Below are 57,671 nucleotides of genomic sequence, written 5' to 3' on the forward strand. Positions count from 1 at the left end.
AACAGCTCGTTCATCATTCGAAAAAACCATTGATTGTTGGCGGCTTGATTCGGGACAAAGAAGACATTATGGGTGCTCTAGGTGCAGGAAGCCTCGCTGTATCAACAACTGCAAGTGCAATTTGGTCAATTTAACGATTGTTGATTTTTTCTAAAGGTGTTATAATACAGATAAGTTAATAACTGCTAGAGATAAAAAGAGTATAGCGGCAAACGTCAACAAACATTGGCGTTTGTTCCCTATACTCTTTTTTCATGCGCGTTGGAGGAGATATAACGGGAGCTGTTGACTCTATTATTGGGAGGGAAATCTATTATGTACGACGTAATTGTAATTGGATGTGGTATTGTGGGTGCTGCCACTGCCTATGAATTGAGTAAGTATCAACTAAAAACTTTAATTTTAGAGGCTGAAAATGATGTTAGCCTAGGTGCCACTAGGGCTAATAGTGCAATCATGCATGCTGGCTTCGACCCAGAACCAGGTTCACTGATGGCAAGATTAAATGTTGAAGGTGCTGAACGGGCAAAAGAACTCTGTAAAAAACTTTCTGTGCATTATGACCAAATTGGTTCTCTTGTAGTCGCCTTTTCGGAGGAGGAACTCGCACTTATCAAAACACTCTATGATCGTGGCGTAAAAAATGGCGTGAAAGATCTTGAGCTTTTAAATCAAGAAGAGCTTTTAAAAAAAGAACCGAACCTTTCGCACGAGAGCCTAGGCGCTCTTTATGCTCCCACTGCGGCAATCGTAAATCCGTGGGAATTTTGCCTTGCTTTAGCCGAAACTGCTGTTAAAAATGATGTAGAGATTGCTTTGAATAATCGCGTAACAGACATCAAGAAACTTGATGATGGCTATGAAATTACTACCACCAAATCGACTTATCAAACAAAATATGTTTTTAACGCTGCTGGTGTTCACTCGGATGACATTCATAACTTGATTGCTGAACCGAATTTCGAAATTACACCAAAACGTGGTGAATATTACCTGTTGGATAAATCAGAAGGTAAGGTGGTTAATCATGTAATTTTCCAATGTCCATCTAGCGTCGGAAAAGGTGTATTGATTAGCCCAACGGTTCATGGAAATTTAGTCGTCGGCCCTAACTCAGAAGCCGTCTCACACAATGATTTGGATACTGGAAGAGATACTGGAAATACGTCAGCAGGTTTAAGGTCTGTTGCAGAATTAGCCAGAAAATCGGTACCCGATCTTAATTTACGGCAATCGATTCGAAACTTTTCGGGAGTTCGAGCGAATAATTCTACTGGAGATTTTGTTTTACAGGAAGCTGACTTTGGCTTTATCGATTTGGCTGGAGTCAAGTCCCCTGGTCTCACCTCTGCGCCAGCAATTGCATTGTACGGAATTGAAATGTTGGAAAAATCTGTTAATGAAAAATTTACTCTGAAGAATACCTTTATTGATTCTCGTGAAAAAATAGTTTTTCAAGAATTGGATTCTGCTGAAAAAAACACTGTTATCTCAAAAAATAATGATTACGGCAGAGTTGTTTGTCGTTGTGAAACCGTTACAGAAGGTGAAATCAGAGCGGCAGCACAGTCGCCTATCTCTCCTGTCTCTGTAGACGGAATCAAGCGGAGATGCAATGCTGGAATGGGACGATGCCAAGGAGGTTTTTGTGGTCCTAGAGTCGTCGAGATTTTAGCTGACGAACTGAACAAATCACCTTTGGATATTCTGCAAGACCGTGAAGGCAGTTATATTTTAGTCGAAGCAACAAAAGGAGGACGTTGATATGCATGACTTGATCGTAATTGGAGGCGGACCTGCGGGATTAGCAGCGGCAGTCGCGGCTTATGAAAATGGTGTGAAGGATATTTTGATTATTGAACGAGATCAACGACTAGGCGGTATTTTGAATCAATGTATCCATAATGGTTTTGGTCTCCACTATTTTAAAGAGGAACTTACTGGTCCTGAATATGCAGCGCGCTTCATTGAAAAAATTCAAGAAACTGATATAAAGGTTTTATTAGATACGATGGTTTTAGAAGTAACAGAAGAAAAGGAAGTTCACATTGTTAATAAGGAAAATGGCTATCAAATCTTAAACACTAAAGCTTTAATCTTTGCGATGGGCTGCCGGGAACGAACACGCGGTGCTATTGGTATTGCTGGAAGCCGACCAGCTGGCGTTTATACTGCTGGAGCTGCCCAACGATATGTCAATATGGAAGGATACCTTGTTGGGAAAAAGGTTATTATCTTAGGTTCAGGTGATATTGGCTTAATTATGGCACGTCGAATGACGTTAGAAGGAGCTGAAGTTTTAGCTTGCGTCGAGGTAATGCCTTATTCTGGCGGGTTAACTAGAAATATCGTTCAATGTTTGGATGATTATGATATCCCTTTATATCTTTCTCATACGATCACGGAAATTCGTGGGAAGAATCGCGTCGAACAAGTTGTTGTTTCAGAAGTGGATGAAAAACGACAGCCGATTTCTGGAACAGAACAAATCTTTGATTGTGACACGATTTTATTATCGGTCGGGTTAATTCCTGAAAACGAAATAAGTCGTGATGCCAATCTAAACTTAGATAACAAAACCAACGGGCCTTTCGTTTACGAAAATATGGAAACTTCTGTTCCTGGTATTTTCGCCTGTGGCAATGTCGTACACGTCCATGATTTGGTTGACTTTGTTACCGCAGAAAGTATCAGAGCTGGCTCAGCCGCCGCTGATTATATTTTAGACCAAGAAAAGAATCTAACAAAATGCTTATCCGTCAAAAATGGCGATCATGTCACTTACGTTGTTCCCCAACAAATTCGAGATGAAAATGTGGATCGTAAAGTCGAAGTCTTTTTCCGAGTCAACAAAGTATTTGATGACAGTCAGATTTTGATCAAATCACAGGGAGAAATCTTGGCGAAGCAAAAGAAAAGCTATATTGTTCCTGGTGAGATGGAAAAAATAAAATTATCTAAAAAAGTTTTAGATAAAGTCCAAAACGGTGATTTGGAAATTTGTGTGGAGGAGGTGTCAAAAGGATGAAAAACTTTATCTGCATCATGTGTCCAAAAGGCTGTCACCTAACTGTTGATGAAGCGAATGATTATCAGGTTAGCGGATACAGCTGTAACAAAGGTGTAAAATACGGCAAAGCCGAAGCGACGAATCCTATTCGTGTCGTGACCTCCACTGTTCTCGTAAAAGGCGGCGATGCGCACCTTTGTTCTGTTAAAACAGCGGACGGTATCCCTAAAAAGTTAGTCCTGGAGGCTATGAAAGAAATCAATAGTGTTCAACTACAGGCACCAGTCAAAATTGGCGATATCGCTATTAAGAATTTATTAGGTACAGGCGTTGATGTCATTACCACAAGCGAAATGAAATCAGCTTAAATTCTTCCTATCGAATAGCTAGAACACCCCTCAAAATTTTATTTTGAGGGGTGTTCGCATATGGAATTTCACTTGTTAGCGAATGACTGCTTGAAATTTTTCTTCTAAATTTTTAATAACCTTACTCATCATGCGATTGATTTCTTCATCCGTCAATGTTGCTTCAGGATTTGCGAAAGTTAGATTATAAGCCATTGATTTTTTGCCAGCTTCGATATTTTCACCTTGATAGACATCGAAAACTTGTAATTTTGTTAAGAACTTGCCAGCAGATTTACGAATTATTTCTGCAATCTCTGCATTCGTACTTGTTTCCTCTACTAGCATTGCAATATCACGACTTACGGCAGGATATTTTGATACAGCTTCAAATATAAGCGGTGATCTTTCTTGGGTAAGCATTGCTTCCAAATTAATCTCTGCCACAAAAGCCGACTTCAGCTCATAGCTTGCAGCCGTTTTAGGATGAACTTGACCAACAAAACCAATCAATTCTTCTCCTAAATAGATTCCCGCTGTTTGTCCAGGATGCATCTCAGGCATTTGCAAAGTTTGGTAAGAGATTTCTTCGGCTAGACCCAATCCTTCAACTAGCTCTTCAACCATTCCTTTAATTGCAAAATAATCGCAAGCTTCTGCTTTTCCGGCCCAAGACTTATTGACAACATTCCCTGTTACGGCAAGTGCCACATGATTTTGTTCAATTGGCAAATCTTTTTTCGGATCGTTAGTTTGATAGAAAACATGGCCAATCTCATAAAAGGCTACATCGTTATTTTTACGTGCGACATTATAAGACAAATCTTCAAGCAAGCCACTGATTAAATTCAAGCGCATCGTTGAGCGTTCTTCACTCATTGGCCAAGCGACACGAGTCACATTGCTTTCATTTAGTAGGAACTGTTGCGCCTTTTCCTCTGTTGTTAAAGCATAACTGATAGCTTCTGATAACCCAGCACCTTCTAAAAGATTCCGAACTTTTCTAACCGATTTTTGTGCATCAGTTAAGAATCCAGCAACTGTCTGCCCTTCTGGCAAGGTAGATGGTAAGTTATTGTAACCGTAAATGCGGGCGATCTCTTCCATCAAGTCCGCTTCGATTCGAATATCCCAACGTCGTGGAGGTACGCTGACTGTTGTAACATCTTCACTAACCTTTGATTCGAAACCAAGTGCCTCAAAAATGGCATTGATCTGATCTTGCGTTAACTTCGTTCCTAAGAAACGATTCACGTTTTCCAAAGTTGTACTCACTTCTACATTCTTCGGATGAACTTCACTCCCCTTAACGGAACCCTGTAAAACTTTCCCGCCAGCTAATTCTGCGATCATCGCCGCCGCAACTTCGCCTGCTAAGCTGATTTCACCTTGGTTGATGCCTTTTTCGAAACGCATAGAAGATTCGCTGCGCAAGTTATAGCTTTGTGATGTGCGACGAACAAGAGTATGATCGAACATCGCCATTTCTAGCGCGACTGTAGTTGTTTCATCAGAGATTTCTGAATCTAATCCACCCATTACTCCTGCTAAAGCAACTGGAATATCCCCATTAGTAATAACAATGTTTTCCGGATTCAATATCCGTTCAACGCTGTCTAATGTTGTGAAATGTTCGTTATCTTTCGCACGACGAACGAGGATTTCTTTGCTGCCTAGTTTATCATAGTCAAAAGCATGTAAAGGTTGGCCAAACAATAATAAGATATAATTTGTCACATCAACGACATTACTAATTGGGCGGATTCCTTCATTCATTAAACGATTTTGCAGCCATTGTGGGCTTGGCCCAATCTTCACATCTTCAATGATCCGAATTTCATAATGAGGAGCATCCTTTTCATCTGTTACAGAAACACTAATTTTATCACTAGCCTTCTTCTCAGCTTCTTTTAATTCCACTGGAGGGAAATTTACTTTCTTATTATAGATTGCCGCAACTTCATGAGCAACTCCACGAATACTTAAGGCATCTGCCCGGTTGGGTGTGATAGATAAATCGATAATTGTATCGTCCATCTCTAGATACGGAAAAACCGGCTCACCAGCAATGGCATCTTGCGGCAAGTAGTAAATTCCTTCAGAATACTCTTTCGGAATCACCGAGTCACTATAGCCGAGTTCCTGTAATGAACAAATCATTCCGTTAGAAACTTGACCACGCATTTTGCCTTTTTTAATTTTTACATTGCCAGCAATTCGAGAACCTGGTAAGGCGACGATCACTTTAACGCCAGCCTTGATATTTGGTGCACCGCACACAATCTGTGATAATTCTTCTTCACCAACATTGACTTGGCAAATTGAAAGATGATCAGAATCTGGATGAGGTATACATTCTTTTACATCACCGACCACGATTTTTTTCAGTCCGGCTTCTGGTGATTCCAGACCTTCTACTTCAATTCCTGTTAATGAAAGACGATCTGCCAAATCCTTCGGTGCAACATCTTTTACATCGACGTATTCATTTAACCACTTATATGAAACTAACATTGCTACTTACTCCCCCTTGAATTGTTCCAAGAAACGAACATCGTTTGAATAAAAATTTCGAATATCATTGACACCGTAACGCAGCATTGCAATACGATCTGGTCCTAAACCAAAAGCAAAACCTGAATACTCTTTTGAATCAATTCCAGACATTTCCAGTACATCTGGATGAACCATACCGGCTCCGAGAATCTCAATCCAGCCTGTGTGTTTGCAGACATTACAGCCCTTACCACCACACTTGAAGCAGCTCACATCGACTTCAACGGACGGTTCAGTAAAAGGAAAATAACTTGGTCGTAAACGGATATTACGATCAGCGCCAAATAATTCCTTTAATAATACCTCGAGGGTCCCCTTCAAGTCTCCCATGGTGATGCCCTTATCAACGACTAGTCCTTCAATTTGATGGAATTGATGGCTGTGAGTGGCATCATCGGTATCTCGACGGAATACTTTTCCCGGAGAGATCATTCGTAATGCTCCTTTAGAAAAGTCATGTTTTTCCATCGTACGAGCTTGGACTGGCGAAGTATGGGTACGCAATAATAGATCATCAGAAATATAGAATGTGTCTTGCATATCACGTGCCGGATGATCCTTTGGCAAGTTCATTCGTTCAAAATTATAGTGATCCGATTCAACCTCAGTTCCTTCAATTACTTGATAACCCATTCCAACAAATGTATCTTCAATCTCTTCCATAATTTGAGTCAGCACGTGACGCGAACCATGAGAGACTTGCTTTCCTGGTAAAGTAACATCTAAAGCTTCTTCTGACAGCTTTTTTTCTAAAGCAAGCTCTGTTAGCTCGGCTTTTCGTTTTTCCACTGCACTCGTCAACATGTCACGGATTTCATTGGCAAACGCACCAACTTTTGGACGTTCCTCCGCTGAAAGATCACGCATTCCACGTAATACCTCAGTGATCGGCCCTTTTTTTCCTAGCGTTTCTACACGAATTGTCTCTACAGCAGCAAGCTCTTTTGCCGCTTCAATTTTGGCTAACGTCTGACTTTTCAATTCTTCTAATTGTTCTTGTAAACTCATTGTTTTCTTCCTTTCCCTATTGCTAAAGTGAGAAAAAACTCACTTGTATCCGATGATTGATTCAAAAATAATTAAAAAACAAAAAAAGACCTCGTTCCAACAAAGGAACGAGGTCTCGCGATACCATCCTAATTCGCCAATTGAATTGACGCTCTTCACACTTTAACGGCTATGCCGGTCTTTCGACAAGCTCCAGAAGTGAACTTCATCTTTTTCTTTCTTAGTCTGCTTCCAGTCAGTGACAGACACTCCCTTTAAGACGTAAAAAGACTACTCTTTTCTATCAACGCTTTTTAAACTATTCAATTGACTAATCCAATACTACAAGAAATTTAAAGATTTATCAACTACATTCTTCGTTTGTAATCCAAGTGTCGCCCCAGCGATGAATCTCATTCATCACATTTTTCAAAGCTTCGCCTTTTTCCGTTAGACAATAATCCATGCGCTTTTGGCTTCCACAAGCAACCACACGTCCAACAATGCCTTCTGATTCAAGTTCTTTTAGTCGTTCTGTTAGCACTCGGTCACTGACATCGGAAATCTTCGCAGCAATATCGACAAATCTTTGAGGCCCGCCTTCTAACAATACATCAATAATCAAACCGTTCCATTTTTTTCCTAAAATTTGAAAGCCTTTCTCAAATTTCGGACAGAGTGAAAAGTCCATTACTTCTACTTGTTCCATAATTCTCACCTCGATAGACAGAGTATAGCACATCACTTACCTTTTATAAGTACATCTTGCCTACCTCTAAAAAGTTTTTAACAAATCTATTGTCTTCTTCCCTCGTAGAAAGACGAGATAGGCAGCCTTAACTGGTTTTTGTTTAGCCTTCTCCAAAGCATCCTTATACAAATGCAATTGTCCACGGTAACGATCTATTAATTGTTTTTCTCTTTCAGGAGTATAATAATCCGTCTTCAAATCATATAAAAAGATTTTGTCATCAAATTCTAAATAACCATCAATGATCCCATGAATAAGAATCTCATCTTGGTTTTGATAGTCTTTGAATAATTGATCTGCTGGTAACAGCATCGCAAAAGGTTCTTCACGATGTAAATGGTCAGCATTTTTAATAACAAAATTTCCCACATCAGAATTCAGAAAATGCATAATATTATCGATCGAAATTCTATCAGCGATCTCCTGTGTCAGGGTTTTGCGTTTAACCAAATCATTGATCAAATCTTCAATCATTTTTTTCTCTAGATTTTCATGTAGTGGCAGCAGCTGCATTACTAAATGAGTTGCCGTTCCGATTTCTGAAGCAGATATTTCTTTTTTAGTAGCTAAAAACTTGGGTTCACCTAACTCAGTTTCGGTAAAACGATATTGTGTCTGTGTTGGTGAAAAGTCCATAGTTTCTCGATTATCGGGATCATCATACAATCGTTTTAACTCTGAGACGGACTGATAACTGGTTGTCTTTGTTGCCTCAGGATAAGGATATTTGAACAATAATCGCTGCTTTAAAGGTTGAATATTGATCGCTCCTTGCGGGATTTCCAGCGTTTTAATTTCTGGAAGATACCCCTGCACCGTTTCGGCAATAAGTTGAGGATTGACAAAATCCACTTTAAATTTCACTGGATGTTTTTTGATTTCAGGAAGTTGATTGACTACATATTCCTTTTGGTAGTTGTCCATCAGTGGATGCCTGAATAGCGTCATTCCTAACCAATCAAAGAAACTATCATTCTGTCCATTTCGCAGCCCCGCATCTAAGACTAGATTTTCATTCAATGCTGCTTTACTCCATGTTTTGTAGGCAGAAGCTTCGTCATCATAAGAACCAACAAGGTACAGCTTTTGTTCTGCTCGCGTTAGAGCAACGTACAATTTTCGCATTTCCTCAGATAGTAATTTATTTAGATTTTTTTGTTTAACCGTCTGGAAGAGTAACGTGTCTTTTCTAATACGATCATCTGGTGTCAACAGTTTTACGCCCAGACCCAATCGTTCATCAAAAACGTAATTCCTTCGAGTATCCTGTACATTAAAGCTTTTACTCATATCCATTAAAAAGACAATCGGAAATTCAAGACCTTTGCTTCCATGAATCGTCATTACTCGAACCGCATCCTGTGCTTCTTCTGTTGGTGGTTCCCCTAAATCTTTATCTTTTTCCTGCATTTTCTCAATAAACCGAATAAATTGATACAACCCACGAAAACTACTGCGTTCATAATCTTTTGCTCGTTCAATCAAGGCTAGTAAATTAGCATGACGCTGTTGTCCAGCAGGCATTCCTAACACATAGTCTAGATAAGCCGTCTCATCATAAATTTTTACTAATAAATCGGCTAATGCTTCTCGCCGTGCAAACTCACGCCAGTCATTTAATTGCGAAAGAAAATCCGATAATTTCTTAGCAGTAGCATCCTCCTTGTTCTGAATATAAGCCTTAACTGCTTGATAATACTCTTTTTGCGGCAAGGCCAATCGAACCTGAGCCAACTCTTCTTCTTGTAGCCCAACAATCGGTGAGCGTAAGACTGCAGCAAGTGGGATATCCTGATACGGATTATCAATGATTTGTAACAAAGAAATCATCACTCGCAGTTCAGTCGATTGAAAATAATTTTGTGTATCATTGATCGAAAGTGGGATTCCCAACTGCTTAAATACTTCCAAAATTGTCAAATTATTATTTTTTGTTGGCGTCAGCAAGACGATATCTTCATAGCGCGCTGGTCTCATCGCTTTGTCTTTTTTATCATAAATTTCAAAACCATGATCAATCAACTCGCGAATTTTCGCAGCAGTCATAAAAATTTCACCCATGGCTTTGTCTTCAATCCATTCAGGCACGTCACCATTTTTCTGGTAAATTAATAATTCAGGTGCGAAGTTTTCAGTTTCAGGAAATGCCGTAAAGCCATTAATCAATTCCGCCTGTTTATCGTACTCAATTTGTCCAACCGACTGATCCATTAATTGACTGAAAACTAAATTCGTGAAATCCAAGACTTCCTTACGGGAACGGAAGTTTTCTGCCAAAATTATCCGTCGTCCACCATCTTCATCAGCAAAATCATGATATTTTTGGATAAAAAGTGTCGGATCAGCTAAACGGAAACCATAAATTGATTGTTTAACATCCCCTACCATAAATAGATTACCTGGTTCCTCGGTACTAAGTTGCTGCAAGATCGTCTCCTGAAGTTGATTAATATCTTGGTATTCGTCAACTAAAACCTCCGTAAATCGGCGACGATAGTAAGTCTCTGCTGGTTTATTACCATTAAGATCAGTCCGGAGTATTTGCAAGGTGAAATGCTCTAAATCATTAAAATCTAGCATGCCTTTTTCTCGTTTTTTTGCTGAATATTCTTCAATAAAACGTTTTTCGACCCGAACAAGTTCATCCACGATCGGTAAAGCTTCTTGCAATCGTTCTACTTGTTCTTCTGGTGAAACAGTAAAATACATTTCCTTAATCTTTGTTAGCATTTGTTTTGCTTGATCTCGATAATTTTTACATTCAACAATTACGTCACCATAGAGCTCCTTAATTTCCTTTTTTCGTGGCGATGGATAGGTAGTGAATTTAAGCTGTTCAAAGATGGTGTAGGTAGCATCTAAATCGTCTCCGATTAATAATTCTTCGATCTGTTGCGTGATAAGCTGCTCATTTTGAGCTAACTCAGTGATTTTTTGTAATTCCTCTGTACCTTGACTAGCAGCAATCATCCATTGATATGTTTGCTTGATTTCTTGTAAACTATTCAGGACTTGTGGACGAATCAACTTACGATATAACTCGGAATCAACTAAATTCTCCACGCGATAATTTTCTACTAAGCCATCCAACCAATCGAAAGGTTCAGGATTTGCACGAGCAAACTCATACATCGAGAGAATCAAATCCTCTAAGCCGCTATCGCTGCGGTCATTTGAAAAGTTCTCCGTCAACCGGTAAAAGATTTCTTGATTTTCCTCATAGAAAGTTTCTCGCAGCTCGTCCCAAACATCTTCTTTTAACAAAATTGTCTCTGTGTCATCTGTCAGCATTCGGTAACTCGGATCTAAGTCAATCAAATAAAAAAAACGTTGAATGACTTTCGAACAAAAGGAATGCAATGTTGAAATGTTTGCCATCGGTAACAAAGTTAATTGATGAGTAAAATGATTCTTTAATTTTTGATCTGTTTCCTCATTGATCGCCTCTTGCAATGCTGATTGAATTCGTTCCTTCATTTCGGTGGCAGCAGCTTCAGTAAAGGTAACAACTAAAAGTTGATCAACTGAAAGCTGCTGGCGCTTGATTTTTTCGATCACACGCCGCACCAGAACTGCTGTTTTCCCTGAGCCGGCAGAAGCCGAAACCAAAAGATTGGTTCCTTGATCATAAATAGCTTGCCATTGAGAATCAGTGTACATTTCATTTGGAACTTTAGGAGGGATTGAAAAATTAATTGTCATGTAGTTCTTCCTCCATTCGTTTCAAGACTTCTTCCTTCGAAAGTTTTTCTAGACGATGATAATTATTTTCCTTCAACATCGCATCAAATTTGCAAACACTCCGGAAAGGACAGTATTGACACGCAATCCGTTGGTTATCCTTGTAAGTTGGATTTAATTTTATCTCACCAGAAACAATTTGGTTTCCGGCCTTTTGAATTTTTTCTCGATTGTATTGACGCAAAATATTAATTTCAGATAGGTCGTAAAACTTATCTTTAGATTGCGACACGATGACTGTTTGTCCATTTTTATCTTTTTTAATTGGAAATAAAAGAGAGCTCTCTTTTTCTTGTAAACTTTGATCTAATTGATCGTAAAGCTCAGACTCCTTCGCAAATAACCCGTCATATTGATAGGCCTTCAGCATATCTTTCTCAATACTTTTAGAGTCTTTTAAAACTGGATTATGGACATGCAGATAATAAGCTCCCGCTGGTTTGATTTCCTTACCTTTAGCTTCACTAAAATCAGTCACCGCAACATCCAAGTAAGTAATCAATTGTAACGCGATGCCATAGTACGCATCAGCAACATTAAAACTATGAGGACTTGATTTGTAATCAATCACGCTAAGCCAATCACTCTCATTACTTTCAAGCTGATCTAGGCGATCAATTTTCCCCCGAATTGCAACTTTTCCACCATTTGATAATGGCAGGTTGATTCCAGGAATCCCTTTCTGGCCTCCAATCGAACCAAAGATAATTTCCGTTTGTTGAGGTTCAAATTTTGTTCGTACTCCTTGCTGGACTAAACCCCAGCTAACCTTTTGGATTGTTCGTGACAATTGATAGCGAATATAATTCATTCGTGCCGAACTTGATAGAATCGCAAATTTCAATTCGCCAAAGATTTTCTTCAATACTTCATCAGCCAATTGATTACGTTCTGCTTCATTCAATTCAGCCAAACGAAGTCCTTGTTCCTTTAGTATGCGGAAGAAATGATCTAACGCTTCGTGGTAAAAATCTCCAGCAGCAGCCGGTGTTAATCCGTAGACAGTCCGCTCTTTTAATCCAAGACCAAAATTTGCGAAATACTTGTACTGGCAATTATAAAAATTCTCGATTCGAGAAACTGAAACATAGAGATTTTTTCCATATAACTGTTCTGCTGTTTCGGGTAAAAGATCTCGAGGGACATTAAGATCCTGGAGACTCTTAAAGACACGCTGAGCCATTGGAGCTAGTGAACTATTTTGAATAAACTTCTGAAGCTCCCGCCAAGCTGGTAAGAACGCTCGATTTTCATCTTGTGCGTAACGATTCAAAGCAATCAGATCCGAAAGTAATGTCCGCATAGAACCTAAATGATCCTCAGGCGCGCTTGTTAGTCTTAATGGCTGATTTTCTTTGACTGGTATATTCAATCCTTGACTTAATTGTCTTAAGAAAGATGAGATCTCCAATTTTTTTTCGCCATCCACCGTTGTGGAAACACTTAAATACAGTTTTTCAGTTGCAGATAGAAAGACCGAATAAGCTAAGAATGGTTCACGATTCACTTTAGAGCTATTGCTTTCAGGCAAAAATTTCCCTTCTGGTAGATTTTGATTAAAAGCGGAGCGCTCTTCCGCCGACAATAATCCCTTATCATCGAAGCGAGCCGGAAAGTCATTATTGTTTAGTCCAATTGCAAAGGTGACTTTCATTTGATCCACCCGTGCCAGCTCTAAATCATTCACTCGAACTTGATCAATCGCTGTTGGAATTTTTCCGTAAGTCAAATTCATTAACCCAGCCAAGAAGATATCTTGAAAAATTTCCCAATCAAATGCATCTGCCCCGTAAATCAATACGTATTCGTCTAAAAGATCAAGCAAAGCTTGCCATGTTTGCTCATGATTACGAGCCTTATCAAGATTTCCTTTAGCAACTTCCTGATCGCGCCAAAATAACAGTTGACGCTTCACACCACTTACTTCTAGAAAATGATAAAAAGCTGCTGCTGCTGTAAGTCCATTCTCTGCTCCCTTAATTTTCTCGAAGAATGCTGGCAATAATTGCTGTACAGAACGGCGAACGTCATTTGTTGTTTCCTCTAGTTGTTTCGCATCATTAAAGACGTCTGCTTCAAAGTCGTAATCAACGAACTCCCAATCTGCGGATCTTGTCCAAGCACTCCCGCGAAAGTTGTAAGCTAGACAAACATTTTCTGTTTGATCAATCTTTTCTCTATATTTCTGCTGCGCTAAATACCACGTTTCTGGCTGCCAATCAAAGGGAGCAAAAAGTTCTGTTCGCAGCATTCGAAAAACATCATTAATTCGATAATTATAATTATCGATTAAAAACAACGCTTGTAAGAATTCAATCAATGGATGTGCCGCCATTTCTTGTGTTTCATCTAAGTAAAAAGGAATAGCCATTTTTTGAAACAAATCAGGCAAAACGCTATTATAAACGTTCGGATTTCGCATCAAAATTTGAATATCTTTATAGCGGTATTTTTCATCCCTGACTAAACGTCGAATCTCTTCGCCAATCTTGCGGATTTCTTCTGCAACTGTAGCATATTTCGTTAGCTTAAGTTGATTTGTTTGGGATAAATCAACTTTTTTCTGATTTGCCCAAAAATCACCGATCTGATTGAAAACAGTTTGATTCATTCGCACAAATTGATCAGGACGAACAGGAACTTGTTGTGCATCCGCACTGCGTTTTAACTGAAAATACGTTTTTCCAGGATCAGCAAATAAATTCAATGGATTTGGTTCTTCATTTGGATAAGGCCGATCTAATTCCAGCGACACAAATAGCTCTCCACAACTCATCAACGTATTCAGCACACTTAACTCACGAGCATTAAAGCGCGTAAAGCCACTAACGATAAAAAGAGTATTGGAAAGATTTTGCTCACTCAAATAAGCTTGTAATAGCAGCAAAGGATCATCATTCGTTACCTGATAATTTAGCAAGGCTTCTTCGTAGGCGGCAAATACCTTCTTCAAGTCCTGCAATTTTAATACCTGATCTATGTCGTTTCCATTTTCATCTAAATCTTCAACTGTAACATTCCCAATTTGCATTTCTTGATTGAAGCTAACTAATTGCTGAATAAAACCAGTCTTATTTACTTCTCCGCGAAAAATCGTTAATTCCTCTCGCCGCTCATGGAGAATTTTCCTTAAAATCATTGCATTACCAGCTTCAGACAACACATTCCCTGGTATCTGACCATCACGTTGTAAAAAGAACCAAGCCAGACGTTGAAAACTAAAAACTTGCGTGCGAATTGTACTAAATTCCACATTTTTAGTATTCTGTTTCATTGCTGATAAAAGACTGATTTCTTGTTCGAATTTATTGTAATTGGGGACTAAGAAAAACACACGATTCGTCGGATCTTGCTCTAACCAAGCTTGCGCCGTCTGAACCATACGTTCTTTCGCGTCATTCTGTCCAGCACCTAACAAAAATTGTAATGGCATCGTTTCCCCTCATTTCTTTAAATTATGTTACCTATATATTATAACAGTTCATTTAAATCTTCGCATGATTGAAACAAGTCTGTAAAGCAACCACAGGGGGACTATCTTCAAAATAAAATATTTTACTAATCAAGGAACACTTCAAAAAAATAATTTAGATACAATAGGCATATATCTTTATTGCTATTATCGAAACGGAAAAAAAGACTAGCAGTTTTGCTAGTCCACAGTGCCAAATCGATTTAATGGCCAGAAAACAAATTTTACATCAGCCATTATATTTTTTTCTTTGATCATTCCAATAATCCGACTATCTTTTGAAATCCGACGATTATCACCCAAAACAAATAACTCTCCTTCAGGAACTTTTTCTGCTCCAAACAGGTCATTTAAAGTGAAATCATAGGTCAACGGTTGATCATCTTCTAATTCCCCTTTAAACTCATCTAAATATGGTTCTTCATACTCTTTGCCATTGATGTAGAGCACATCATTTTTGTACTCGATGGTGTCTCCGGGTAGGCCGATGACACGTTTAATATAGTTTTTCCCAGGATCATCTGGTGCTGGAAAAGTCACAATATCAAAACGCTTGATCTCCGTATTTTTTAAAGCAATGACACGCTCACCATCAATCAACGTCGGATCCATTGAATCTCCCTTAACTACAACAGGAGTAAAAACAAAATGACGCAGTCCAATCAAAATTGCTCCCAAGATTAAAAACCAAAGAACAGTTTTGCCTATCTCTTTCATATTCATTTGTGAGCCTCCATCTATTTACATTCATAATAACAGTTTATCATATTGTATCCAGTTTAATCGAAGTATCTACTTCCTCTATAAAAAATTTTACTTTTTTCGTGAGCATATTACTTTCCTTACTTTTAGTAAGATGATAAAGTAGTTTTTGTCAACAAGAACAAAACAAGAAAAGGTGGAAATTATTATGTCTCAATTTTTAGAATCATTGAAGGATCGTCGTTCATTTTACTCATTAGGACACGACGTTAAATTATCAGAAGAAGAAATCACAACATTAATTAAAGATGCTGTTAAAAATAGCCCCACTGCTTTTAATGCACAATCACCTCGTGCTGTAATTCTATTTGGAAACGCGCACGAAAAATTATGGAATATTGTAGAAGAAGCTTTGAAGCCATTAACTCCAGCAGAAGCTTTTCCTAACACACAAGCTAAAATTGCCAGCTTCCGCAATGCTTACGGAACTGTTATGTTCTTTAAAGAAACAGACACTGTGAAAAATCTGCAAGAACAATTTGCCTTATATGCTGATAATTTCCCTGACTGGGCTGAACAATCAAATGGTATTGCAACAGCAAATACCTGGACTGCATTAAACTCTGCAGGACTAGGTGCAAACCTACAACATTACAATCCAGTGATTGACGATGCTGTTGCTGAAGAATGGAATATTCCAGCTAATTGGCAATTACGTTCACAATTAGTTTTTGGCTCTAAAGAAGGCGAAGCAAACGAAAAAGAATTCCTAGCTGATGACGAACGTTTCCGCGTTTTCCATTAATTCGCAATAAATAAAAAATAGGCAATGCTGATTTTGTTTCAGCGTTGCCTATTTATTTTCCATTTTTGTCTTGATCATCCTTAGTCAAGATTTCTAATGTGCTGCCTTCATTGAGGTGCGTCGAGAGGAAAACAACAAGCTCAGTTAACGGATAATCAAAAGTTAAAATCGGTCCGCGACGCTGTTTACGAAAATAATTAAGTTTGATTAATCCATTATCTTCTTGAAACAAAACCACCCGCTCGATTTCATTTAACGGAATCCCGCGATTGTCCAACCCAAAAAGAACTAAATTTTCTTCTGTAAATCCCTTTTTGTCCAACAAAAAACTTAACATTACTAATGCAGCTAAAATCGTTTGTGTACGCCCATTTATATCTTGCCAACTACTAAATCCGATCCATACAATCAACAGCGCCAGGAAAACATAAAATGGATATTGCTTGCGACGTTTAAAAACCGGAATAACGATATCCTTGCGTGCCACCCATAAAAAGACATACAAAACAACCGTAAAAATTCCCAATAACAATGTTAATATATTCAAAAGAACCGCCTTCTAACTTGGAATGAAATTAGAATATTTTACCACGACCATGTTAGATTTGTCATCTCGTTGCTCTTGATCTACCTCTTCGCATTGGTTAATACGAACCACTGCGCAATTCGTCATTTTTGAAATGACTTCGCCTTCTACACATTCTTCGAAACCAATCGGATGGCAACGATAATTTCTTCCAAGCTCAATTTCTTCTTCATTCATAAGTAAGCCCTCCAGTATCGACATTCATTTGTTCGTCTAGCTTTTGGATCAATGTTATTCGCATTATACCGAAGTATGGAATGGTTTACAATCGAATTTTTCACTTCATTAGCAAAAAGACGTCAAATCGGGTAAAATTATTAGTAAGGAGTGATATTTTATGTCAAATTTTATTGATTCGATTAAAAAGTATGGTTATTTGAGAAGCGTTTGTTATCTCATCCTTGGAATCGCTATATTATTCTCGCCACGAAGCGTCTTTAGGGGAATTATCTACATCATTTTCTTCTATTTATTAATTTTTGGAATTTTACAGATTATCCGCGGCTTGAGAACAAAAAAATATACAGGAAACATCGGATTTGAGACGACTAGTGGTATTATGCGAGTGCTTGTCGCTTTTGTCGTTCTTTGGTTCTCTAAAGGGATTGTCAGTATTTTGCCAATGTTTTTAGGATTCATTATCCTGATATTTGCAATTAGTCAATTCATGCAAAGTTGGACTGCTAAACGCGATGGTTTTCCTGTTACAGGTCAGATCATCTATAGCGCCCTAATGATCATTGCTGGTTTTTTCCTTTTATTTAATCCATTCAGCAGCATGATGATTCTTTTTCAACTATTTGGGTTTCTACTTATCACCATGGCCGTTTCAGAATTCATCAATGTCCGCCGCTTCACACGATAAATGATTGTTTCTATTAAAAGAAACAATTATACTAAAGCTATCAAAAAAGCGAGGTTATTATGAACACTGCAAATGAACTTTATCAATTTACCAAAAAATACGGAATTAATTATAATACAAGTGAAGACAAAGGCACTCAGTTGTTTAACAATTTTCTTCACGCATTTCCTAAAACAACCTTTTCCTTTTCTTTTATCGGTTTCCACAAATATGAAAACCTAAAGAAACAGGAGGGGTTGAGTGCTTATGGAATTTCCGGCAATACACTATATGTGTTAAGTAAGCAAAAAGCATGTAAATACAATCTTTATCAATGCAAAGAAATCCGCGGTAAAAAGAAATTAAATGGTATTCGACTGTCTTTAATTTTTGATAATGAAGTTATCAAAATTAATTTGGGATTTGCGGATGGAAATATTGTCTTAGCAGCTTTGAAAAGGGCTGGAAAAAAATAGTCGAGACAATTTAGTTGAAGAATAGAAAAACTAGCGTTATAATTCTTTCTGTTCTCATTGGGATATGGCCAAACTGGTAAGGCGCCTGACTCTGAATCAGGTAAGTGTAGGTTCGAGCCCTACTATCCCAATAAAAAAAGTTTGGCTCTAAGTCAAATCGTGTTGTTTTCATTAAATCACTGAAAGGAAATGCTTCGGCGTTTCCTTTTTTCTTTTTGATTTTTGTTCAAATAATGTCGCAAAGATTCTGTTGAATCAGAATTCGCATACGAAGGTGGCGAAAGGTTCTAAAACCGAATGCCACTCTCTTAATCACTTTAATCAAGTTATTCTTCCCTTCAAGTTTTCCGTTCGAATAGGGGTATTTTAACGCATTGATAATCGCTTGTTTGTGTTTGTTTAAGTAAAGAATCGCTTTTTTAAATGCTGGATCAAGCATCGGAGGTAAGTGATCAATGCGTTCGTAAAAGTCCTTATAATCTTTGGCATCAAAGACATCCAACAAATTTTGATACACATCATAGCTTGTCCGTAAGCGCTCGTCAATCGATAATAAATAATCCAATACTTTTCCGATTCCGTCAGGTATTTTTCCGTTGGAAAAAGCGGGTATTGTTTGAGCGAAGAATAATTAATTTTTCTATTTTTTTCAGAATGGTTCGCCAATATTTTTCTTAAGCTTGCGATACTTTTTCATGGCTTGCGGGTCGCTCTTTTTTCAAGTGATTCATGGTTTTTATCCGTTGTTTATTAAACGCACGATTGAGTTGTTGGATCACATGAAATCGATCAATGGAAATCCGAGCATTTGGGAAAACGACCTTTGTCACAGAATCATAGCCCGCATTCATATCCATCACGACATGAGAAACGTTTTTCCGTGCGTGATAAGTAAAACGCATGAAATAGGCGATCAGCTTGAAGCTTCTTCGATCCTCTAAAATATCAAAGATTTTTCCCCGTATCCGCGTCACTGAGAATAAAACACATGGCGCCCTGACAGTCCTTAGTTCCTTTGAATTCATCAATCAATAGATGTTTGGGTAAGTAATTGGGCTTCAGTCGTGGTTCTTCAAAAAAAGAATCCAAGACCCGTTCGACCGTTTTAGCGGAAACCAAGTAACGTTGAGCGATATCTTTCATCGAAATTTTCTTCTTTAAATCAACAGCGATCGCAAACTTGAGCGCTTGGGAGAGATAACAGTTTTCTGCGACATAATAGGTTTTAGCTGAAAAGGTATGGTGACACTGTTTACAATAAAACCGTTGTTTATAGAGATGAAGATAGGTAGACACCTCTTGATAAGGGAGTAATTGAATCCAGCTATCTTTGTAGCCATGATGGATGACGGAGTCGTAGCCGCAACACTCACACCGATCGGAACAATAATCAAAAGCATCTTTTAAATTACATCATTGAATCAGATTTCTTCGACTTCAATGGATTTCCGTCTGCATTTCATATTCGTTACCCCCATCAATTCATGCACTTGGTTAGTATGGTACCTATAAAATTCATTATCGTGATATACTATAAGTACTTAGAAACAGTGAGGTGATTTTTGTGAAAAAAATTGGATTTATGTTACTTATTTCTACTTTATTTCTTATTGGTTGTAGCAAAGAAAATGATACAAACTTGAGCTCTGAATCAACTACTGGTAAAAGATCGACACATCTGAATACTTCCAGTTCAACAACTACTTCAACCATTTCTTCTGAAAAAATCATGGTTCAACAAGATTCCGATGCTCAGATTTCTTCGGCACCTGAAAATCCTTTAATTAATTATTCTGATGAGCAGATTGAATATGCTCGTGTTTGGCTTGCAGTTATGGGAACACAGTATAAGCAAGAACTAGTTAATCCCGGTTTCGTACTCAATGTTGAACATAGACCTGCTGGAGAAGCAATAAATCCATCTGATGAAAACAGTTTGACTTATCCAAGAGAAACTGTTTTACTTTCTGGTAAATTTGGTTATCAAAGTTTAGTTGTGTATTCTAGTAACCATGATGGGACTATCACTCGATACCCAACTCCTGGACATTTTCAATATCCAAATGTAACAGAAGAAGATAAGGCATTCTTGAAGAAACAAGAACAAGAAATACTCGATAATGCTACTAGGATCAATATACCAAAAGGAAATCCTAATGACGTGATTGAATTAATCGGAGTACTAGAAATTTATAATTAATTTAGTTTTGAGAGTGTAATATAAACCGTGTAAGTAACCATCAATCCTAGGCAGGTTGTTGCTTCGCGGTTTTTCTTTTTCTGCTAAAATGGAAGCGTGATGGTCGCGAACTTTTTTTAATGAAACTATATGGAAAAAACACAAAAATCTCTCCCCATACTATAATAGAAATGGAAAAAATTTTATTTGGTCCTTGTTACATGTTCGTCTCATCTAGCAGAGGTTTTTCTTTTACCTGATTAATTTGTTCTGAAAGAATCATATAAACAATCCTTAGTATTTTATGTGCACAGGCAATAATTGTTTTTTACTGCCACGCTTAGAAATCCGATCATAGAACTCTGAAAATATTGGATTGTTTGAACGTCCAGCAGTCCCGCCATATTGATACAGGATCGCTTTCAGATACTTATTTCCAGCTGATATATGAGCAGATTTCCTAATATTTCTACTTTCATAACTACATGAACACAAACCAGTCCAAGAGGCAAGTTTTTTAACGATAGAAAATTATTCTATCGTAGGGCCAACTTCCGCTAAAAAAAATAATCTCTACGCCACCAAGAATGGTTTGTAATGCTTCCATGAATTCCGCTTATTCCTAGGTTATTTCCTCAATTGCTTCATTCAGCACGTTCAGTGAACGCAAGTGACTTTCGATAAGAATAGGTTGTGCTTTGAAAAAATGCCATTCATCGCTTCGACAATATCAGCGTGCAAATGATTTCACCTATGCTTTCTCTATATTTTCCATAAATAATCTGTCTCCGATATTTTGGTGCAAGTACAATGTGATACTTACATCTCCATTTACGTCGAGTATATAAAGGGACTTTCACCCAAGCCTCTCAACAGAACCGTACGTGATAGTCTCCCATCATACGGCTCTTATTATCAGTTCACTGGCATATAGCCCATTTTCCAATGATAAAAAAGATTAGGACTACTTTTTGACATTCTTCCTAGTAACCTCTGCGCTTTATTTGATCCATTTTTGACTGATTCTCGCGTTCTTCTTAACCATCTTATCAATGTTAGATTCACATAATTGATTCCTTTCCTAACTGCTTCAATCTTATTGAACTTCATGAAATAGTTCATCCATCCTCGAATAATGGGATTCAGAATCTCCGCCAAACAAATGAGCGAAGTAGTGTTCGCTTCCTTAACGGCTAACTTAATTTTGTTTCTGAAGTTCTTCGCTGCACTTTTACTTACTGCTGGAGTAAAGCCGGTGAAATAAACACCCTGTCGATTTTTACATAACCGATTTCGAAAGGAGTAGCCTAAAAACTCAAAACCACTTTCTTCATTTGACTGATCATTTTTACAATAAACAATTTTGCTTTTTTCTGGATGAATTTCAAGAAAGCACTCTTTCATCCTCTTTGTCAATTCTCTCATAAGATGAATCGCTTGGTTCTTCGTTACACAATGAATCAAGCCATCATCTGCGTATCTCACCCATGGATTTTCTGGAAATATCGTTCTCATCCATAAATCAACTGCATAGTGCATATATACATTAGCTAAATTTGGACTGATAACACCTCCTTGAGGTATGCCGGAATCTCTTTCTTTCAATTCACCACTTGATAATTGAATTGGAGTTGTTAGAAATCTTTGGATATACAACAAAAACCATTTTTCTTTAACATGTCTGCTTATAATCGCTAGTAGTTTTTTATGGTTGATAAAATCAAACAGGCCCACTATGTCAAATTCGACAAGCCAAGGATAGCTAAAACATCTCTTACGTGTAATTCCTATGGCATCTAACGTAGATTTATTCGGCCTATATCCGTAGGAATCTTCTAAGAATATTTTTTCTAATCTTGGCTCTATTCGATTTCTGACTACCATTTGGCAACACGATCTTCTATTATTAGAATTCCTAGAAGCCTAGTCTTTCAATTTTTCTTCGGAATTTCAACACCTCTAACAGCTTTCGGAAAATAACTTCCAGATGCCATTCGATTCCATAACTTATACAGTCGATCTTTCCATTCTTTGTCAAACATATGAAAATCAACGCCATCGATACCACCTGCGCCTTTATTCGCTTTTACACGTTTGTATGCAAATAATACCTCACTCTGTGTAATTCTAAATGATTTCCCTTCTTCCATAGAATCCTCCCATTCATTTGGTTGTTAAATAAAAGAAGTTATGATAATAGAATCCCGTCGCTCCACGTTCATTACAATCGTTTTATCACTACTACAAATTCTTCCGCACCTGATTTATTCCTCATTACTTTCACTCTCGCATATTTGTCTGCTTGAGTTTTTCACTTATCATTATAAATCAGGATTCTCCTGTTCCTTCCAAAAGCCTACACCATATTCCTGTAACTTCTACACCAACAGCCGCCTAATCAATAAACAGGTAACCATTAGACTTATCTTGGGAGCCACACAAAATCCCTGTTTTGACTGTACTTATTAGCCTTAACGATGCTTCATCAGTTCTTCACTTTCGTTCAGCTCTATGGCACACACCTGACAATTTTTCTTACTGCCTTTTCTCCATGTGCTCAGCACCGCAACTTTTGATTGCAGCACCCATGAGTGGTTTATTGCCTATACCTGCATATCGACTATAGAAGTCCTACTTCCATCTTTTGAAAAGCATTGTTTTGGAAATACCTTTCCTCCTCTCAAGTTTCCTCGCATTCAGGCACACTATGTGATAAACTTTTGTCGTCTTTAGACATAGAAAAACTATTCCATCCACGCGTAGAAGCGCGGTTTTCTTGTTTCGTACGCTACGCGAACGAAACTGACTAATATCATTAAGAAAAAGTGTTGGTAAAAAATCGAAGTTGATTTTCCACCAACACAAAATACTATAGAATCTTTTATTGTAAATATATCGATTTAAGACCTCACTACCATAACATTGCAGTTGGCGTGGTTTACTACATATGCTGTCGTAGAACCGACTATCGCCTGTTCTACTGCACCTCTGCCTGTCGCCCCCAACATTATAAGATCTACTTGATTTTCCAACGCGTAATCAATAATCTTACGTTTAGGATTACCTGAATCAATCTTTGTTTCATAGTCTAAACGACTCACTTTGGAATTAGCAACTAATTGCTCCAATTCAATTTCAGCATTATTTAGATGAAATTTAAGAACATCATTGATAAACGCTGGATCACCGATTGAAAATTTGAAATCAACTACAGTAAGTATAAAGAGCTTCGCATCATTTCGTTCAGCTACATTTAGCGCTTCATTAAATGCATTTGTTGATGAGGTTGAACCATCTACTGCGACAAGTATTTTTTTATAACTTTCTTTCATTGATAACGCCTCCCTTTTCTTCATTATACATCATCTATATCTTTTAAGAAAAATAAAGGCTAAACCCTCATTACAAATATTTTTAGGTTATTTACTTAAATAAATAATTTATTTAGATTTATCCCTAATAATTTTATGGTAAAATAAATTGAGCAGATACTTCCTAATTAGCTTATATATCTTTGCTTTTAGGTTTGTTGCTCTTTTTTCGCTTACTAACCCTCTTGTTTTTTTATTGCTTTTAGTCTAATATGATTAAAACAAAATGAGAGGTGAGTAGATGGATAATCGTATAACACAAACCAATAGTTTTTCAGACGGAGTCAAGGCTTGTTTACCAACAGTCATGGGATATCTAGGTATAGGTATTGCGATGGGTATCGTGGGGAAATCTGCTCATTTAGCCATTTGGCAAATTTTTATGATGTCTACCTTAGTATACGCTGGAAGTGCTCAGTTTATCTTATGTGGATTGCTTTTGTTAAGTGCCCCCATTCTATCAATCGTATTCACTGTTTTTCTTGTGAATCTCCGACATTTACTCATGAGTCTTTCTGTTGCTCATTACTTTAAGGAGGACTCTTTACTGAATGGGATTGCGATCGGAACCTTATTAACCGATGAATCTTACGGTGTATTAATGACTACTCTAGCACAAGAAAAGAAAGTCTCAAGTAGCTGGATGCACGGATTAAATTTAACCGCTTACCTTGTATGGATACTTTCAACTGTGATTGGTGCATTATTAGGCAATTTCATTCCTGATCCTACGATATTCGGATTCGACTTTGCATTAACTGCGATGTTTTTAGGCCTATTTCTCTTTCAGATTCAATTACCTTTAATGAAACAAAAAAACAAGACGATAACTATTTTAATAGTTACAATCATCAGTCTTTTTCTTCTGATGCGGTTTGTATCTGCTGAATTATCTGTCATTTTAGCAACACTTTCTGGTTGCTTTACGGGGGTGTTGATGAAGGATGAATAATAATTATTATCTGCTTACACTTTTGGGCTGTGCTATAGTTACTTGGGTTCCACGAGTCTTACCTTTTATACTTACTAAGGCAATCACTTTACCGCCTATACTTGAAAAATTTTTAAGCTATCTTCCTATGACGATATTAACAGCATTACTAATGCAAAGTCTTCTAAATTATCAAGCGGGGCATTTTCCAACTTTGCGTTTCCCCGAAGTCCTTGCTTGTATACCTGCGTTGATCGTTGGAATTCGAACCAAGGATCTTATGAAAATTGTCTTAACAGGTGTTTTAGGAATTGCACTTTTGAGGTGGATTTAAATTACAACTGTTATAGAGCTTAATTCTGGTTTCACTTACATCAATGATGTAATATATAACAAAATAATAGAAAAGGAGTAATTCTCATGAAAAAGATTGCTGGATATTTCTTTGAAAAACCATTGGTATTAGACAACAAAAAATCGTTTGAAATTCATCTTCCAACGGATACTTTATATGAAGGAAACGAGCATATAATTAAATCTAACCAGCAAATACTTTGTGAAATAAGCAAAAAATATGAATACTCAACAGATAGTCTTCATAGCTTTTTTGTAATTTCCGAAATAACTGATGTAAATAAGAAAACCACCGGAGAATGAATTCTCCGGTGGACTTTTTGTATGATTAACCTTCTTATTGAACATCACTGATCTTAAACTCTATTCCAAGGGCGTTTCTATAATATTCTGGATACATCTCCTTCCCACATTTTTCACAGGTAAATTGGGGAGGATTGTTCGGATCATTTGCAATATCTGCATCATCTAAAAATTTTACTACATCCATTGGGATTGATTCTTTTTCACCACAACTTAGACATATAAATTTCACGTTGGCGTTCCCAATCCCAGCGAATTGCTTTAAAAGTTTTTTCTTTTTCTTCTTCATACTGTTGCCTGAATTCTTTTTGGTCAATTTTTCGATTCTCCTCTCGCATAAACCGCTTTACATGGTTATCTTTCGCATATTTAATAACTAACCGTCCATTTTTGCGCACACTCATCCCAACGAATTCATAGTACTCACCGCAACAAGAACATTCTAAGGGATTTTCACCAAATTCTTCGGTTATTCTTTCTTCCCAGGATTTTGGTCTTAAGGCCTCATTCAGATTGATAAACAGCTTTTTTACTCGTTTCTGATACTCCTTCATGACCTTTTTCATTAATGTTTTGATTCTACGACTATAGATTCCATAGCGACGAATCGTTTTGAACTGGTTCTCTGGAATATGACGAATCAGTGCACCAATAAATTCCTCTGCCGACATCGTCTTTATCTTATCCGTGTTAGTTCGTTTATCATGATACTGAAACATCACTATTTTCCCATCGTACAAAAGGATACGATTTAAAGCAATGGGATCACGTTTCATATAACGACTGATATATTCTAATATCTTTTTGAGAGAAGTTCGGCTCCTTTTGGGTGCATGCACGTAAAAACCCTCTGCATTTTTCGTGTACGCCGCTTGTAAAAGCGGCTGGACTCGTGCCTTATCCCATTGGGATAAGGTTCTTCGAATGAGCTTTAGGACCGCATTCTGCCAATATTTCCTCAACATTGCGAACGGAAAATAGTCATAGTCCTTCCATTTTCCATCCTTCGTCAGTCCACCCATGGTGACGACTAAATGAACATGCGGATTGTATTCTAGCTGAGAACCGAAGGTGTGGAGTGTTGCCACAACCCCAGCTTGTATATGGTGCTTTCTAAAAAAATCTAATAGTATCCGTGCAGCTTCATCCATTAATCCTTTTAAAAGCTCCTTACGATACTTCTCCTTCAGAAAAATCTCACGTAAACCTTCATCAATCGTGAAGATGACGTGTCGATGCGTCACTGTAAACAGATCATTCGCCGCAACCTCTGCCCACCGTTGACTTTCCCCAGTTGCACAAGTTGGACAAAATTTCCCTTTACAACGAAAAGCCACTTTCTTTACATCATGGCATCCTTCACAGACAAATAGACGATAACCTTTTTTAAGGTCACCACAATCGCGAAACTTCTTCACTTCTCTTTTCACAACGGATCGAATCCTTCTCGTGTACCTTTGATTGAATTTCTCCCAGTTTTGATATTCATCAAAGAAAATGGCGTGTAAAATATTGGGTTTCATATCTCCAGTTTAATAGGAAAAAGACCGCTTAAAATGTTATACTTCCTTTAATGTTAAAAAAGCTCTCATTAAAGGTAATAAACTTTTAATGAGAGTTTTTTTCTGCTCTAAGTCAATCTGTTGGTTATCCTCCTATGATTGAGTTTGACGATTTAATTATAGATCAACCAAATGTCTATTTGTAAAAAATGGTGTTCTCACTTGTTAAGAGTAACAACACTTTTTCTTCGTTTCAACTCAAAAAGAGACTCACTTTTGGTAAAATTTAGTCGACCAAAACGTCACCCTACCAAAGGAGTCTCTCAATGGATAATCATACTAGAAAATTACTCGGATTAACAGATAAACATTTATTTTTTGATGAAGAATGGCTGATTGAAAAAGAATATAAAGGCGTTCAAGCGCAGTTTATTAAAGGGAGATTGGATGACTCACCTTCCTATTGCGAACACTGTGGATCGGTTCGTATTATCCGCAACGGTTCCTATACAACACGCACTCAGATGTTGAAAGTCAAAGAGAAGCTGACTATTTTAGAATTAAAACATACCCGTTTTCTCTGCTATGATTGTGGACAGACCTCTTCTGCGAAAACGGTCTTAGTTGATGAACACCATCAACTAACAAAGGAATTGAAGCAGGCGATTCTCATGGAACTGTACGAAAATCAATCACGTAAACTAATCGCTAAGAAGTACTTCGTCTCGGATGGGACGGTGACACGTATCTTGCGTGAAGCAACGAAGCATTACCAGCCACGTATGAACTTCCTTCCGACGGTGTTGTGTATGGATGAGTTCAAATCAATGAAGTCTGTTTCTGGTTCCATGAGTTTTATTTGTGTTGATGGGACAACCAATCAGCTATTTACGATCCTTGAAGATCGCAGACTTTACAACCTAACTCAATACTTCCTGCGCTTTCCTAGAAAGGCCCGTTTAAAGGTCAAGTACCTAGTGATGGACATGAATGTCAGCTATTGTCAGTTGCTTAAAACGGTCTTTCCGAATGCGGAGATCGTAACTGACCGCTTTCATATTGTCCAACATATTAATCGCAGCTTCAATCAATTGCGTGTCCAGATCATGAATCGTTTTCGAGCCTCACACTCTGAAAATCAGAAGAAGTACCGTCGGCTCAAGCGATATTGGAAACTCTTACTCAAAGATTCCACGACATTGGAGCCACTCAAACGGCATTATCACCGACTGTTTAAACGACCAATTAGTCAAACAGAAATCGTCAATGAACTGTTAAGCTACAACGAAGAATTGCGAACAGCGTATCATTTTTGTCAATTATTACGCTATTATTTCGTTAAACGAGATACGGAAGGCTTTCAAGAAACCCTTAAAACAACTTCATCTACGTTACCTCAGTCGTTTAAAAAGAAATTCACGATCTTCCATCGCTACCAATCGGGTATTTCAAATACCTTTAAAGTGTCCCACTCAAACTGCGTCACGGAGGGGCTGAATAACAAGATCAAGCTGATTAAACGAATTGCGTTTGGTTATCGCAATTTTTATAACTTTCGGGCACGGATCTATTTACAACAAGGTCTGATCTTTGAAAACTAAAAAAATATGCGGCGCACAGAACGCGCCGCATATTTTTTTAGTTTTATTCAAATTTGTCTTCACCAACACGATTTGAAAAAGAGACTTTTTTAGCTTTCTACTTGACAAGGTGCATTTTATTCTTTTAGTTTTTTGACATCTTTCCTATTCTTAAATTTAGCATTACAGCCTAAGCGTATAAATATCTAATTTAATACTCAATTATTTATAGCTGCTGTTTCAAACGAACAATTTGATATGATCCAAATAATCGCTTTCCTTTTGTCTTGTTTATTAGATCGAGATTCTAAGACTTTCTATATAACTAATATTTGATAAAAGTCTACTACATTAAGTGATACTAAAAAAATATTAATGTGCATACCAGCCAATACCTTCATAATTCCAACCTCTTTTTTTCAAAACATTAACTTCATTCAAATCTTTTGTATAGTGATGTGAACCACTAATCAGTCCAGGATGAAATAATCGATAGATTTTTACCTTTTTTGACCTGTCTGAGTGCCAAGCAACACCTTCGTATTTCCAATTATATTTGGATGTTAATTCCTTAACCTCATTCCAATCTAAAGTATAGTGATGGTCACGTAATATAAAATTATACAGACGATAGACTGGTGCTCCTTCTTTAGGAGCATACCAAGCAATGCCTTCATATTTTCCCCAACCTATTTTTACTAAATGATTTTTTTCATTTAAATTTGAAGTATAAAAATGTTCATAATTATTCGGATTGTACAAACGATACATTGCATTGGTTTGAACAGGTTGTGGTGTTGATGTACTATTACCAGTATCATATTGTGTTAAGTTGTAACTCTGAATAATACTATTCAATGTACTGCCATAATTTGGTGCTGTCGCATATCTTCCAGTTAACCACGCAGTCGCATCTTTGTATGATTTTGTATTACTCTTCCACGCGCCTGAGTAATAGTAATTACCAGATGAAAAAGAAGTTGTTTTGAGGATTGTTACATTATCACCCAAAGATTCTTTATAAGAAGGATATTTTCTAAACTTAGCATCAATCCAATACCAACCTTCTTTTTCACTCCATTCTTGTGTTTTCATCGTTACTGATTGTCCATTGTAGGTTCCTTTGATGCCAAATAAATTATAGTTAGGAGCTTTTGAAAGCGTACTACTCCCCCAACCGCTTTCAACAATTGCTTGTGCAATCATTACTGAAGCATATAAGTTATTTGCGCTTGCTAATGTCTTAGCAGACGGAGCTATTTGATTGATAAAAGCTTGTTGTGTATTCACAGCTGATCGTGCACTTCTAAACGCAGGCGGTTCTAAAGTAAAATCCTCAAATCGAACTGGATGATGAAATTGTAAGTTTCCTTGAGCATCGTATTCCTCTTCATCTACCGCGCCGCTTTCACTACTTGTCTCGGTTTGTTCATTCGAAGACGATGTCGTATCTGAGTTCACTAATCCAGAATCAGCTTCTTGTGAAATTGAATCGTCCGTTTTTACTGTAGAACTAGAAGAATTGATAGTACTTGAACTCTCCTGTATACTGGTAAAGTCTGTTTTTTCTTCTCCATAAGCAACTAAGGTCGAGGTTCCAAAACTTCCTAGCAACATCACACTACATAATAGCTTTTTATAATCCATGTCATCCCCCTGTTTTAACCATTAATTAACGATTACATTTAATATTTTATTTCTTACCTCTCTTTATATAAAGTAACAAAAATTAATCACAATGTAAAATTCTTTTATTTAGTATTGGATCGTAAAAATTGTTAAATAACAATGTTTTTCCAGTTTCTTTGATTTTTTTAAAATTAAAGGAAGAACATAACTGTCAAAAAACATGCATTAATAAGAATCTTTGAATGAAAATTAAAATGGTATATTCTCATTAATAAAACTGATTATTTCTCATTTTATTGTTATTTATCATAGTCTGTCTTCTGATATAATTATTTATAAAGGAGGGGAGTTCATGGATATTGGCAATGCAGTATCATGGGTCATTTACTTGATCTTTTTTTTAATGACCATCATTTATTTTTACCTATTCAAAAAAGATCGCGTACTGATTCACTTATATTTTTCTTTGACCCCGACTTTTCTATGCATTTATTTACTTATGAATTATCATCATTACCAACCTGTTGAAGGAGCTTGGACATTAGCGTTTTTAATGTTTGTTTCACTTGTAACTTTTATGGTGTATTGGATGATTTACACCTTTTTCAAACATCATGATTAATCCATCTGTTTGAATTTTTCATAAATAATTCGTAATTTTTTTCATTAGTTGTATGCTATAATAAAGCTTGTTTATTCTAACCAATTTGAAGGAGCTTTGTTATGGCGCTTTTACTAACATTACTATTCGATCTTTTAATGATTATTCTATTCCTGTTTAGAATGATCAAAGGGGATCAGATTATTTTTATTGTCAGCATTATTTTGCAAGGCCTGCTTTTTATCGATTTACTAGCGGTTGTGCTTTTAGGTGGCTCAAAAAAGGCTAAGACAGTTGAAGTTGAAGTAACGGAAATGACACGAAGACAATCCCGTCAATCCACCAGTCCTAAACGTGGAGGATTCTTGTCAAAACTTTCTTGCATTGTTGCCCTGCTGCTGTTGGCATACTATATTTATTCCGTCATTTATCTATTCATTTAACCAGTCAAAACATCGACATTTCGTTGATGTTTTTTTGCTGTAATTGACTTTGTAGCAGCATAAATCTTTCTCCTCCTGATATTGATCGGACATTTGATTGTTAATTCTGGATTAATTTTTGATTCTTACAGTCTAATTAGTTCCTATTCAAATAAAAGAGACCTAGTTTAGATAGCTAGGTCTCTAGGAGTCTACAATTTTTTCTTATTAAAAATTCGTACACTGAGAAAAGTTGCCAGTGCAAAAACCAGAATACTTATTAATATCGCTGGCACGTATTCTTGAAAATCTACCGTTTCTTGTAGGAAGTTAAGATTTTGTGTGACCAGCGAGATTGGATTATAGTATTTTAGCTTATCAAATAGGTTGAGTAATACTAAAATTAGAATTATACCCCCAGTCAACAGCAACCCTTCATAACTATTCCGCATGATAGTTGATGATAAAAGAATAATACTTAGTAATAATAAACCAAAAATCCACAATGGAAAAACGGCTTGAAAGAGCTGTGTGCTCTTGTTATCCGGAAAATAATACGCCGTGTAGCCCCAGGGAACAAGAAAAGTTAGCAGAAAACAGATGCTCCATTGAAAAACCAAACTAATCATTTTTCCAACGATAATCACCCAACGACGCAGTCCCTTCGTCACTAAATTAACTAGGGTTCCTTTATTAACCTCGTTGTTGACTGTCCCGCTAAACATCAATGCTAAAACGATCATCCCTATTTGAGTAAGATTCTTAAAAAACTGCGTCCAAGAATCGATGGATGTAGGTTCTGGAATGGAACTAGCCATTGTATCGCCAATTGTCATCTTAACAATTTCTGGTGTTAGTTTTGCCAACAATGGATTCATTAAACCAAAAATGAGAAAAATAATGACTAAGATTAACAAGCGCGAAGTTCGCCAACATTCAAAAAATTCTTTTTTCGTGAAAAAGTATAAATTTTTCATTGAACCACCTCCAGGAAAATCGTTTCAAGTGATGGATCAATCTTTTTAATTGTATTAGGGAATATCTTATAGCTTTCAAACAATCGGAAAATCAATGCTGCTACTTCTTCATAATCCTGTGTATACGACAAAGTAAGTAAGTTCTTTGATGGATCAAAGGTAACGTCATTCAGAACATCTTCGTTTCTTAATTCTGTCAATTTTTTTGTAAATACTCCTAGATCAGCCTCATGCGAAAATTCAATTTCTATCTGATTTTTAGCATATTGCTGCTTTAATTCATCCAATGAGCCGCTAACCGCTAGTCTTCCTTGATCTAAAATACCAACATAATCACATATTCGTTCGACATCACCCAAAATATGGGTAGAAAATAAAATGGTCATCCGTCCCCTTAGGTTCGACAACATTTCTAGAAAGTCGTTCCGTCCGCTTGGATCTAAGGCCGAAGTTGGCTCATCGCAGATCAATAATTTAGGGTTGTTTAATAAAGCTTGAGCGATTCCCAAACGCTGTTTCATCCCTCTTGAGTAACCTTTAATTTTACGTTTATCCAGCTTTAAGCCCACCAATGATAGAATCTCAGGAACTTTTTCCTTTAATTGCTTTTTTGATAAACCAGTGATCTCTCCGCAAAATCTCAAATATTCTTGAGCAGACATATAATCATAGAACTCTGGGACATCTGGTAAATACCCAGTCAAATGATTTGTTTGATTATCGCCAAAAACTACAGGCAACTCGTTAACTAGAATTTCTCCACTAGTCATCTCCTCTAAACCTAAAATCATTTTCATCGTAGTTGTTTTTCCAGCTCCGTTTTCTCCCACAAAACCGAAAATCGAGCCAGTAGGCACCGTTAGATTCAAATTATTTAACACTTTTTTTGACCCAAAACTTTTTGTGACCTGTTTCAGTTCTAAAATGCTCATTGATCCTCCTCTTTTCCAAAAACAAAATAGATCACAGGACCAATAATTTGAATCAAGATAACGATTAATAACCAGACAGCTCGGTTGCCAAAACGATAGTGCGGGTGCTTCAAAACATGTCGAACCGCAGTAATCATTAGGATCAATTCCAAAATAACTAGTGGGATAAAAATAGGTAAATTCTCTTTAAAAAAATCAAAATTATTCATTTTCAATCACATCCTGCTCTCTAATAGATCGAAGTTTAGTAAAAATTTCTTGTAGTTGCCCCTGATCCTTGAACTGTGAAAACATAGGATTATCTATTACCGTTCCCAGCAGTCCCTCTTTGACCTTCATTGAATCTCGTGGTAACTGATTTCCAATTTCTAAGTGTTCAAGCCATTCATCGATTTGATCAAAGTAATCATCACCATGAAGAACAACCGGAAATGTTGTTCCTTGTAAAACCTCAACAAATGCCTGTAACATTTCAAGTGCGGCAGTCTCATCTTCCATTTGTGCATAGCCAAAAGTGGCCGATAATTGAAAATTCATCAACGCAACAGGATGCATCTCTTGAAAATTGAACAATTTTGCGAAGCTCTTACCTCTCGAAACGGTCTCAGAAAACTTATCAGGGTCATCAATCACCAGTTGAAGATAATTAGTTAAGAAGCTTAAAAAGACAGTCGTATATTGATAAATGGCACTTTGAAGCGTGAGAACGGCCTGTTTTGCTTCACCTTTCTGCTGTTGAGCTGCAGCAATTAAGCTTTCGATTGGAAATAAAACGGGAACCTGATCTCCAAGAATCGATAAAACTTGATCAAACTCCTGTAAATTAAGAGCAGTGTAGGCCTCATACTTTAGTGCTTGTGTAATTAAATCTGGATCTTTTGCTTGTGTCCGTACATGAATGAACAATTCCTTTGCCTCTTTGGTATACGTTTTAACTTTTTCCTCTCCTGGAAGTAAATCTGCATGATTCAATAAAAACAATCCCATTTGTAAAACAAATGGATAGCAAGAATAATAGCGCCGAACAAAACTACGAATGGTTGCTAAGACATCCTCTGGTGATTTTGTTTCCAACGATTCCTTCAGCATCGCATAAATACGTTGAATCTCGTGATTATCTAATTGCGGTTCATAGGTTAGCAGTGAATCGATCGTGATATCAAAATACGCCGCCAAAAGCGGAAGTAAAGTAATATCAGGATAGGTTTGGCCGGTCTCCCATTTTGATACTGAGGCCTTCGAAACTCCTATAAAATTAGCTAACTCCTGTTGAGTCACCTTTTTTTCCTTACGCTTCTCCATTATGATTGGTCCGATATTCATTTCCACCTTTATCTCCCCTTTCATCTTTATTTTAGAATGACTTATAAAAGAAAACAATGGAGTTGTAGTTAACTTGTACGGTTAAAAATCAACTCATGAGAAACAAAAGAATCAGAGCAGTATACTCTGATTCTTCGTTTACTATTCTTTTTTGTATTCAGAATTTAATTGATTTATTTTTTTGCTTAGCTTCTTAGGTAGGTATGCTAACAAAGCTAAGAAAATTCCCGCAACTGTTAATTCCAATAACAGCGCTCCAGAAACTCCCTTTGAGGCAATTTCAGAAGCCATAAAAGCATAAATAAAGCTGGCCGGCATCATTGTCAAAAAGGAGATCAAACTGAATTTTTTTACACTCATCGGTGTCATGGCGTAGGCGTAGCTTTGGATTGCAAAAGGAAAAACGGGAACTAAACGGGTGAAAATTAAAAATGAGATACCATTCTCTCTAACGCCCTTTTCAATTTTTTGAAAAGTTGGGTCATTACCAAAACGCTTTAATATATACTCTCTTGCAATGTATTTTCCAATAATAAAGGAGATGCTAGCACCAAGTGATGCACCAATAATCGTTAATAGTCCGCCAAGAAGTCCGCCATAAGCTAGTCCACCAACAATCGCTAGAAACTGTCCCGGTAAAAGAAACACAGCGACAATGACTGAAAGTAAAATAAAAATCACGTAACCCTGCCAGCCAAGTGCTTCTAAGTAGGCTCTTAAACTAGAAATATCCTTCAGAAAATCAACTAAACCAAACTTGTAGGCCAAAAATATTCCTAACAAAATAAAAGCAATAAAGACAATAATCTTTTTCACGTGTGCTCCCTTCTTTTGAATCAGGTTCGATATTTGCTTTTAGTCCTCTTTTTTAAACGCTAATGCCATTCGCTTAATTACTAGCTGGTTGAGTTCAGCTATATCCAAAATTCTTTTAGGCATTTTTATAGAATAGTCAGATTTATCAGTCAGTGTCATTCGCCCATGAGCAAGATTCATCTGATTTTCTGATAAACTGTATTGCTCCTGACTATATAGATCCGAACGCTCTAAGTAAACAGCTGTGGTCATATCCCAATTACAAAAACCGCTGAAACCAAACACCTTTTCATTCCATTTAATCCAGTTTTCCAATGTCTGATGAATCCATTTCAATGTGTCTTGATTAATTGTTGTTTCAACTAAAGTTAAAAACTGATTCATCTCGTGTCGCGAAAAGAATGCTTCCGAAGTCATGTGTCCATTCATAATTGTAATGTTCATTTGACTCAATAAAACACTTTTTGCAGCAACAGGATCACAAGAAAAATTTACCTCGGTGACCAAGTGATGATTCACCTTTAGTGGTTCGGTTGTTCCTCCCATTAAGACAACCTCTTGAACCTTTTCAAAAAAGTTCGGGTCTATTCTCAGCGCTTCAGACAAGTTTGTTAATGCGCCGGTTGCAAGGATGGTTACTTCATTTGGATAGAGATTGACTTGTTTGACTAGATAATCTGCTTGATTCGCCGAATAATAATCAAAAGATAACGTCAAACGCTGTTGGAGTTTCTTTGTCATTTTTTCAACTTCTTCAAGCGATCCATTCCCATAGGTTAAAGTTACACCAAGTAAGTCAATCGTTGGTGCCCCTAACAAATAAAGAAGCGTTAATCCGTCATCCACATCATGATCCGCTAAGCCAAATGTATTGTCACAATCAAAAATGACTTTTCTCATTTAATAATCCTCGATTTTCCTCTAACCAATACATCAAATATTGATTTTCATTTTTTAGATCGTGTTGAAGTCTTTTTAAATCTTCGGGATAATCAACATCCTGTAGAGGGGACAAGAAAGCCACCTCATAATCCATTAAATGCTGCAGCGTTTGCTTCAATACTTCATTTTTCCCCCAAGAAATGTTCGTTTCAAAAATCGGTGTTAAATCAATGGATTGTGTACAGCCTACTAAATAGTAGCCACCATCTGGTGAAGGTCCGAAGACAATCTCACGCATCTGATGGAATGCGGATCGAATAATTTTCGTATCTAAATTTGGAATATCACTGCCTGTTAGTACCACTTTTTCATAACCCTTTGCAAAAACAAACTTAATCGCGTGATTCATTCGCTGCCCGATTGTCGCACCATGCTGCTGAAAAGCATGGAAGTTTTTTGGTAGTGCAGAAAGTAAGGACGCTGGATCTCCTTCATCCGAATACGCCAAGTACAAATCTATTCCACATTCATTTAACCCTTCAAATTTTTGAAAACTATCCAGTAAAATTTCCTGTTGAACTTGGCATGCTTCTTCTCCACTGAGCAAGCTTTGCAGACGCGTTTTAACTTTATTTGGTACAGGAACACGAGTAAATAAAATATAGGCACATTTATTCAAAGACTTGCTCCTTTAAGGCATGACGTAAGAAATCTTCTGCTAAATAGCTAGAGACTTTCTCAAAAATTTCCTGATTTTTTAATTGCTTCGTATCCTTTTGATAGCTGTCAAAAGCCATGGCCGACCAAGACAATGCCCGTAGCATTAGATAAGGATGGTAAATTCTAAGCGCTTCTTCAAATGTGGCTCCATCAAATTGCGTTTCAACTAGATAACCAGATAAAAAATCTCGTTTTTCTCTCTGGGTTAAAACTAAATTGCTCCGCCAAAGAGTGGTCGTTGAAGCCAAGAATTGTGAAATATCCTGGACAGGATGGCTGATGACTGGCTTCTCCCAATCGATTAAAAATCCTTTCTCCCCAATAATAAAATTATGGGAATTTACTTCGGTATTGTTAATACACCATTGATCCAAATCAATAAAAAATTTCTGCTGATGAATTTTTTTTTGACAATCATCCAAAGCGCTCGCCAGTTGCTTTTGAGCCTGTACTGGAACAAACTCACTTTTTAGCACCGGCTCTAACAGCTTTTGACACTCACTTACCCTGGCGGATAAAATGGTGGATTTTTCCTTTACAAAAAAATTCTCGGCAGCTTCATCAATTGACTGTTTATGGATTCGACCAAATATTTTAGCTGCCTCTGATAAATCCTTGTGATAATCTAAGGGTTCACCTGGTAAGAACTCCATAATCAATAGACCTTGATCAAAGCTTTGACGGCTGTCATCAACATAATATACTTTTGGGGTTCGTCCCGTCCGTTCAAGCCACTTTAAAGCCTGGTATTCATAACGAATCTGGTTGTCTAAATGTAGTTGACTACCGTAGTTCAAACGAAATACATACCTGCTTTTTTCATCCGAGATCAAAAAATTTTGATTGTATTCCCCCTGCGCTAAGAATTTGACTGTAAAAGGCTTTTGTAGCTGCAGTTTCTTAGTAAGTTGATTTCTTTCTATATAGAGCTGAATCTTTTCTAACATCAATGGCTCCTTTCTATTTATAATAACGTTCTGCTAATTTTTCTGGTGACATTCCTAATAAATAGAGTAATTTTATTTTATGCATGCGTAAATGTACTTTGAGTTTTCCTTTTCGAAACCTTCGGGCAGATGTGGTTATTGTCACGGGTAGATAATAGAATTTTCCGAGTTTTCTCAATCGTCGACTCAACCGCCAGTCCTCCATTAATGGAACAGCTTCAAACCCGCCAGCCCGCTCATAGTTTTCGCGTGTCGTAAACAGCCCCTGATCACCAAAAATCAGCCCGAGATACTTTGCGCGCAAAGTTGAAGTTCTAGCTAAATAACGATAAAAGAGCTCGGTTGAATCAAATGAAAGCTTTAAAAATCCGGCGCTATTGTTTTTATTGAGCACAGTTCGATGAATCTGCATTAAAATATCTGATTGGTTGTCTAAACGACTATCACTATGTAAAAACCATAAGATTTCACCGCGGCTTTTCTCTGCCCCTAATTTTAATTGAGCACCCCGATTCCCCTGTTTCAATTGGTAAACCTGTGCATAGTCACTCGCAATGGCTACCGTACTGTCTTGACTGCCCCCATCAACTACGATAATTTCAAAAGGAATCTTCTTTTCTAGCTGATTTAGTTGTCGCAATAAGTTTTCAAGATTCTTTTCTTCATTTAATGTTGGAATAATAATAGAAATCAACATTCCATCACCTGTAAGGTTTCATTAAAGGTTAAGAGGATTTTTTCTCCGGCAACGAGCTTTTCAGATACATTTGTAAACGTACAGCTTGTTGCACCAATTTTAATTTGAGCTCTTTGACCGTTGGGTGTCCACTCACTAAATTCCACAAATGCTGGGATGCCAGCGATCTTTTCAATCGTAATTTCTGTCCCAGATGGAATAAAAAGAACCGCATCTCCATGGATACTCGCTGGATTTTGAACAGTAATTTCTGCGTCTTTCATCTGGAAAATATGACCATTGACTGTGCCAGAAATAAAATTCATTTCTCCCATTGCTTTAGCAACTTTTCGATTCTCAGGATAAAAATAAATTTCTTTTGGTTCACCAATTTGCTGAATCGCCCCTTCCAAAAGAACAACCATGCGATCCGCTAATTGAAAGGCCTCGTCACGATCATGGGTCACTAAGATAATACTAAAGTGATACGTCTCCTTCAGCCGTCGCAAATAATCCCGCATAGCGCTTCTTAAGTGTCCATCTAGATTGGCAAATGGTTCATCTAATAATAACAACTTTGGTTCTAACACAATCGCTCGTGCTAATGCAACCCGTTGTTTTTGTCCTCCGGATAATTGATCAGGAAAATGTCGCTCTAATCCTTTTAAATCGAATACCTCTAAAATTTTATTTATTTTTTGTTTTATTTCCAGCTTTGAAAACTTGCGCGCTTTAAGGCCAAAACCGATATTATCAATCACATTCATATGTGGAAATAACCAAAAATCTTGAAAAACTAACACGGTGCTTTCCTGTGAGAATCCCTCAGTGAAATCAATCGTTCCTCCTTCAACTGGCTGAATTCCCGCAATCATTTTAAGCAAACTGGTTTTACCAACACCAGAAGGACCAAAAAGTGCAATCGTTTCGCTATCCTGAACATCGAAAGATAAATCATGCAGTATTTCTTTTTTTCCATAGGTTAGCTGTACGTTTCTGACGCTTAACCCCATTGTGCATTCCTCCTATTACCTTTTTCAAAATAAATACGCCTAGCCCGGTACAGCCTAGAAAAACTAAGCTATAGGACGAAGCTAATCCGAAACGTCCATTATTAGCATATGGCAGTAGCAACAGCGGTAGTGTGACGATACGACCCCCACCAATAAAAAAGGTTGGTAGATACTGACTGAAAGAGACAATAAACACAAGTCCAGCAGCTGTGCTCACACCCGGTCTTAGCAGAGGCCAAGTAATCTGCCAAAAAGTCATCCAAGGACCCGCCCCTAAGCTTCGCGCCGTCAAATTGTATCCCTCGCCTAACTGTCGATAGCTTTCTAGCAGGAGCTGCATGGCATAAGGTAAACACAAATAGGTATGAATCAGAATAATACCAAGAAAGGTTCCTGTTAGCCGTAATTGCAAAAAAAGAACCTGACTTGAAGTGATAATTGCAATAGCTGGCAAAATCAATGGAAGATAAATAATCACTTCTACCAAACGCTGTGACAGCCTTTTCTGAAACGCCAGATAGTTCGCTGCCGGCAAAGCAATCGCAATGCTAACGATGGTTGTTGCAAGTCCAATCATCAAACTATTAATAATTGCCGGAAAAAAATTGGGTTCTTTGACCATTTGTCTTACGATTTTTAGATCCATTGTCTGTGGAAAGACAGCCGGATACATCCATTTATCACTAAAGGACCATAGAACTAAAATGAATACAGGAAACAAGACGGCCAGCGCAGAAAATACCAACAAAAGATAGGACTTCTTTGATAAAAGTTTCATGTGGTTTTTCTCCCTCCTGGCAAAAGATTACTAATGGTCAAAATAAGTAACGTAACTGCTAAGCAAATTCCTGAAATAATTAAGTTCAAGGCAAAAGCCAGAGGACGTGTAGTCAAATCTGCCTGAGTAAAAAGATCATAAGCAGTCAAAGCCACAGTTTGATTGCTTGGATTTCCTAACAGGAAAGGTACCTCAAATGAAGCAAAGGTAAAACAGAATAAGATAATAAATAAAGTTGCTATTGTTTTTTGAATCATTGGTAAAACAACGGTGAAAAAGATTCGCGTATTTGACGCACCTAAATTTCTAGCAACCTCAATGTAACCTAACTGGAGTTGCTGCAAAATTGCTAAAATGCTCACCGCAACATAAGGGATTTCCTTGTATAAAAAAACCAAAATAATTCCTATTCCTTTAGAGTCATGTACGAATAAGGGAAATTGACCGATTTCTTGGATCAATCCCAGTTGAAACAATATCCGAGAAATTATTCCAGATTGACTAATCAACTGTAGCATCATCAAGCCAACAATGATATGAGGCAAAGAAATTGGCAGGCTGATAACTTTATGTAACCACGGACTTTTTACCTTTAATAGAAGAAACGCGATAGCCATTCCCAGCAGTAATGACAAAAAAGTCGCAGTCAGCGCCAAATAGCAGCTGTATACAAGCGACTTTTGAAAAAAAGGATCCGTTAAAACTTGGTTAAAATTAGCGAGTGTGATTTTATTAAGACCAATCAGTGGATAATAACCTAAACTGATTTGCAGCCCTTTAAACAGCGCTGCGATAATCACAACGCTGTTTAATAAGATAAAAGGCAGGGCAAGTATTTTTTTTCTATTCATTCAACACATGCTCTTTCCATAACGCTTCAATTATTGGGATTTTCTCTGCTTGAACCTCGGGAATTTGTTTTTCCTGCATTTCCTCAAGGGAAAGCACCCCTTGATTTTTATACAAATCAGTTAATTTTTGATTGGTTTCATCTGATAATTTTTCAGAGTCAAAAGGTGGAATGCTGTAGCCATACTTGGCTTCCGCTTTTTTTAGCTGCGCAGACTCACTTGTCATTTCATTGATCAAAACTAATGCTGCTGCTTTGACTTTAGAAGTATCAGCAATCGCTAAGTAACTTTGATTTGCGATCGTACCTTTATCAAATAAAAAGGATTCAGTCGTCGCTTTAAATTCATTATCACTACGTTTTTCAGCTACATGCATCTGAGAATAGCTGTAGCTCATATCAATTTGTCCAGCAGCAAACATTTGATCTAATTCGGCAGTTGTGGTCGGATAGGTTTTTCCTTGCTGCCATAAATAAGGTTTGATTTCATTTAAGTAATCTAAACCTGGTTTAATAACCTGATATAACTCTTCCTTGTTGGCTTTAGCCTTTTCAACTTTATCATAGCCGACGATATCGCAGATAATATTACGAACAAAGGCGCTGCCAGTGAATTCTGGTGGAGCCGTATAGGTGATTTTCCCAGGATTTGCCTTCGCATAGGCTAACAAAGCTTGAGTATCTGTTGGAAATCCTTCTTTGAATTTTTCTTTATCTCCAGCAAAAACTAATTGTGCACTGCCATATGGAACTTCGTAGCCATCGATTTTGACACCGAAATCATATTTTGAATTGTGTCCATCAACGTCCATCAGCTTTTCAAAACTTTCGACATTTTTCGTGATGGGACCATAAAGCAGTTTTGCTTGTTTTGCCGTATAAAAATTTTCACCATTGATCCACATAACATCAATATCACCTGATTTTGTGCCAGCTTCTTTCTCCGTTGTCAGTTTATTCAAGATTTGATCGATGTCCATCGGAACTCGTTTTACGGTAATATCATATTTTTCTTTCATGGCTGGTGTAACCACCTCATCGACCCATGCATTGGCCTTTTCATCGCCGCCATATCCATAGAAGGTCACTGTTTCACCTTTGCCTTTTTTTACTGCCTCAGAAAAACTACTAATAGAATCTGTTGTTTTCGTTTCTTTTGTTTCACTGGTCTTACAGGCAGCTAGAGAAAAAAGCATCCCTGCTGTCAGTAGACCGACTAACCATTTTTTCATTATTTGCTCCTATGCTTTTGTGACTATTTTTTTTGATTGATAACGATTCTTCCAAGCTCGTATCGGATTATCTAGTGGATGTGCAGGACATTTGTCGTCTTTATGTATTACCTCTCCAAAAATCAAATCCAATAAATGCCAAGCCTCCCCTCCGCCGAGAATCATGGCTGAAGTACAGCTGGAACAATAGGTTACAATGTGACCTGTCTTAAAATCTTGCACACGCTTGGTTGCAAAATCCTTCGCGAGATTTGGATTAGAAACACCGCACATCCCACCCATTCCACAGCAGAGAGTGTTTTTTCCCGACAAACGATTTTTCTGGACCTGATAGCCTAGCTGCTCCAGTAGATAGCGAACCGCTTGATGAATCTCCGGCATTTCCTTCGTTGGACAGGAATCTTGAATAGAAAAAACAACATCACTTGTTTTACCTCTTCCGATAGCTTCCTTTGGTAATCCTAACTCGGCCATCTTTACCCATAACGAGGATGTAGGAAATTGATTTTGAAGAGTCATTGTTTTTATGCACCCTTGGCATGCAACGATCAATTCATCAATTTCAGCCTTGTGGACCTGTTCTGATAGTTGTCCAAAGCGCTGCTGAAACAATTGCTCCTGACCGATCATCCGAGTCGGTTTGCCGCAACAACCTTGGATAACAGCTAAATCAGGATAAAAACCTCTTAAATAATCGATAATTTGTGCGACTTGCTTCGGACTGCTAGAGCTTAGAGAACAGCCTGCCATAAAACCATATTTCATTTTGCTTCTCCTCGATTCACAGCCGTAAATAGTTTGCTTGTTGATAGTTTTTGATGCATTACGACGCTTTTGAGCTGTTTAAGCGGTAATCCTTCCTTGATTAGATCTTGACGCATCGCTAAAAAGGCTTCGTCTAGTTTCAGTTTCAACGGACAAACAACTGTACAGCGACCGCACAACATACAGGAGTACGGAACGATTGGTTCTAACCCTTCTGCTAAAAATTGTTGAAACAGCTTTTTAGGATCATCACAATACTGCTGCAAAAAGAGACAATCTTTCATGCACCGTTGACAGCTGGTACAATTTTCCGCGATTAAGCGAGCCATTTCAATTGTTCCCTTCGAATAATCCATTAAACAAACTCCTTTTTTAGCAAAACGATCACTAGTTGCAGTAAGAAACCAATAAGGATTATTCCGCTCACTAGATAATAAATGGGTATTACTTGCAAGGTGATCGTTGCCTGCCAAATTAGAAAAATAATCGCTATCATTAACAACAACAGTGATTCTAAACTTTTTTTCTTTCTTACTACTAAAAAGGCAACAATCGTTAACAAGACCGGCAGCAAAAACAATTTGCTGCCGAACAGACTTGCATCCACTTTATGAGAATAAAAGGAAACATTCCGCATAAAGCCTAAATGATTACGGTAGAGATCATTCATCAGATAAATTCCATAGATCAATCCAAATTGAATGATGTGTAAAAAATAGCGAAAGATCTTCATTAGTTCAGAATTTTCACCTTGTCTTTATCTCTTGGATCGCCAACTTGAACAGGGTATTTGCTTGGGTCCTTCTGGTGAGCTTTATCCCAATCATACCAGCCGCCATCAAAAAGACGAACGTCTTTAAAGCCTTCTTGTTTGGCAATAAAGAACGCCGTAGCCGCACGCCACCCAGTACCGCAATAGAAAGCAACTTCTTTATCTGGAGTGATGCCCCATTTTTCCCAAGCATCAAAGATTTTCGATGGCTCCTTCACTGTGCCATCGTTGTTCATTAATTGAGCAACATCAGCACTCGTTTTGCTTGATTTCGCGTACACGGCACCTTCTGGCTCACCCGCATTTTCAATGTAGTCATAGCCGCTTGTTTTTCCAGTAAATTCTTTCCATGAACGAATACTTGCTAGAACCAGATCAGGATTTTTTTCTTTCGCAGCTAATAAATCGTCAGAGGTTGAGATCAGGTATTCAGGACGTCCAGGAACAGCTGCACCAAAATCTTTCGCAGCTTCGGCATCTTGGTTCCCTTTTTCTACTTTGTAATCAGCTTTCTCCCAAGCCTTCAATCCGCCATCAAGAATTTTTACTTGATCGACACCTAACCAGTAAGCAACAAAGGCTACACGTGCTGCCGCATTGATATCACTAGAATAGACGACTACTGGTGTGGTCTTTGTCACACCGCGTTTCAAGAAGACTTCCTTGCAGGTTTCCGCATCTAAAATATTCCAATTGTTTTCTTCAGTTTCGATTTCCATCGTATCGATATGCAATGCGCCTGGGATATGAGCTTTTTTATAATCTTTCCCTTCGCCGTAAGAAGCCTCAATTACTACGGTCTTGTCATTGTCTTTCATCTGCTTATTCAACCATTTTGCATCCACAAAAAAATCATCCTTCTTAATATCTTTACTGTCTACCAAACGTTGAACTTTGTTCGTCTTCTTTGCAGCTTGAACCTGTTCTGTTTTCGCGAACACGACCAATGCGGTCAATAATAAGCAACTTATTACTGTTAATACTTTTTTCATCTTACTGCTCCTTTAAGTTTATTTTTTCACTTGAACCGTTTTCAACAACAGTTTACTGCTCTTTTAAGCACAACAAAAAAACATACTTAATAAGTATGTTTCCTCCTAAGCACTAATTAATTGTAGGCGGAATAACCCTTTTAATGCAACGCAAAAAAAGGTTCTGGGAGGAAATTCAATTGTTCTACTTGCTTAGAAACTCTAAGTAATGATTGAGATCATAGTCACCGCTGATAGTTTTTAAACATGAGAACACCTCCTGAATCCATTTTAGAACTGAGTTCTTTTCCCTACCGAGTATAACGAAACAATATATGTTTAGCAAGGAAATTTAAGTCAAAAAAGAACAAAAACTATTTTTGTGAAGGAATGATTATTCGATTGTACGCTTTCGATGGTCTTTCTGTTAAAAATCAGCTAGAATGAACTTATTCAATCAGAGAAAGAAGGGAATCTATCTATGAGTATTTTTGATGGTTTAATGGGAAATGCTAGTCAACACGACAATAAAGCAGTAGAAAAAAAGCTAGAGGATGTTTTAATATCAGGAGAAACGGTTTCTTTGGCTTTTAAGCTAGTTCGGGATTTGATTGTCTTTACAGATTTCCGTTTGATTTTAGTGGATAAACAAGGTGTGACCGGAAAAAAAGCTGAGTACAAATCTATTCCTTATCGTTCGATTTCACGCTTTTCAGTCGAAACTAGCGGGCATTTTGACCTGGATGCCGAATTAAAAATTTGGATATCCAGTGCTGAGTTACCTGCTGAAACGATTCAATTTAGAAAAGACAAAAATATTGTGGCGATCCAAAAGGCATTGGCTTTAGCATTGTCAAAATAAATGAAAAGGACAAGAACTGAACTTTCTGTTCAATATCTTGTCCTTGTTTTCTCTCCAAGCGTCGCAGCTTTATTTTTCCCCTTTAAATTTTCCATTCGCTTTCATAATCTCCTTTTTAAAAGTCATCAGCGAGTGCCATTTCAAAATCTAGAAAACTGTATCCAAGTGCTCCTTATCTTTCTTTTACCTTATCGACCTCATTAATCCATTTCTCAAGGTTGTTAAAGCCGTCGTTTTTGATGTAGTCATATTCTTTGTCAATGATTTCATCAAACCAAAGCAATTCTCCATTACTTTTTTTACCAACGATCTTAACTACTGATTGACTGATGGAAGTTTGCTGACTCAAATTTTTAATTTTGCCGATCTTCAAAGCAATAATCGCATTTCCCCGTTCGTAACTTTTTTTGATTGCATATTGAACATAGTTTGAATCTAATGTTTCACTTCCAATCAAAACGACCGTCACAGATGTTCCAGCTATTTGCTTGTCGATCCAGCGTTCAATAGTCTCGTCACCATCCCGTTTCATTCGCTCAAACTCTGAATTGTTAATAAATCCTGATTCTTCGTTTTCCTTCAAAGCCCAGTTGTTTTTAACCACCAGCGCCCTAGATAGATCATTTTCGTAGTAAAAACTAAAGAAAACCCTTTTTGCCATAAATTTTACCTCCCTAACTTTTCATTGCTCAAAAATCCTATCAGATGTTCATCCTCACAGAACAAATTATTCTTTGTGACAACCACTGACAAACCTACAAGCTGATTTCTCATTTCATTATATAATAGAGATTCGTCTCTATGTCTCCATTTTTTTTATAATAGAAGTTTTTATGGAAAACAGACGTTTGAGTAACATTCATAATTAGCTAAAATCAAGCTAGCTTTTACTATCCCTACATGATACGATTTTATTGAGAAAAAACTGGAGGTCTTGTTATGTTGGATAAGTCTGTACCTTTTATTCCATTTACCATGTTTCGCCCGTCAAATGCCCCATCATTACCTAAAATCCAATTACCTGACGGCTATCGGATCGTCTTTCATCGGCCTGGCGATGAAAAAGATTGGTGTCGGATTGAAACGGCTGTGTTAGAGTTCGAAACCGAAAAAGCCGCCGCTGAATATTTTCAACGCTCCTTTGCACCTTATCCAGAAGAATTAGAAAAGCGGATGCTCTTTATAGAGAATCCTCAGGGAGTGAAAGTAGCTACTTTTACAGCTTGGTGGACTGAAGATCACTCACCGAGACTTCACTGGTTAGGTGTAGTGCCAGAAGAACAGCGAAAAGGCTTGGCTAAGGCGTTAACGATTCGTGTCACTCAGCTTCTTCATGACTATTATCCAGGACAGGATCTCTACTTGAATACTCAAACCTGGAGTCATCATGCAGTTAAACTATACAAAAAATTGAACTATGAAATATTTCAAAATCAAAACTACCAGAAAATATTGGATATCTTGAAAAAAGGGTTCTATAATATTTTGTGTTGGTGGAAAATCGAAGGCGATTTTCTACTAACACTTTTTTCTTCGTTTCAACTCAAAAAGAGACTCACTTTTGGTAAAATTTAGTCGACCAAAACGTCACCCTACCAAAGGAGTCTCTCAATGGATAATCATACTAGAAAATTACTCGGATTAACAGATAAACATTTATTTTTTGATGAAGAATGGCTAATTGAAAAAGAATATAAAGGCGTTCAAGCGCAGTTTATTAAAGGGAGATTGGATGACTCACCTTCCCATTGTGAACACTGTGGATCGATTCGTATTATCCGCAACGGTTCCTATACGACACGCACTCAGATGTTGAAAGTCAAAGAAAAGTTAACTATTTTAGAATTAAAACGTACCCGTTTTCTCTGCCATGATTGTGGACGGACCTTTTCTGCGAAAACGGACTTAGTTGATGAACATCATCAACTAACAAAGGAACTGAAGCAGGCGATTCTCATGGAACTGTACGAAAATCAATCACGTAAACTAATCGCTAAGAAGTACTTCGTCTCGGATGGGACGGTGACACGGATCTTGCGTGAAGCAACGAAGCATTACCAGCCACGTATGAACTTCCTTCCAACGGTGTTGTGTATGGATGAGTTCAAATCAATGAAGTCTGTTTCTGGTTCCATGAGTTTTATTTGTGTTGATGGGACAACCAATCAGCTATTTACGATCCTTGAAGATCGCAGACTTTACAAACTAACTCAATACTTCCTGCGCTTTCCTAGAAAAGCCCGTTTAAAGGTCAAGTACCTAGTGATGGACATGAATGCCAGCTATTGTCAGCTGCTTAAAACGGTCTTTCCAAATGCGGAGATCGTAACTGACCGCTTTCATATTGTCCAACACATCAATCGCAGCTTCAATCAATTACGTGTCCAGATCATGAATCGTTTTCGAACCTCACACTCTGAAAATCAGAAGAAGTACCGTCGGCTCAAGCGATATTGGAAACTCTTACTCAAAGATTCCACGACATTGGAGCCACTCAAACGGCATTATCATCGACTGTTTAAACGACCAATTAGTCAAACAGAAATCGTCGATGAACTGTTAAGCTACAACGAAGAATTGCGAACAGCGTATCATTTTTGTCAATTATTACGCTATTATTTCGTTAAACGAGATACGGAAGGCTTTCAAGAAACCCTTAAAACAATTTCATCTACGTTACCTCAGTCGTTTAAAAAGAAATTCACGATCTTCCATCGCTACCAATCGGGCATTTCAAATGCCTTTAAAGTGTCCCACTCAAACGGTGTCACGGAGGGGCTGAATAACAAGATCAAGCTGATTAAACGAATTGCGTTTGGTTATCGCAACTTTTATAACTTTCGGGCACGGATCTATTTACAACAAGGTCTGATCTTTGAAAACTAAAAAATATGCGGCGCACAGAACGCGCCGCATATCGGACTAAGTTTTATTCAAATTTGTCTTCACCAACACGATTTGACGAAGAGCCCAAGTTTTCTCAAAGCTTTTTCAGAAAAATTATTATTTAGCATTATTTTCAATAATCTTTACGATTACGTCAACTGCTTTTTCCATCGTCTGTAATGAGACAAATTCAAAGCGACCATGCATATTTTCAGCACCAGCAAAAATATTTGGCGTAGGAATACCCATAAATGAGATTTTAGAACCGTCTGTCCCGCCACGGATTGGTTCAATGATTGGTTTCACATCAACCTCTTCCATCGCACCCTTAGCAAGATCAATGACACTCATGTCTTTTTCAATGATTTCACCCATGTTGTAGTATTGATCATACATGTTGATTTCCACACGTTCTTGATCAAATTGGCTATTCATTTTTGCTTGAAGATCTGTAATCATTTGTTTACGTTCTTCAAATTTATCACGGTCATGATCACGAATAATATAGGTCATTTTCGCTTCTTCCACATTTCCATCTAAAGCTAATAAATGGAAGAAACCTTCACGTCCATCTGTTTTTTCTGGTCGATCGCCTTCTGGTAGTTGGTTATGGAAATCAATTGCCATTTGTAACGCATTGATCATTGTATTTTTAGCTGTCCCTGGGTGAACATTCTTCCCGTGCATCGTGATTTCTGCTTGAGCAGCGCTAAATGTTTCATATTGTAATTCGCCAATTGGACCACCATCCATAGTATAGGCGAAATCTGTGTTAAATTGTTTCACATCAAATTTATCCGCACCGATACCGATTTCTTCATCGGGACCAAAGCCGACACGTACTTCACCATGTTTGATTTCGGGGTGATTAATCAAATACTCCATCGCTGTCATAATTTCAGCAATCCCAGATTTATCATCAGAACCCAGTAGTGTTGATCCATCAGTAGTGATTAATGTTTGTCCGACGTAGTTTTTCAAATTCGGAAAATCTTTTACATTTAATGTATATTTTCCGTCAGCATCTAACTTAATAGTAGATTCACCATCATAATTTTCAACGATTTGAGGGTTGACTCCTTCTGCGTTGAAATCTGCTGTATCCATGTGAGAGATAAAACCGATAGTCCGCGCTTCTTTGTCAAGGTTGCTTGGCAAAGTGGCGATCACATAGCCGTTATTTTCGTTGTAGGTAATCTCCTGCATACCGATCTCTTCTAATTCCTTCATCAGCTCTTTAGCAAAGGCTACCTGTGTTTGAGTTGAGGGTGTTGTGGTGCTTGTCGCATCAGAACGAGTTTCTGTCTTTACATACTTTAAAAAACGCGGTAATAAATTTTCGTACATCTTACTCTCTCCTTTAATACTATTTATTCAAATGAAAAAGGATTTGTGGAAGTCTCAGATACAAAAAATTCAACCTTCCAGTCCTCTTCATTTTTCCATTGTTTAAATAAGTCTACCAGTTTTTCTTTACATAGCGACTCAATATAGTGTCCTGGATCAATTACCAACATTCCTGTTTCTTGCATGTCATGAGCGGTATGATAGTAAACATCTCCAGTAATATAAACATCCGCCTTTGCTGCTACGGCCTCACGATAAAATTTTTCTCCGCTGCCGCCGCAAATTGCTACACGTTTAATTGTTTCCTTTGTCTTATGAGGATAAACCACACGTAAGCCTTCCAAATCAAACGTATTTTTCACTTTTTCAATGAAGTCTTCTGTCGGCATCGCTTCCTTTAATTCGCCAACTCGACCAATTCCATACTTTTCTGCCAAATTATCAATTTGATAAATATCATAAGCAGGTTCTTCATATGGATGAGCAGCAAGCATCGCTTGAACTACATCCGTTTGTCGTGTCTCAGGAAACAGCACTTCGATTTTACTTTCTTGGACCTGTTCAGCAACATTCGCCGCGCCGATTGTCGGATTTGCTTCTGCATTTGGCGTAAAACGCCCTGTTCCATTAATGGTAAATGAAGTCGCTTGATAATTTCCCTGTTCTCCTGCACCAGCTTCAGCCAATGCTTGGCGCATTTTTTTTGCGTCCTCGTGAGGAACGTAAACTGCCAGTTTTTTCATGGATACCGTATGGGTGTGAATCAAATAATCCGTATCAAAAACAGCTAATGCTTCACAAAACCAATCATTCAATCCATTTTCAATGATATCCATATTCGTGTGCGCCGCAAAAACCGCGATATCATGTTTGATCAAATCCGCATACATCTTTGTTTGAATATCGTCAGTCGTTAAACGAGAAACAGGACGAAAAATCGGTGGATGCTTCACAATTAACAGATCAATTTTTTTCTCAATCGCTTCCTCGACAACTGCTGGTCGAACATCTAAACTCATCATGATTCGATTGACTTCTTTATTTAAAGTACCAATATGAAGGCCGACAGGATCGCCTTCTTCAGCCAACCATTCGGGACAATATTGATTAAAACGCTGGATAAATTCACTTCCCTGCATCTTCAAGTACCTCCTTGATCCATTCAATCTCCAGTGTAACCTCGCGGATTTTTTCGGTAACATCCTGATCACTTTGGTGTAAACTAGTTAAGATTTTTTCCATCTTGCTTAATTTGTGCTGCCATTTTTTGATAAAAACAGGAGCTTTTTCTTTCAGTAAAACTGGTCCAAAGAATAGTTCTTTGGCAGTATAATCCGGCTGCACTAAAACTTTATCAGCAACAATCAGCTCATAAACTTTCTGATTTTCTTCAATGATGGCTTCATCTGTGATCGTATAGCCTTCAGCTACTAGCCATTGACGTAATTGACGCTCTCCAACATTTGGTTGTAGAATCAAGCGCTCTTTACCGGATAGGCGCGCTTTTTCTTTCCCACGTTGTAAAATATCGCGGATCAAGACACCGCCCATTCCGCAAATAGTGATGGCTGAAATCTGATCATTCAATTCAACTGCTTCAAGTCCATCCGCTAACCGAACATCAATTTTGTTCTCTAAACCATTTTTTGCTACTTGCCTTTTAGCTGACTCATACGGGCCTACTACGACCTCTCCCGCAATACCATAAGATATCTTGTTTTGCAGCATTAAAGCGACGGGCAGATACGCGTGATCTGAACCTATATCCGCCAAACGTGCATCTTGCGGCACAAATTCTGCCGCTTTTTGTAAACGAATCGATAAATCTTTCGCGTTCATTTTTTCACATCCTAAAAGTAATTATAACACTCCTTAAAAAAAGCGCCCCCTAAAAAGAGCTAAATGATAGCGCTTTTTAATAGGGCGTTTGCCTTTTTCTAAGGATATTTTTGTTTTTTTAACCGTTTCGGCGATTTTCACCGATTACCCAGATTTCTCTACTTAAATAACGAACACGCTCCATAATCCGCTTTGCTTTCAAAGGTTCTTCATCGCCTCTTTGTGTAACGGATAAATGTTGCTCCAATTGATCCATATTGAAATTAGAGGAGAAAAAGGTCGGTAATTGCTCCTGCATTCGATGCTGCAAGATCACTCCTAGCACTTCATCGCGAATCCAAGCGCTCATGGAGTCTGCACCGATATCATCAATCATTAAGATTGGTGCCCGTTTTACTTCATCTAGTTTTGGACCTACTTTGTCATTGGAGATCGCTTGTTTCATTTCTCCAGCAAATGTTGGAAAATGTAAAAGTGTGGTTTCGAAACCCTTAACTGCTAGTTCATGGGCAACAGCTCCTAACAAGTAGGTTTTCCCTACACCAAAATCCCCCACTAAAAACAAGGCTTTATGAAACATTTTTGGTGCTGCCTCATATTGATTAATGAAATCCAGAGAAGCCTCCAATGCTTCACTACGCCCAGATGTAACCTCAAAGGTGCGAATAGACGCCTTGCGAATATCTTTGGGCATATCTAGCGAATTCACGCGATTACGGATTTCCTCTTCACGCTTCATGCGCAACAGCTCATCTGTCGGTACATAGGTCACATCAATAAAGTGAAAGTTTAAACTCAATTGCGGTTCATAACCCGGTGCAATCATAGTTGGATCAGAAGCTAAATATTTTTTCTTTTCTTGAACAAACTCATATAATTTCGCAAAGGATTTTTCGATATCCTCTTGTGTCAGCTTTTCTTTGTGCTCTTCGATAAACTGACGAACATCTGGATCGGCCAAAACTTCTTCCATCATTTGGCGGTAACGACCATCGACCCCACGGCTTTTAATGATGCGATTCAACTCTTTTCCTACATCTTCCATTAATCGTCACCTTCTTTACTTAAATATTCCGCTAATTTACGGTTCAATTCTGCTTCTTTTTCCGGTGTTAATTTGGTCTCTTTAGGTGGCTGTTTGATGTGCTCTGGCAACGCTTCTTTACGACCCGCTCCGCGTTTTTGATAAGCTGGACGACTGGTCTGAGGTTTGCGAACCAGTTTTTGATTGTTCTCACGTACATGGGCGATTGCCGCTTCAGGACTGATAATTTTTTTCTGTGCCCAATCATTTGCGATAGCATTCAAATAGTTCGCATTGATTACCGCTTGGTTTTGAATGACCAAAATATAATTGATGATTATATTGATAACGCTTTTCGGTAACAAATTACGACTAATCAATTCTTCTAGCAATCGAACTTCCGTATTTGTCTCAAATCCGCCTTTTTCGCGTTTAATCGCTCGTAAAAATGTTACTGGCGCAATTTTTTTGCTTTGAGCAATGACCTCTAATTCCTGCGGAGAAAAACTTCCGTTATTGGCAGAGCTATCGATCATCGTTTCTTTAGGCTCAGCAGATACGTTGGGACGTTTTTCCTTGTTGATCAGCTGACGTAAATAGCTAAAATTCAACCCGTTTTTTTCACCAGCACTTGCCTTCGCTACATACTCTGCTAAATCCAATTCATTCAAGCCATACAAAGTTTGAAAGGTTTGCAGCTTTTCACGATCATCATAACTCAAAAACAAATTAAAGCGTTTAAGCTGTTGCGTAAACAATGACCAATCAAAATCTGTTTGGGTAGAAAAAGCCTCTTGTGTTTGTTCTAAACTTTCACTTTGGCTGGCAAAAGCTTTATCATCGAAACGATAAACTTCACGAAAACGTTTGGTAATATTCCTGACTTCACCTTTTTCAAAGGTTTTCGGCTTGAAGCGCTCAACTAAACGTTCATAACGTCGTTTTCCTACCTTGTCCATCAGTAAATAAGCCATCAAAGGATCTTGAAAAAATTTCTCTGGAATCAATGGAGGGTGAAGCTGATAGAGCAAACTCATGCCAATTTCATCGTCTGTTTTTTGAAATGTTTCTAACAAACCAATGCCTTCTAATTGTTCTCGCGCTTTCACCAGATTCATCAGTCCAGTATCCACTGCAGCTAATAAATCCGTATGCATGAGGCTGGCACTCTTACCCTCTATGCTAACATCGCTAACAAAAGTTAAATATAAGCTTAATGCGTTACTGCCGATAATCGGCTGATATAAATAAAGCAACGCATCCTGTTTGCTTTGATCAAGTTGTGGCTCACCGTAGACCGTGTAAAAGGTGCTGGGTTTTAGTTCTTCTGCCACTAAAAAGCCTCCTACTCATCATCTGTTGACTTTGCTTTGTCAACGATTTCCTGCAATTCCTTCAAGAATACAGACATGTCTTTAAACTGTCGATAAACACTCGCAAAACGAATATAGGCGATCTCGTCTACTTCCATTAAATCCTCCATGACAAATTCGCCGATTTGACTCGTAGGAATTTCATTTTCTCCCATACTGCGAACACGATTTTCTACATGATCCACGATCTGTTCCATCTGTTCCATAGCTACTGGACGTTTTTCTGCAGAGCGAATTAACCCGCGTAAAATTTTATCACGACTGAACTCTTCGCGATCCCCATTTCGTTTAACAACTAATAAAGGAGCTGCCTCAATACGCTCAAAGGTTGTAAAACGAAACCCGCAGCTCTCGCATTCTCTTCGACGGCGGATCGCTCGCCCGTCATCTGTTTGTCGACTATCAATTACTCGTGAATTATTATGATTACATCTTGGACAACGCATAATTTCACCCGCACTTTCTTATTAATTAGAATGACTCACTTTGTATGAATATCTTTTTGTTATATAGAATAATTTCTCAAAAACAAAAACAGGTTTGAAAGAAAACTTTTTTGTTTATATAACATGAGTTTACCATAACCAGCCCACTAAAAAAAGCGTCGTAAAGCTACGACGCTGAATTCTTTAAGAAACAAATTTTTTTCTTTCTAACCATTTAAGAACCTGTTGACGCGTTGTTTCTTGTGAATTGCAATTATCAAATACGAGATCCGCTCTTTTTTTCTTTTCCTCTAACGGAAGCTGGCTATTAATGCGTTTTAAAGCTTCTTCTTCAGAAAGATTATTTCTTGCCATCAGGCGTTCCAATTGAATTTCTGGTGTAACATAAACTGTTGCCACTTCATCCATCATTGATTCGTAATGTCCTTCGAATAAGAGTGGGATATCAACAATCACCAAGTGACTTCCTTTTTTTGCCTCTAGTGTTTGTTTTTTTATTTCATCGCGAATAAATGGATCAAGTGTTTTGTTTAACAGGTGTCTTTTTTGCTCATTTTGAAAGATTAAAGTTCCCAATTTTTTGCGGTCCAAACTACCATCGTTTTGCAAAATTGTTTTACCAAAAACTTTCTCTAAAGCCCTCAGTCCTTCGGTACCCGGCTCTACCACTTCCCGAGCAACAATGTCTCCATCAACAACTGGAAATCCTTCTGCCTTAAAAAAATCTACAACCGTTGATTTTCCACTGGCGATACCACCAGTAACACCTAATACAAAGCTCAAATTCTACACCTTCTTTAGTTTTTGGCAATGAGGACAAAGGTGTGTCCCTCTTTGCGCTACTTTGATTTTGATAATTAGTGTGCCACAACGCGAACACGGCTCACCAGTTTGTCCGTAGACGTGCAATTCTTGTTGGAAATGTCCTGCCTCTCCAAGCGCATTTAAATAGGTTCGAATGGTCGTTCCGCCTGCCTCTTTCGCTTTTCCGATCACCTCGATAATCGCTTCACGCAACTGGCGAGCACTTTGAGAACTCAACGTATTCGCCGGTTGTTCAGGATGAATCTTCGCTAACCAGAGGACTTCATCAACATAGATGTTTCCTAAGCCTGCCACGATTTTTTGATTTAGTAATAGAGGCTTGATCATGGTTGAAGCCTTTTTCAATTTAACTTTAAAATCAGCTAAGTTAAAATCCGCATCTGTCGGCTCAGGGCCTAACTGCGTCAAACCTTTATACTCTTTCGCCGTTCCTTTTTTCAATAGAGCCATTCGACCAAATTTACGTACGTCATGATAAATCAACTCAGAACCATCAGTAAAAATGAAACGAACATGGCTGTGTTTGTCTAACGCAGTCGGCTGATCAAAAAATTCATACTTCCCTTCCATCCGTAAATGTGAAACCATCTCGTAATGCGTAAATTCAAAGATCAAGTACTTTCCACGTCGATCCACTGTTTCTATTGTTTCACCGATCAATTGCTGTTGAAAAATATCGATCTCGGGAAATTCAATAATGCGCGGCCAATAGACATCAACTTTCGCAATCGTTTTATTCTTAACCAAAGAGACCAAACCTTTTCTGACAGTCTCTACTTCTGGCAATTCTGGCATTTTACTTCACTCCTAAATCAAAAAGCTGGAATTTCTCCCAGCTTCTTCTTATTTTGCTTCGTACCACGTTTTGCCCCAATTACTGTCGGTTAACAATGGGACATCTAACTGAACAGTATTCTCCATCACTTCTTTGACTAATTTGTCTAATTGCTCCAATTCACTTTCTGGAACTTCGAAAACAAGCTCATCGTGTACTTGCAACAGCATTGTCGCTTGTAGTTTTTCTTCCTTCAAACGTTTTGCCATCTCAATCATTGCAAGTTTTAAGATATCTGCTGCACTTCCTTGAATTGGCGTATTTATGGCTGTTCGCTCTGCAAATGAACGAAGATTGAAGTTTCGCGCATTAATATCTGGTAAATAGCGTCGTCGATTATAAAGTGTGGCAGCATAGCCCTTATCTTTAGCCTCGCGTACGCTTTCTTCCATATAACGCTTTACGTCTGGATAATTTTCAAAATACGTATCGATATATTCTTGTGCGGCCTTACGCGTAATTCCCAGATTTTGTGATAACCCATAATCTGAAATACCATACACAATTCCGAAGTTTACTGCTTTGGCATTTCGACGCATATTCGGCGTCACTTCATCTTCAGTAACATTGAAGACACGCATCGCGGTACTAGTGTGAATATCCATACCATCACGAAACGCCTGCTTCAAATGCTCATCCCCAGAAATATGTGCTAAAACACGCAATTCAATTTGAGAATAGTCAGAAGAATAGATTACCCAGTCTTCATCACGAGGAACAAAAGCCTGACGAATCTTTCGTCCTTCTTCTAATCTAATTGGAATATTTTGCAAGTTTGGATCAACCGAACTTAATCGGCCGGTTTGGGTCAATGTCTGAATATAGCGTGTATGAATCTTATTATCCCCTTGAATCACTTTTAATAATCCTTCAACATAGGTTGATTGGATTTTTGCAATTTGACGATAATTTAAAATATGTTCAACGATTGGGGTCTGTTCACGTAGCTGTTCTAAAACATCGACTGCTGTCGAATAACCTGTTTTTGTTTTCTTAATAACTGGCAAATTCATTTTTTCAAACAAGATCACGCCCAATTGTTTTGGTGAATTGATATTGAACTCTTCACCAGCTTCTTGATAAATTTTTTCTTCGATTTCTTGCAAACGTTTCGAGAATTCTCCCCGCATAGCCTGTAACGTTTGTGCATTAACCGTAATTCCGGCAATTTCCATTTCTGCTAAAATACGAGAAAGGGGCAGTTCCATTTGGTAAAACAGCTTATCTTGTTTCTTCTCTTCCAATTCTTTCTCTAGCTTATCATTTAGGAAATGAATTGCCTTAATTTTGCGGGCTAAGTGACCAAAGAAAATTTCATCATCTTCAGGCAACCCTTTTTTGGCTCCTTTTCCATAAATCTGGTCATCCGTTTGAATTTCTGTATAACCATAATATTGTGCCACACCCGCGATATCGTTACTGTTATCATTC

Annotated in this window: 58 protein-coding genes, 1 tRNA gene, 3 pseudogenes and 1 other annotated feature (2 of these 63 running past the window's edge); of the genes and pseudogenes, 18 read left to right on the forward strand and 44 right to left on the reverse strand. The window is 37.8% G+C overall.

The window, feature by feature from the left end:
* The 4 genes from IGI52_RS04220 to IGI52_RS04235 all read left to right on the forward strand — a co-directional run.
* On the forward strand, positions 1 to 134 hold the final stretch of the coding sequence (locus IGI52_RS04220; RefSeq protein ID WP_438780555.1) for a glycerol-3-phosphate responsive antiterminator. Its footprint begins 436 nt before the window's first position; only the last 134 of its 570 coding nucleotides appear in the window; the start codon falls outside the window, past its left edge; it ends in the stop codon at positions 132 to 134.
* 181 nt (positions 135 to 315) lie between these two features.
* Positions 316 to 1,764: an NAD(P)/FAD-dependent oxidoreductase gene (locus IGI52_RS04225; RefSeq protein WP_270791281.1), complete on the forward strand. Its 1,449-nt coding sequence runs from the start codon at positions 316 to 318 to the stop codon at positions 1,762 to 1,764.
* A gap of 1 nt (position 1,765) precedes the next feature.
* Positions 1,766 to 3,028 carry an NAD(P)/FAD-dependent oxidoreductase gene (locus IGI52_RS04230; RefSeq protein ID WP_270791280.1) on the forward strand — a complete coding sequence of 421 codons (1,263 nt, stop codon included), beginning with the start codon at positions 1,766 to 1,768 and terminating at the stop codon, positions 3,026 to 3,028.
* Complete coding sequence (locus IGI52_RS04235) at positions 3,025 to 3,378, forward strand: DUF1667 domain-containing protein (protein ID WP_438780556.1); 354 nt, start codon at positions 3,025 to 3,027, stop codon at positions 3,376 to 3,378. Before IGI52_RS04230 ends, IGI52_RS04235 begins: the two co-directional genes overlap by 4 nt.
* A 75-nt stretch (positions 3,379 to 3,453) precedes the next feature.
* Here IGI52_RS04235 and pheT read toward each other — a convergent pair whose 3' ends face one another.
* The 6 genes from pheT to lepB form a co-directional block, all read right to left on the reverse strand.
* On the reverse strand, positions 3,454 to 5,871 hold the full coding sequence (gene pheT / locus IGI52_RS04240; protein WP_438780557.1) for a phenylalanine--tRNA ligase subunit beta: 2,418 nt from the start codon (positions 5,869 to 5,871) through the stop codon (positions 3,454 to 3,456).
* A gap of 6 nt (positions 5,872 to 5,877) precedes the next feature.
* Entirely contained in the window at positions 5,878 to 6,921 is a 1,044-nt protein-coding gene (pheS, locus tag IGI52_RS04245) for a phenylalanine--tRNA ligase subunit alpha (RefSeq protein ID WP_102871297.1), read from the reverse strand.
* A gap of 100 nt (positions 6,922 to 7,021) precedes the next feature.
* Positions 7,022 to 7,217 (reverse strand) — a binding site (T-box leader).
* A 47-nt stretch (positions 7,218 to 7,264) separates the two neighbouring features.
* Positions 7,265 to 7,609 (reverse strand): winged helix-turn-helix transcriptional regulator, encoded by a 345-nt coding sequence (locus tag IGI52_RS04250; RefSeq protein ID WP_016180135.1) that lies wholly within the window; start codon positions 7,607 to 7,609, stop codon positions 7,265 to 7,267.
* 66 nt (positions 7,610 to 7,675) lie between these two features.
* Entirely contained in the window at positions 7,676 to 11,353 is a 3,678-nt protein-coding gene (gene addA / locus IGI52_RS04255) for a helicase-exonuclease AddAB subunit AddA (protein ID WP_438780558.1), read from the reverse strand.
* A complete protein-coding gene (locus IGI52_RS04260; RefSeq protein ID WP_438780559.1) occupies positions 11,343 to 14,825 on the reverse strand; it encodes a PD-(D/E)XK nuclease family protein in 3,483 nt (1,160 codons plus the stop codon). Before IGI52_RS04260 ends, addA begins: the two co-directional genes overlap by 11 nt.
* A gap of 219 nt (positions 14,826 to 15,044) precedes the next feature.
* A complete protein-coding gene (gene lepB, locus IGI52_RS04265; protein ID WP_438780560.1) occupies positions 15,045 to 15,587 on the reverse strand; it encodes a signal peptidase I in 543 nt (180 codons plus the stop codon).
* A gap of 187 nt (positions 15,588 to 15,774) precedes the next feature.
* Here lepB and IGI52_RS04270 point away from each other — a divergent pair, with 187 nt between their 5' ends.
* Positions 15,775 to 16,371 carry a nitroreductase family protein gene (locus IGI52_RS04270; protein ID WP_016180131.1) on the forward strand — a complete coding sequence of 199 codons (597 nt, stop codon included), beginning with the start codon at positions 15,775 to 15,777 and terminating at the stop codon, positions 16,369 to 16,371.
* Positions 16,372 to 16,423: 52 nt separating this feature from the next.
* Here IGI52_RS04270 and IGI52_RS04275 read toward each other — a convergent pair whose 3' ends face one another.
* Positions 16,424 to 16,918 (reverse strand): hypothetical protein, encoded by a 495-nt coding sequence (locus tag IGI52_RS04275; RefSeq protein ID WP_172702345.1) that lies wholly within the window; start codon positions 16,916 to 16,918, stop codon positions 16,424 to 16,426.
* Positions 16,919 to 16,930: 12 nt separating this feature from the next.
* A complete protein-coding gene (locus tag IGI52_RS04280) occupies positions 16,931 to 17,134 on the reverse strand; it encodes a hypothetical protein (RefSeq protein ID WP_016180129.1) in 204 nt (67 codons plus the stop codon).
* A 160-nt stretch (positions 17,135 to 17,294) separates the two neighbouring features.
* On the opposite strand from IGI52_RS04280, the gene IGI52_RS04285 reads away from it, so the two are divergent.
* The 3 genes from IGI52_RS04285 (at position 17,295) to IGI52_RS04295 (ending at position 18,408) form a co-directional block, all read left to right on the forward strand.
* Complete coding sequence (locus IGI52_RS04285; protein ID WP_127979139.1) at positions 17,295 to 17,822, forward strand: HdeD family acid-resistance protein; 528 nt, start codon at positions 17,295 to 17,297, stop codon at positions 17,820 to 17,822.
* Between the two features lie 59 nt (positions 17,823 to 17,881).
* Positions 17,882 to 18,277, forward strand: coding sequence for a hypothetical protein (locus IGI52_RS04290; RefSeq protein WP_438780561.1), 396 nt, complete (start codon positions 17,882 to 17,884; stop codon positions 18,275 to 18,277).
* 58 nt (positions 18,278 to 18,335) lie between these two features.
* Positions 18,336 to 18,408 (forward strand) — tRNA-Gln (locus tag IGI52_RS04295).
* A gap of 95 nt (positions 18,409 to 18,503) precedes the next feature.
* Here IGI52_RS04295 and IGI52_RS04300 read toward each other — a convergent pair.
* Positions 18,504 to 19,654, reverse strand: a pseudogene (locus IGI52_RS04300) (ISL3 family transposase); the annotation flags it as partial.
* Positions 19,655 to 19,841: 187 nt separating this feature from the next.
* Here IGI52_RS04300 and IGI52_RS04305 point away from each other — a divergent pair.
* Positions 19,842 to 20,477, forward strand: coding sequence for a hypothetical protein (locus IGI52_RS04305; protein WP_438780562.1), 636 nt, complete (start codon positions 19,842 to 19,844; stop codon positions 20,475 to 20,477).
* A 273-nt stretch (positions 20,478 to 20,750) separates the two neighbouring features.
* Here the strand turns inward: IGI52_RS04305 and IGI52_RS04310 are convergent, their stop codons facing one another.
* From IGI52_RS04310 to IGI52_RS04330, 5 genes and pseudogenes are all read right to left on the reverse strand, one after another.
* Positions 20,751 to 20,981, reverse strand: a complete 231-nt coding sequence (locus tag IGI52_RS04310) for a transposase (protein WP_438782225.1) — start codon at positions 20,979 to 20,981, stop codon at positions 20,751 to 20,753.
* A 215-nt stretch (positions 20,982 to 21,196) separates the two neighbouring features.
* Positions 21,197 to 21,316 (reverse strand): annotated as a pseudogene (locus tag IGI52_RS04315) (transposase); the annotation flags it as partial.
* A 55-nt stretch (positions 21,317 to 21,371) separates the two neighbouring features.
* Entirely contained in the window at positions 21,372 to 22,340 is a 969-nt protein-coding gene (locus IGI52_RS04320; protein WP_438780563.1) for a reverse transcriptase domain-containing protein, read from the reverse strand.
* Between the two features lie 47 nt (positions 22,341 to 22,387).
* Entirely contained in the window at positions 22,388 to 22,606 is a 219-nt protein-coding gene (locus tag IGI52_RS04325; protein WP_438780564.1) for a hypothetical protein, read from the reverse strand.
* A 750-nt stretch (positions 22,607 to 23,356) separates the two neighbouring features.
* On the reverse strand, positions 23,357 to 23,788 hold the full coding sequence (locus IGI52_RS04330) for a universal stress protein (RefSeq protein WP_438780565.1): 432 nt from the start codon (positions 23,786 to 23,788) through the stop codon (positions 23,357 to 23,359).
* Between the two features lie 280 nt (positions 23,789 to 24,068).
* On the opposite strand from IGI52_RS04330, the gene IGI52_RS04335 reads away from it, so the two are divergent.
* The 3 genes from IGI52_RS04335 (at position 24,069) to IGI52_RS04345 (ending at position 25,415) form a co-directional block, all read left to right on the forward strand.
* Positions 24,069 to 24,779 (forward strand): AzlC family ABC transporter permease, encoded by a 711-nt coding sequence (locus IGI52_RS04335; protein WP_271819934.1) that lies wholly within the window; start codon positions 24,069 to 24,071, stop codon positions 24,777 to 24,779.
* On the forward strand, positions 24,772 to 25,092 hold the full coding sequence (locus IGI52_RS04340) for an AzlD domain-containing protein (RefSeq protein ID WP_034877034.1): 321 nt from the start codon (positions 24,772 to 24,774) through the stop codon (positions 25,090 to 25,092). The genes IGI52_RS04335 and IGI52_RS04340 overlap by 8 nt, the downstream gene beginning before the upstream one ends.
* 86 nt (positions 25,093 to 25,178) lie before the next feature.
* Positions 25,179 to 25,415 carry a hypothetical protein gene (locus tag IGI52_RS04345; RefSeq protein ID WP_438780566.1) on the forward strand — a complete coding sequence of 79 codons (237 nt, stop codon included), beginning with the start codon at positions 25,179 to 25,181 and terminating at the stop codon, positions 25,413 to 25,415.
* 34 nt (positions 25,416 to 25,449) lie between these two features.
* Here IGI52_RS04345 and IGI52_RS04350 read toward each other — a convergent pair whose 3' ends face one another.
* A complete protein-coding gene (locus IGI52_RS04350) occupies positions 25,450 to 25,602 on the reverse strand; it encodes a hypothetical protein (RefSeq protein ID WP_002351804.1) in 153 nt (50 codons plus the stop codon).
* A 16-nt stretch (positions 25,603 to 25,618) separates the two neighbouring features.
* Positions 25,619 to 26,938, reverse strand: coding sequence for an IS91 family transposase (locus IGI52_RS04355; protein ID WP_438780567.1), 1,320 nt, complete (start codon positions 26,936 to 26,938; stop codon positions 25,619 to 25,621).
* A 305-nt stretch (positions 26,939 to 27,243) separates the two neighbouring features.
* Between IGI52_RS04355 and IGI52_RS04360 the strand changes: the two genes are divergently transcribed.
* Positions 27,244 to 28,518 carry an ISL3 family transposase gene (locus IGI52_RS04360; protein WP_438780568.1) on the forward strand — a complete coding sequence of 425 codons (1,275 nt, stop codon included), beginning with the start codon at positions 27,244 to 27,246 and terminating at the stop codon, positions 28,516 to 28,518.
* Positions 28,519 to 28,869: 351 nt separating this feature from the next.
* Here IGI52_RS04360 and IGI52_RS04365 read toward each other — a convergent pair whose 3' ends face one another.
* A complete protein-coding gene (locus IGI52_RS04365) occupies positions 28,870 to 30,144 on the reverse strand; it encodes a glucosaminidase domain-containing protein (RefSeq protein ID WP_438780569.1) in 1,275 nt (424 codons plus the stop codon).
* Between the two features lie 334 nt (positions 30,145 to 30,478).
* Here IGI52_RS04365 and IGI52_RS04370 point away from each other — a divergent pair, with 334 nt between their 5' ends.
* Together IGI52_RS04370 and IGI52_RS04375 are read left to right on the forward strand one after the other, a co-directional pair.
* A complete protein-coding gene (locus IGI52_RS04370; RefSeq protein ID WP_216407501.1) occupies positions 30,479 to 30,748 on the forward strand; it encodes a hypothetical protein in 270 nt (89 codons plus the stop codon).
* A gap of 101 nt (positions 30,749 to 30,849) precedes the next feature.
* On the forward strand, positions 30,850 to 31,170 hold the full coding sequence (locus IGI52_RS04375) for a hypothetical protein (protein ID WP_216407503.1): 321 nt from the start codon (positions 30,850 to 30,852) through the stop codon (positions 31,168 to 31,170).
* 191 nt (positions 31,171 to 31,361) lie between these two features.
* Here the strand turns inward: IGI52_RS04375 and IGI52_RS04380 are convergent, their stop codons facing one another.
* The 17 genes from IGI52_RS04380 to IGI52_RS04460 all read right to left on the reverse strand — a co-directional run bounded on the left by IGI52_RS04380 (position 31,362) and on the right by IGI52_RS04460 (position 44,824).
* On the reverse strand, positions 31,362 to 32,126 hold the full coding sequence (locus tag IGI52_RS04380; protein WP_438780570.1) for an ABC transporter permease subunit: 765 nt from the start codon (positions 32,124 to 32,126) through the stop codon (positions 31,362 to 31,364).
* Positions 32,123 to 33,058 (reverse strand): ATP-binding cassette domain-containing protein, encoded by a 936-nt coding sequence (locus IGI52_RS04385; RefSeq protein ID WP_438780571.1) that lies wholly within the window; start codon positions 33,056 to 33,058, stop codon positions 32,123 to 32,125. Before IGI52_RS04385 ends, IGI52_RS04380 begins: the two co-directional genes overlap by 4 nt.
* Complete coding sequence (locus IGI52_RS04390; RefSeq protein ID WP_216407511.1) at positions 33,055 to 33,267, reverse strand: PLDc N-terminal domain-containing protein; 213 nt, start codon at positions 33,265 to 33,267, stop codon at positions 33,055 to 33,057. Before IGI52_RS04390 ends, IGI52_RS04385 begins: the two co-directional genes overlap by 4 nt.
* Positions 33,260 to 34,387 carry a helix-turn-helix domain-containing protein gene (locus tag IGI52_RS04395; RefSeq protein ID WP_438780572.1) on the reverse strand — a complete coding sequence of 376 codons (1,128 nt, stop codon included), beginning with the start codon at positions 34,385 to 34,387 and terminating at the stop codon, positions 33,260 to 33,262. The genes IGI52_RS04390 and IGI52_RS04395 overlap by 8 nt, the downstream gene beginning before the upstream one ends.
* A gap of 135 nt (positions 34,388 to 34,522) precedes the next feature.
* A complete protein-coding gene (locus IGI52_RS04400; protein ID WP_438780573.1) occupies positions 34,523 to 35,197 on the reverse strand; it encodes a TVP38/TMEM64 family protein in 675 nt (224 codons plus the stop codon).
* Positions 35,198 to 35,236: 39 nt separating this feature from the next.
* A complete protein-coding gene (locus IGI52_RS04405) occupies positions 35,237 to 36,097 on the reverse strand; it encodes a nucleoside hydrolase (RefSeq protein WP_438780574.1) in 861 nt (286 codons plus the stop codon).
* Complete coding sequence (locus tag IGI52_RS04410; RefSeq protein ID WP_438780575.1) at positions 36,078 to 36,758, reverse strand: TIGR04282 family arsenosugar biosynthesis glycosyltransferase; 681 nt, start codon at positions 36,756 to 36,758, stop codon at positions 36,078 to 36,080. The genes IGI52_RS04405 and IGI52_RS04410 overlap by 20 nt, the downstream gene beginning before the upstream one ends.
* Positions 36,751 to 37,746 (reverse strand): aminoglycoside phosphotransferase family protein, encoded by a 996-nt coding sequence (locus tag IGI52_RS04415; RefSeq protein ID WP_438780576.1) that lies wholly within the window; start codon positions 37,744 to 37,746, stop codon positions 36,751 to 36,753. The genes IGI52_RS04410 and IGI52_RS04415 overlap by 8 nt, the downstream gene beginning before the upstream one ends.
* A gap of 13 nt (positions 37,747 to 37,759) precedes the next feature.
* Positions 37,760 to 38,443, reverse strand: a complete 684-nt coding sequence (locus IGI52_RS04420) for a TIGR04283 family arsenosugar biosynthesis glycosyltransferase (RefSeq protein WP_438780577.1) — start codon at positions 38,441 to 38,443, stop codon at positions 37,760 to 37,762.
* Entirely contained in the window at positions 38,437 to 39,435 is a 999-nt protein-coding gene (locus tag IGI52_RS04425) for an ABC transporter ATP-binding protein (RefSeq protein WP_438780578.1), read from the reverse strand. Before IGI52_RS04425 ends, IGI52_RS04420 begins: the two co-directional genes overlap by 7 nt.
* A complete protein-coding gene (locus IGI52_RS04430; RefSeq protein WP_438780579.1) occupies positions 39,377 to 40,213 on the reverse strand; it encodes an ABC transporter permease in 837 nt (278 codons plus the stop codon). The genes IGI52_RS04425 and IGI52_RS04430 overlap by 59 nt, the downstream gene beginning before the upstream one ends.
* Entirely contained in the window at positions 40,210 to 41,064 is an 855-nt protein-coding gene (locus IGI52_RS04435; protein WP_438780580.1) for an ABC transporter permease, read from the reverse strand. The genes IGI52_RS04430 and IGI52_RS04435 overlap by 4 nt, the downstream gene beginning before the upstream one ends.
* The gene (locus IGI52_RS04440; RefSeq protein WP_438780581.1) at positions 41,057 to 42,295 is read right to left on the reverse strand and encodes an ABC transporter substrate-binding protein; all 1,239 of its coding nucleotides are present in this window, start codon (positions 42,293 to 42,295) and stop codon (positions 41,057 to 41,059) included. Before IGI52_RS04440 ends, IGI52_RS04435 begins: the two co-directional genes overlap by 8 nt.
* 9 nt (positions 42,296 to 42,304) lie before the next feature.
* The gene (locus tag IGI52_RS04445) at positions 42,305 to 43,060 is read right to left on the reverse strand and encodes a heterodisulfide reductase-related iron-sulfur binding cluster (RefSeq protein ID WP_438780582.1); all 756 of its coding nucleotides are present in this window, start codon (positions 43,058 to 43,060) and stop codon (positions 42,305 to 42,307) included.
* Positions 43,057 to 43,416 (reverse strand): 4Fe-4S dicluster domain-containing protein, encoded by a 360-nt coding sequence (locus IGI52_RS04450; protein WP_438780583.1) that lies wholly within the window; start codon positions 43,414 to 43,416, stop codon positions 43,057 to 43,059. The genes IGI52_RS04445 and IGI52_RS04450 overlap by 4 nt, the downstream gene beginning before the upstream one ends.
* A complete protein-coding gene (locus tag IGI52_RS04455) occupies positions 43,416 to 43,793 on the reverse strand; it encodes a hypothetical protein (protein WP_438780584.1) in 378 nt (125 codons plus the stop codon). Before IGI52_RS04455 ends, IGI52_RS04450 begins: the two co-directional genes overlap by 1 nt.
* Positions 43,793 to 44,824 carry a sulfurtransferase gene (locus IGI52_RS04460; RefSeq protein ID WP_438780585.1) on the reverse strand — a complete coding sequence of 344 codons (1,032 nt, stop codon included), beginning with the start codon at positions 44,822 to 44,824 and terminating at the stop codon, positions 43,793 to 43,795. Before IGI52_RS04460 ends, IGI52_RS04455 begins: the two co-directional genes overlap by 1 nt.
* 460 nt (positions 44,825 to 45,284) lie before the next feature.
* Here IGI52_RS04460 and IGI52_RS04465 point away from each other — a divergent pair, with 460 nt between their 5' ends.
* On the forward strand, positions 45,285 to 45,665 hold the full coding sequence (locus IGI52_RS04465) for a PH domain-containing protein (protein ID WP_016180103.1): 381 nt from the start codon (positions 45,285 to 45,287) through the stop codon (positions 45,663 to 45,665).
* Positions 45,666 to 45,837: 172 nt separating this feature from the next.
* Here IGI52_RS04465 and IGI52_RS04470 read toward each other — a convergent pair whose 3' ends face one another.
* Positions 45,838 to 46,326, reverse strand: coding sequence for a TIR domain-containing protein (locus IGI52_RS04470; RefSeq protein ID WP_438780586.1), 489 nt, complete (start codon positions 46,324 to 46,326; stop codon positions 45,838 to 45,840).
* Between the two features lie 278 nt (positions 46,327 to 46,604).
* On the opposite strand from IGI52_RS04470, the pseudogene IGI52_RS04475 reads away from it, so the two are divergent.
* Together IGI52_RS04475 and IGI52_RS04480 are read left to right on the forward strand one after the other, a co-directional pair.
* Positions 46,605 to 47,132: pseudogene (locus IGI52_RS04475) on the forward strand (GNAT family N-acetyltransferase); the annotation flags it as partial.
* A gap of 144 nt (positions 47,133 to 47,276) precedes the next feature.
* A complete protein-coding gene (locus IGI52_RS04480) occupies positions 47,277 to 48,551 on the forward strand; it encodes an ISL3-like element IS1476 family transposase (protein ID WP_016252589.1) in 1,275 nt (424 codons plus the stop codon).
* A 117-nt stretch (positions 48,552 to 48,668) separates the two neighbouring features.
* On the opposite strand, the gene pepT is transcribed toward IGI52_RS04480, so the two are convergent.
* The 9 genes from pepT to polA form a co-directional block, all read right to left on the reverse strand.
* Entirely contained in the window at positions 48,669 to 49,898 is a 1,230-nt protein-coding gene (gene pepT, locus IGI52_RS04485; protein ID WP_049219900.1) for a peptidase T, read from the reverse strand.
* Positions 49,899 to 49,921: 23 nt separating this feature from the next.
* A complete protein-coding gene (locus IGI52_RS04490) occupies positions 49,922 to 51,043 on the reverse strand; it encodes a Nif3-like dinuclear metal center hexameric protein (protein WP_438780587.1) in 1,122 nt (373 codons plus the stop codon).
* Positions 51,024 to 51,737: a tRNA (adenine(22)-N(1))-methyltransferase gene (locus IGI52_RS04495; RefSeq protein WP_438780588.1), complete on the reverse strand. Its 714-nt coding sequence runs from the start codon at positions 51,735 to 51,737 to the stop codon at positions 51,024 to 51,026. The genes IGI52_RS04490 and IGI52_RS04495 overlap by 20 nt, the downstream gene beginning before the upstream one ends.
* 118 nt (positions 51,738 to 51,855) lie before the next feature.
* Positions 51,856 to 52,782, reverse strand: coding sequence for a primosomal protein DnaI (gene dnaI / locus IGI52_RS04500; protein ID WP_016179138.1), 927 nt, complete (start codon positions 52,780 to 52,782; stop codon positions 51,856 to 51,858).
* On the reverse strand, positions 52,782 to 54,095 hold the full coding sequence (locus tag IGI52_RS04505) for a DnaD domain protein (protein ID WP_438780589.1): 1,314 nt from the start codon (positions 54,093 to 54,095) through the stop codon (positions 52,782 to 52,784). The genes dnaI and IGI52_RS04505 overlap by 1 nt, the downstream gene beginning before the upstream one ends.
* Before the next feature lie 11 nt (positions 54,096 to 54,106).
* Complete coding sequence (gene nrdR / locus IGI52_RS04510) at positions 54,107 to 54,580, reverse strand: transcriptional regulator NrdR (RefSeq protein WP_016179140.1); 474 nt, start codon at positions 54,578 to 54,580, stop codon at positions 54,107 to 54,109.
* A 183-nt stretch (positions 54,581 to 54,763) separates the two neighbouring features.
* The gene (gene coaE, locus IGI52_RS04515) at positions 54,764 to 55,363 is read right to left on the reverse strand and encodes a dephospho-CoA kinase (RefSeq protein WP_438780590.1); all 600 of its coding nucleotides are present in this window, start codon (positions 55,361 to 55,363) and stop codon (positions 54,764 to 54,766) included.
* Positions 55,364 to 55,366: 3 nt separating this feature from the next.
* Complete coding sequence (mutM, locus tag IGI52_RS04520; protein ID WP_438780591.1) at positions 55,367 to 56,200, reverse strand: DNA-formamidopyrimidine glycosylase; 834 nt, start codon at positions 56,198 to 56,200, stop codon at positions 55,367 to 55,369.
* Between the two features lie 48 nt (positions 56,201 to 56,248).
* Positions 56,249 to 57,671 carry the 3' portion of a DNA polymerase I gene (gene polA / locus IGI52_RS04525; RefSeq protein ID WP_438780592.1) on the reverse strand. 1,217 nt of this gene lie beyond the right edge of the window, so only the last 1,423 of its 2,640 coding nucleotides appear in the window; the start codon falls outside the window, past its right edge — the gene reads right to left on this strand; its stop codon occupies positions 56,249 to 56,251.

Source organism: Enterococcus sp. DIV0187 (assembly GCF_051713785.1).
Classification (GTDB): domain Bacteria; phylum Bacillota; class Bacilli; order Lactobacillales; family Enterococcaceae; genus Enterococcus_A; species Enterococcus_A avium.

Excerpts from the sequence above, each read along its gene's own strand:
- IGI52_RS04225 (WP_270791281.1), top strand. The coding sequence starts at position 316 with ATGTACGACGTAATTGTAATTGGATGTGGTATTGTGGGTGCTGCCACT.
- IGI52_RS04230 (WP_270791280.1), top strand. The coding sequence starts at position 1,766 with ATGCATGACTTGATCGTAATTGGAGGCGGACCTGCGGGATTAGCAGCG.
- IGI52_RS04235 (WP_438780556.1), top strand. The coding sequence starts at position 3,025 with ATGAAAAACTTTATCTGCATCATGTGTCCAAAAGGCTGTCACCTAACT.
- pheT (WP_438780557.1), bottom strand. The coding sequence starts at position 5,871 with ATGTTAGTTTCATATAAGTGGTTAAATGAATACGTCGATGTAAAAGAT.
- pheS (WP_102871297.1), bottom strand. The coding sequence starts at position 6,921 with ATGAGTTTACAAGAACAATTAGAAGAATTGAAAAGTCAGACGTTAGCC.
- IGI52_RS04250 (WP_016180135.1), bottom strand. The coding sequence starts at position 7,609 with ATGGAACAAGTAGAAGTAATGGACTTTTCACTCTGTCCGAAATTTGAG.
- addA (WP_438780558.1), bottom strand. The coding sequence starts at position 11,353 with ATGACAATTAATTTTTCAATCCCTCCTAAAGTTCCAAATGAAATGTAC.
- IGI52_RS04260 (WP_438780559.1), bottom strand. The coding sequence starts at position 14,825 with ATGCCATTACAATTTTTGTTAGGTGCTGGACAGAATGACGCGAAAGAA.
- lepB (WP_438780560.1), bottom strand. The coding sequence starts at position 15,587 with ATGAATATGAAAGAGATAGGCAAAACTGTTCTTTGGTTTTTAATCTTG.
- IGI52_RS04270 (WP_016180131.1), top strand. The coding sequence starts at position 15,775 with ATGTCTCAATTTTTAGAATCATTGAAGGATCGTCGTTCATTTTACTCA.
- IGI52_RS04280 (WP_016180129.1), bottom strand. The coding sequence starts at position 17,134 with ATGAATGAAGAAGAAATTGAGCTTGGAAGAAATTATCGTTGCCATCCG.
- IGI52_RS04285 (WP_127979139.1), top strand. The coding sequence starts at position 17,295 with ATGTCAAATTTTATTGATTCGATTAAAAAGTATGGTTATTTGAGAAGC.
- IGI52_RS04290 (WP_438780561.1), top strand. The coding sequence starts at position 17,882 with ATGAACACTGCAAATGAACTTTATCAATTTACCAAAAAATACGGAATT.
- IGI52_RS04320 (WP_438780563.1), bottom strand. The coding sequence starts at position 22,340 with ATGGTAGTCAGAAATCGAATAGAGCCAAGATTAGAAAAAATATTCTTA.
- IGI52_RS04325 (WP_438780564.1), bottom strand. The coding sequence starts at position 22,606 with ATGGAAGAAGGGAAATCATTTAGAATTACACAGAGTGAGGTATTATTT.
- IGI52_RS04330 (WP_438780565.1), bottom strand. The coding sequence starts at position 23,788 with ATGAAAGAAAGTTATAAAAAAATACTTGTCGCAGTAGATGGTTCAACC.
- IGI52_RS04335 (WP_271819934.1), top strand. The coding sequence starts at position 24,069 with ATGGATAATCGTATAACACAAACCAATAGTTTTTCAGACGGAGTCAAG.
- IGI52_RS04340 (WP_034877034.1), top strand. The coding sequence starts at position 24,772 with ATGAATAATAATTATTATCTGCTTACACTTTTGGGCTGTGCTATAGTT.
- IGI52_RS04345 (WP_438780566.1), top strand. The coding sequence starts at position 25,179 with ATGAAAAAGATTGCTGGATATTTCTTTGAAAAACCATTGGTATTAGAC.
- IGI52_RS04350 (WP_002351804.1), bottom strand. The coding sequence starts at position 25,602 with ATGGATGTAGTAAAATTTTTAGATGATGCAGATATTGCAAATGATCCG.
- IGI52_RS04355 (WP_438780567.1), bottom strand. The coding sequence starts at position 26,938 with ATGAAACCCAATATTTTACACGCCATTTTCTTTGATGAATATCAAAAC.
- IGI52_RS04360 (WP_438780568.1), top strand. The coding sequence starts at position 27,244 with ATGGATAATCATACTAGAAAATTACTCGGATTAACAGATAAACATTTA.
- IGI52_RS04365 (WP_438780569.1), bottom strand. The coding sequence starts at position 30,144 with ATGGATTATAAAAAGCTATTATGTAGTGTGATGTTGCTAGGAAGTTTT.
- IGI52_RS04370 (WP_216407501.1), top strand. The coding sequence starts at position 30,479 with ATGGATATTGGCAATGCAGTATCATGGGTCATTTACTTGATCTTTTTT.
- IGI52_RS04375 (WP_216407503.1), top strand. The coding sequence starts at position 30,850 with ATGGCGCTTTTACTAACATTACTATTCGATCTTTTAATGATTATTCTA.
- IGI52_RS04380 (WP_438780570.1), bottom strand. The coding sequence starts at position 32,126 with ATGAAAAATTTATACTTTTTCACGAAAAAAGAATTTTTTGAATGTTGG.
- IGI52_RS04385 (WP_438780571.1), bottom strand. The coding sequence starts at position 33,058 with ATGAGCATTTTAGAACTGAAACAGGTCACAAAAAGTTTTGGGTCAAAA.
- IGI52_RS04390 (WP_216407511.1), bottom strand. The coding sequence starts at position 33,267 with ATGAATAATTTTGATTTTTTTAAAGAGAATTTACCTATTTTTATCCCA.
- IGI52_RS04405 (WP_438780574.1), bottom strand. The coding sequence starts at position 36,097 with ATGAGAAAAGTCATTTTTGATTGTGACAATACATTTGGCTTAGCGGAT.
- IGI52_RS04415 (WP_438780576.1), bottom strand. The coding sequence starts at position 37,746 with ATGTTAGAAAAGATTCAGCTCTATATAGAAAGAAATCAACTTACTAAG.
- IGI52_RS04420 (WP_438780577.1), bottom strand. The coding sequence starts at position 38,443 with ATGTTGATTTCTATTATTATTCCAACATTAAATGAAGAAAAGAATCTT.
- IGI52_RS04425 (WP_438780578.1), bottom strand. The coding sequence starts at position 39,435 with ATGGGGTTAAGCGTCAGAAACGTACAGCTAACCTATGGAAAAAAAGAA.
- IGI52_RS04430 (WP_438780579.1), bottom strand. The coding sequence starts at position 40,213 with ATGAAACTTTTATCAAAGAAGTCCTATCTTTTGTTGGTATTTTCTGCG.
- IGI52_RS04435 (WP_438780580.1), bottom strand. The coding sequence starts at position 41,064 with ATGAATAGAAAAAAAATACTTGCCCTGCCTTTTATCTTATTAAACAGC.
- IGI52_RS04440 (WP_438780581.1), bottom strand. The coding sequence starts at position 42,295 with ATGAAAAAATGGTTAGTCGGTCTACTGACAGCAGGGATGCTTTTTTCT.
- IGI52_RS04445 (WP_438780582.1), bottom strand. The coding sequence starts at position 43,060 with ATGAAATATGGTTTTATGGCAGGCTGTTCTCTAAGCTCTAGCAGTCCG.
- IGI52_RS04450 (WP_438780583.1), bottom strand. The coding sequence starts at position 43,416 with ATGGATTATTCGAAGGGAACAATTGAAATGGCTCGCTTAATCGCGGAA.
- IGI52_RS04455 (WP_438780584.1), bottom strand. The coding sequence starts at position 43,793 with ATGAAGATCTTTCGCTATTTTTTACACATCATTCAATTTGGATTGATC.
- IGI52_RS04460 (WP_438780585.1), bottom strand. The coding sequence starts at position 44,824 with ATGAAAAAAGTATTAACAGTAATAAGTTGCTTATTATTGACCGCATTG.
- IGI52_RS04465 (WP_016180103.1), top strand. The coding sequence starts at position 45,285 with ATGAGTATTTTTGATGGTTTAATGGGAAATGCTAGTCAACACGACAAT.
- IGI52_RS04470 (WP_438780586.1), bottom strand. The coding sequence starts at position 46,326 with ATGGCAAAAAGGGTTTTCTTTAGTTTTTACTACGAAAATGATCTATCT.
- IGI52_RS04480 (WP_016252589.1), top strand. The coding sequence starts at position 47,277 with ATGGATAATCATACTAGAAAATTACTCGGATTAACAGATAAACATTTA.
- pepT (WP_049219900.1), bottom strand. The coding sequence starts at position 49,898 with ATGTACGAAAATTTATTACCGCGTTTTTTAAAGTATGTAAAGACAGAA.
- IGI52_RS04495 (WP_438780588.1), bottom strand. The coding sequence starts at position 51,737 with ATGAACGCGAAAGATTTATCGATTCGTTTACAAAAAGCGGCAGAATTT.
- dnaI (WP_016179138.1), bottom strand. The coding sequence starts at position 52,782 with ATGGAAGATGTAGGAAAAGAGTTGAATCGCATCATTAAAAGCCGTGGG.
- nrdR (WP_016179140.1), bottom strand. The coding sequence starts at position 54,580 with ATGCGTTGTCCAAGATGTAATCATAATAATTCACGAGTAATTGATAGT.
- mutM (WP_438780591.1), bottom strand. The coding sequence starts at position 56,200 with ATGCCAGAATTGCCAGAAGTAGAGACTGTCAGAAAAGGTTTGGTCTCT.